58 protein-coding genes and 3 pseudogenes (2 of these 61 running past the window's edge) are annotated in these 57,671 nt (G+C 45.0%); 44 read left to right on the plus strand and 17 right to left on the minus strand.

Annotated features, from left to right (window positions below; genetic code table 11):
* On the minus strand, positions 1–1,776 hold the 5' portion of the coding sequence (locus R50345_RS13045) for a preprotein translocase subunit SecA (RefSeq protein WP_042127149.1). It extends 501 nt beyond the left edge of the window; 1,776 of the gene's 2,277 nt are visible here — the first part of the coding sequence; it begins with the start codon at positions 1,774–1,776; its stop codon lies off the left edge, out of view.
* Positions 1,777–2,447: 671 nt separating this feature from the next.
* Here R50345_RS13045 and R50345_RS13050 point away from each other — a divergent pair.
* The gene (locus R50345_RS13050; RefSeq protein ID WP_042127151.1) at positions 2,448–3,458 is read left to right on the plus strand and encodes a phosphotransferase enzyme family protein; all 1,011 of its coding nucleotides are present in this window, start codon (positions 2,448–2,450) and stop codon (positions 3,456–3,458) included.
* Here R50345_RS13050 and R50345_RS13055 read toward each other — a convergent pair.
* Positions 3,453–4,841 carry a cryptochrome/photolyase family protein gene (locus R50345_RS13055; protein ID WP_042127153.1) on the minus strand — a complete coding sequence of 463 codons (1,389 nt, stop codon included), beginning with the start codon at positions 4,839–4,841 and terminating at the stop codon, positions 3,453–3,455. The two genes, R50345_RS13050 and R50345_RS13055, sit on opposite strands and share 6 nt — an antisense overlap.
* A gap of 118 nt (positions 4,842–4,959) precedes the next feature.
* On the opposite strand from R50345_RS13055, the gene R50345_RS31295 reads away from it, so the two are divergent.
* The gene (locus R50345_RS31295; protein WP_156114792.1) at positions 4,960–5,106 is read left to right on the plus strand and encodes a hypothetical protein; all 147 of its coding nucleotides are present in this window, start codon (positions 4,960–4,962) and stop codon (positions 5,104–5,106) included.
* Here R50345_RS31295 and R50345_RS31300 read toward each other — a convergent pair.
* A pseudogene (locus R50345_RS31300) lies at positions 5,103–5,192 on the minus strand (sulfurtransferase); the annotation flags it as partial. The gene R50345_RS31295 and the pseudogene R50345_RS31300 sit on opposite strands and share 4 nt — an antisense overlap.
* 480 nt (positions 5,193–5,672) lie before the next feature.
* Between R50345_RS31300 and R50345_RS13060 the strand changes: the two are divergent.
* Positions 5,673–6,785: an S-layer homology domain-containing protein gene (locus R50345_RS13060; RefSeq protein WP_042127155.1), complete on the plus strand. Its 1,113-nt coding sequence runs from the start codon at positions 5,673–5,675 to the stop codon at positions 6,783–6,785.
* 710 nt (positions 6,786–7,495) lie between these two features.
* On the opposite strand, the pseudogene R50345_RS31935 reads toward R50345_RS13060, so the two are convergent.
* The 5 genes and pseudogenes from R50345_RS31935 to R50345_RS13080 form a co-directional block, all read right to left on the minus strand.
* Positions 7,496–7,636: pseudogene (locus R50345_RS31935) on the minus strand (sulfurtransferase); the annotation flags it as partial.
* 32 nt (positions 7,637–7,668) lie between these two features.
* Positions 7,669–8,757 carry a hypothetical protein gene (locus R50345_RS13065; RefSeq protein ID WP_042127156.1) on the minus strand — a complete coding sequence of 363 codons (1,089 nt, stop codon included), beginning with the start codon at positions 8,755–8,757 and terminating at the stop codon, positions 7,669–7,671.
* 61 nt (positions 8,758–8,818) lie between these two features.
* Positions 8,819–10,222, minus strand: coding sequence for a sensor histidine kinase (locus R50345_RS13070; protein WP_042127159.1), 1,404 nt, complete (start codon positions 10,220–10,222; stop codon positions 8,819–8,821).
* A gap of 2 nt (positions 10,223–10,224) precedes the next feature.
* Positions 10,225–10,884: a response regulator transcription factor gene (locus R50345_RS13075; protein ID WP_042127161.1), complete on the minus strand. Its 660-nt coding sequence runs from the start codon at positions 10,882–10,884 to the stop codon at positions 10,225–10,227.
* 458 nt (positions 10,885–11,342) lie between these two features.
* Positions 11,343–11,600, minus strand: coding sequence for a hypothetical protein (locus tag R50345_RS13080; protein WP_042127163.1), 258 nt, complete (start codon positions 11,598–11,600; stop codon positions 11,343–11,345).
* Positions 11,601–12,280: 680 nt separating this feature from the next.
* Here R50345_RS13080 and R50345_RS13085 point away from each other — a divergent pair.
* Positions 12,281–12,964: a hypothetical protein gene (locus R50345_RS13085; RefSeq protein ID WP_042127165.1), complete on the plus strand. Its 684-nt coding sequence runs from the start codon at positions 12,281–12,283 to the stop codon at positions 12,962–12,964.
* 736 nt (positions 12,965–13,700) lie between these two features.
* Here R50345_RS13085 and R50345_RS13095 read toward each other — a convergent pair.
* From R50345_RS13095 to R50345_RS13105, 3 genes are all read right to left on the minus strand, one after another.
* The gene (locus tag R50345_RS13095) at positions 13,701–14,543 is read right to left on the minus strand and encodes a sulfurtransferase (RefSeq protein ID WP_042127169.1); all 843 of its coding nucleotides are present in this window, start codon (positions 14,541–14,543) and stop codon (positions 13,701–13,703) included.
* Between the two features lie 99 nt (positions 14,544–14,642).
* Entirely contained in the window at positions 14,643–15,014 is a 372-nt protein-coding gene (locus tag R50345_RS13100) for a hypothetical protein (protein WP_042127171.1), read from the minus strand.
* Positions 15,015–15,145: 131 nt separating this feature from the next.
* Entirely contained in the window at positions 15,146–15,517 is a 372-nt protein-coding gene (locus R50345_RS13105) for a hypothetical protein (RefSeq protein ID WP_042127173.1), read from the minus strand.
* Between the two features lie 198 nt (positions 15,518–15,715).
* On the opposite strand from R50345_RS13105, the gene R50345_RS13110 reads away from it, so the two are divergent.
* The 5 genes from R50345_RS13110 to R50345_RS13130 are packed head-to-tail and all read left to right on the plus strand — an operon-like array spanning position 15,716 to position 19,225.
* Entirely contained in the window at positions 15,716–16,672 is a 957-nt protein-coding gene (locus R50345_RS13110) for an ABC transporter ATP-binding protein (RefSeq protein ID WP_042127174.1), read from the plus strand.
* Positions 16,665–17,411 carry an ABC transporter permease gene (locus tag R50345_RS13115; RefSeq protein WP_042127175.1) on the plus strand — a complete coding sequence of 249 codons (747 nt, stop codon included), beginning with the start codon at positions 16,665–16,667 and terminating at the stop codon, positions 17,409–17,411. Before R50345_RS13110 ends, R50345_RS13115 begins: the two co-directional genes overlap by 8 nt.
* A gap of 2 nt (positions 17,412–17,413) precedes the next feature.
* Positions 17,414–17,788, plus strand: a complete 375-nt coding sequence (locus R50345_RS13120) for a GntR family transcriptional regulator (RefSeq protein WP_042127176.1) — start codon at positions 17,414–17,416, stop codon at positions 17,786–17,788.
* Positions 17,789–17,801: 13 nt separating this feature from the next.
* On the plus strand, positions 17,802–18,503 hold the full coding sequence (locus R50345_RS13125; protein ID WP_170880260.1) for an ABC transporter ATP-binding protein: 702 nt from the start codon (positions 17,802–17,804) through the stop codon (positions 18,501–18,503).
* A complete protein-coding gene (locus R50345_RS13130) occupies positions 18,497–19,225 on the plus strand; it encodes a hypothetical protein (RefSeq protein WP_042127181.1) in 729 nt (242 codons plus the stop codon). The genes R50345_RS13125 and R50345_RS13130 overlap by 7 nt, the downstream gene beginning before the upstream one ends.
* Before the next feature lie 113 nt (positions 19,226–19,338).
* Here R50345_RS13130 and R50345_RS13135 read toward each other — a convergent pair whose 3' ends face one another.
* On the minus strand, positions 19,339–19,722 hold the full coding sequence (locus tag R50345_RS13135) for a PilZ domain-containing protein (RefSeq protein WP_042127183.1): 384 nt from the start codon (positions 19,720–19,722) through the stop codon (positions 19,339–19,341).
* 123 nt (positions 19,723–19,845) lie between these two features.
* Here R50345_RS13135 and R50345_RS13140 point away from each other — a divergent pair, with 123 nt between their 5' ends.
* From R50345_RS13140 to coaD, 10 genes are all read left to right on the plus strand, one after another.
* Positions 19,846–20,454 carry a pentapeptide repeat-containing protein gene (locus tag R50345_RS13140; protein WP_042127185.1) on the plus strand — a complete coding sequence of 203 codons (609 nt, stop codon included), beginning with the start codon at positions 19,846–19,848 and terminating at the stop codon, positions 20,452–20,454.
* A gap of 577 nt (positions 20,455–21,031) precedes the next feature.
* Positions 21,032–21,841: a glycoside hydrolase family 73 protein gene (locus R50345_RS13145; RefSeq protein WP_042127186.1), complete on the plus strand. Its 810-nt coding sequence runs from the start codon at positions 21,032–21,034 to the stop codon at positions 21,839–21,841.
* 20 nt (positions 21,842–21,861) lie between these two features.
* A complete protein-coding gene (locus R50345_RS13150; protein ID WP_042127188.1) occupies positions 21,862–22,146 on the plus strand; it encodes a holin in 285 nt (94 codons plus the stop codon).
* A gap of 112 nt (positions 22,147–22,258) precedes the next feature.
* Positions 22,259–22,681 carry a hypothetical protein gene (locus R50345_RS13155; protein ID WP_042127190.1) on the plus strand — a complete coding sequence of 141 codons (423 nt, stop codon included), beginning with the start codon at positions 22,259–22,261 and terminating at the stop codon, positions 22,679–22,681.
* Positions 22,682–22,800: 119 nt separating this feature from the next.
* A complete protein-coding gene (locus R50345_RS31940) occupies positions 22,801–22,905 on the plus strand; it encodes a sporulation protein YjcZ (RefSeq protein WP_081389784.1) in 105 nt (34 codons plus the stop codon).
* Positions 22,906–23,111: 206 nt separating this feature from the next.
* Positions 23,112–24,068 (plus strand): alpha/beta hydrolase, encoded by a 957-nt coding sequence (locus R50345_RS13160; protein WP_231574178.1) that lies wholly within the window; start codon positions 23,112–23,114, stop codon positions 24,066–24,068.
* A 159-nt stretch (positions 24,069–24,227) separates the two neighbouring features.
* On the plus strand, positions 24,228–24,686 hold the full coding sequence (locus tag R50345_RS13165; RefSeq protein ID WP_042127192.1) for a DUF6773 family protein: 459 nt from the start codon (positions 24,228–24,230) through the stop codon (positions 24,684–24,686).
* Positions 24,687–24,790: 104 nt separating this feature from the next.
* Positions 24,791–25,129 (plus strand): hypothetical protein, encoded by a 339-nt coding sequence (locus R50345_RS13170; RefSeq protein WP_042127194.1) that lies wholly within the window; start codon positions 24,791–24,793, stop codon positions 25,127–25,129.
* Between the two features lie 578 nt (positions 25,130–25,707).
* Complete coding sequence (gene rsmD, locus R50345_RS13175) at positions 25,708–26,316, plus strand: 16S rRNA (guanine(966)-N(2))-methyltransferase RsmD (protein ID WP_042127196.1); 609 nt, start codon at positions 25,708–25,710, stop codon at positions 26,314–26,316.
* A complete protein-coding gene (gene coaD / locus R50345_RS13180) occupies positions 26,300–26,818 on the plus strand; it encodes a pantetheine-phosphate adenylyltransferase (RefSeq protein WP_042127198.1) in 519 nt (172 codons plus the stop codon). The genes rsmD and coaD overlap by 17 nt, the downstream gene beginning before the upstream one ends.
* On the opposite strand, the gene R50345_RS13185 is transcribed toward coaD, so the two are convergent.
* A complete protein-coding gene (locus R50345_RS13185; RefSeq protein ID WP_042127200.1) occupies positions 26,790–28,016 on the minus strand; it encodes a nucleoside recognition domain-containing protein in 1,227 nt (408 codons plus the stop codon). The two genes, coaD and R50345_RS13185, sit on opposite strands and share 29 nt — an antisense overlap.
* A 152-nt stretch (positions 28,017–28,168) precedes the next feature.
* Here R50345_RS13185 and R50345_RS13190 point away from each other — a divergent pair, with 152 nt between their 5' ends.
* Positions 28,169–29,206: a SepM family pheromone-processing serine protease gene (locus R50345_RS13190; protein ID WP_042127202.1), complete on the plus strand. Its 1,038-nt coding sequence runs from the start codon at positions 28,169–28,171 to the stop codon at positions 29,204–29,206.
* Here the strand turns inward: R50345_RS13190 and R50345_RS13195 are convergent.
* Positions 29,196–30,434 carry a nucleotidyltransferase gene (locus R50345_RS13195; protein ID WP_042127203.1) on the minus strand — a complete coding sequence of 413 codons (1,239 nt, stop codon included), beginning with the start codon at positions 30,432–30,434 and terminating at the stop codon, positions 29,196–29,198. The genes R50345_RS13190 and R50345_RS13195 overlap by 11 nt on opposite strands.
* A 308-nt stretch (positions 30,435–30,742) precedes the next feature.
* On the opposite strand from R50345_RS13195, the gene R50345_RS13200 reads away from it, so the two are divergent.
* The 12 genes from R50345_RS13200 (at position 30,743) to ftsY (ending at position 43,868) form a co-directional block, all read left to right on the plus strand.
* On the plus strand, positions 30,743–31,255 hold the full coding sequence (locus R50345_RS13200; protein ID WP_042127204.1) for a YceD family protein: 513 nt from the start codon (positions 30,743–30,745) through the stop codon (positions 31,253–31,255).
* A gap of 69 nt (positions 31,256–31,324) precedes the next feature.
* Positions 31,325–31,498 carry a 50S ribosomal protein L32 gene (rpmF, locus tag R50345_RS13205; RefSeq protein WP_019911234.1) on the plus strand — a complete coding sequence of 58 codons (174 nt, stop codon included), beginning with the start codon at positions 31,325–31,327 and terminating at the stop codon, positions 31,496–31,498.
* Positions 31,499–31,925: 427 nt separating this feature from the next.
* Positions 31,926–32,522, plus strand: a complete 597-nt coding sequence (gene fapR / locus R50345_RS13210) for a transcription factor FapR (RefSeq protein WP_042127208.1) — start codon at positions 31,926–31,928, stop codon at positions 32,520–32,522.
* A complete protein-coding gene (gene plsX, locus R50345_RS13215) occupies positions 32,506–33,495 on the plus strand; it encodes a phosphate acyltransferase PlsX (protein ID WP_042127211.1) in 990 nt (329 codons plus the stop codon). Before fapR ends, plsX begins: the two co-directional genes overlap by 17 nt.
* Positions 33,496–33,503: 8 nt before the next feature.
* Positions 33,504–34,493 carry a beta-ketoacyl-ACP synthase III gene (locus R50345_RS13220; RefSeq protein ID WP_139328492.1) on the plus strand — a complete coding sequence of 330 codons (990 nt, stop codon included), beginning with the start codon at positions 33,504–33,506 and terminating at the stop codon, positions 34,491–34,493.
* Between the two features lie 37 nt (positions 34,494–34,530).
* Positions 34,531–35,454: an ACP S-malonyltransferase gene (gene fabD / locus R50345_RS13225; protein WP_042127215.1), complete on the plus strand. Its 924-nt coding sequence runs from the start codon at positions 34,531–34,533 to the stop codon at positions 35,452–35,454.
* A 52-nt stretch (positions 35,455–35,506) separates the two neighbouring features.
* The gene (gene fabG, locus R50345_RS13230; protein ID WP_042127217.1) at positions 35,507–36,256 is read left to right on the plus strand and encodes a 3-oxoacyl-[acyl-carrier-protein] reductase; all 750 of its coding nucleotides are present in this window, start codon (positions 35,507–35,509) and stop codon (positions 36,254–36,256) included.
* A 225-nt stretch (positions 36,257–36,481) separates the two neighbouring features.
* Positions 36,482–36,715 carry an acyl carrier protein gene (locus tag R50345_RS13235; RefSeq protein WP_036686493.1) on the plus strand — a complete coding sequence of 78 codons (234 nt, stop codon included), beginning with the start codon at positions 36,482–36,484 and terminating at the stop codon, positions 36,713–36,715.
* Positions 36,716–36,936: 221 nt separating this feature from the next.
* A complete protein-coding gene (fabF, locus tag R50345_RS13240; RefSeq protein ID WP_076118275.1) occupies positions 36,937–38,175 on the plus strand; it encodes a beta-ketoacyl-ACP synthase II in 1,239 nt (412 codons plus the stop codon).
* A gap of 12 nt (positions 38,176–38,187) precedes the next feature.
* Positions 38,188–38,892, plus strand: a complete 705-nt coding sequence (gene rnc / locus R50345_RS13245) for a ribonuclease III (RefSeq protein ID WP_042127220.1) — start codon at positions 38,188–38,190, stop codon at positions 38,890–38,892.
* Between the two features lie 294 nt (positions 38,893–39,186).
* Positions 39,187–42,756 (plus strand): chromosome segregation protein SMC, encoded by a 3,570-nt coding sequence (smc, locus tag R50345_RS13250; protein ID WP_042127222.1) that lies wholly within the window; start codon positions 39,187–39,189, stop codon positions 42,754–42,756.
* Between the two features lie 104 nt (positions 42,757–42,860).
* The gene (gene ftsY, locus R50345_RS13255; RefSeq protein ID WP_042127224.1) at positions 42,861–43,868 is read left to right on the plus strand and encodes a signal recognition particle-docking protein FtsY; all 1,008 of its coding nucleotides are present in this window, start codon (positions 42,861–42,863) and stop codon (positions 43,866–43,868) included.
* A gap of 120 nt (positions 43,869–43,988) precedes the next feature.
* Here the strand turns inward: ftsY and R50345_RS13260 are convergent, their stop codons facing one another.
* The gene (locus R50345_RS13260) at positions 43,989–44,876 is read right to left on the minus strand and encodes a DUF1835 domain-containing protein (RefSeq protein WP_197069780.1); all 888 of its coding nucleotides are present in this window, start codon (positions 44,874–44,876) and stop codon (positions 43,989–43,991) included.
* Positions 44,877–45,229: 353 nt separating this feature from the next.
* Here R50345_RS13260 and R50345_RS13265 point away from each other — a divergent pair, with 353 nt between their 5' ends.
* The 4 genes from R50345_RS13265 (at position 45,230) to R50345_RS13280 (ending at position 49,530) form a co-directional block, all read left to right on the plus strand.
* Positions 45,230–46,693: a circularly permuted type 2 ATP-grasp protein gene (locus R50345_RS13265; RefSeq protein ID WP_042127226.1), complete on the plus strand. Its 1,464-nt coding sequence runs from the start codon at positions 45,230–45,232 to the stop codon at positions 46,691–46,693.
* Positions 46,694–46,765: 72 nt separating this feature from the next.
* Complete coding sequence (locus R50345_RS13270; protein WP_042127228.1) at positions 46,766–47,719, plus strand: alpha-E domain-containing protein; 954 nt, start codon at positions 46,766–46,768, stop codon at positions 47,717–47,719.
* Positions 47,716–48,582 carry a transglutaminase family protein gene (locus R50345_RS13275; RefSeq protein WP_042127230.1) on the plus strand — a complete coding sequence of 289 codons (867 nt, stop codon included), beginning with the start codon at positions 47,716–47,718 and terminating at the stop codon, positions 48,580–48,582. The genes R50345_RS13270 and R50345_RS13275 overlap by 4 nt, the downstream gene beginning before the upstream one ends.
* Before the next feature lie 138 nt (positions 48,583–48,720).
* On the plus strand, positions 48,721–49,530 hold the full coding sequence (locus R50345_RS13280) for an SDR family oxidoreductase (RefSeq protein WP_042127232.1): 810 nt from the start codon (positions 48,721–48,723) through the stop codon (positions 49,528–49,530).
* Here R50345_RS13280 and R50345_RS13285 read toward each other — a convergent pair.
* Complete coding sequence (locus R50345_RS13285) at positions 49,522–49,998, minus strand: SRPBCC family protein (protein WP_042127234.1); 477 nt, start codon at positions 49,996–49,998, stop codon at positions 49,522–49,524. The two genes, R50345_RS13280 and R50345_RS13285, sit on opposite strands and share 9 nt — an antisense overlap.
* Positions 49,999–50,472: 474 nt before the next feature.
* Between R50345_RS13285 and R50345_RS13290 the strand changes: the two genes are divergently transcribed.
* A complete protein-coding gene (locus R50345_RS13290) occupies positions 50,473–50,871 on the plus strand; it encodes a DnaJ family domain-containing protein (RefSeq protein ID WP_042127236.1) in 399 nt (132 codons plus the stop codon).
* Positions 50,872–50,989: 118 nt separating this feature from the next.
* On the opposite strand, the gene R50345_RS13295 is transcribed toward R50345_RS13290, so the two are convergent.
* Positions 50,990–51,409, minus strand: a complete 420-nt coding sequence (locus tag R50345_RS13295; RefSeq protein ID WP_042127238.1) for a GNAT family N-acetyltransferase — start codon at positions 51,407–51,409, stop codon at positions 50,990–50,992.
* Positions 51,410–51,590: 181 nt separating this feature from the next.
* Between R50345_RS13295 and hrpB the strand changes: the two genes are divergently transcribed.
* The 7 genes and pseudogenes from hrpB to R50345_RS13325 all read left to right on the plus strand — a co-directional run.
* Positions 51,591–54,083 (plus strand): ATP-dependent helicase HrpB, encoded by a 2,493-nt coding sequence (gene hrpB, locus R50345_RS13300; protein ID WP_042127240.1) that lies wholly within the window; start codon positions 51,591–51,593, stop codon positions 54,081–54,083.
* A 97-nt stretch (positions 54,084–54,180) separates the two neighbouring features.
* Positions 54,181–54,765 (plus strand): general stress protein, encoded by a 585-nt coding sequence (locus R50345_RS13305; RefSeq protein ID WP_042127242.1) that lies wholly within the window; start codon positions 54,181–54,183, stop codon positions 54,763–54,765.
* Positions 54,766–54,917: 152 nt separating this feature from the next.
* A complete protein-coding gene (locus tag R50345_RS13310) occupies positions 54,918–55,670 on the plus strand; it encodes a metallophosphoesterase family protein (RefSeq protein WP_042127244.1) in 753 nt (250 codons plus the stop codon).
* Positions 55,671–56,538: pseudogene (locus R50345_RS13315) on the plus strand (NAD-dependent epimerase/dehydratase family protein). It abuts the gene before it with no gap.
* A gap of 26 nt (positions 56,539–56,564) precedes the next feature.
* On the plus strand, positions 56,565–56,693 hold the full coding sequence (locus tag R50345_RS32210) for a hypothetical protein (protein ID WP_269321987.1): 129 nt from the start codon (positions 56,565–56,567) through the stop codon (positions 56,691–56,693).
* 6 nt (positions 56,694–56,699) lie between these two features.
* The gene (locus R50345_RS13320; protein WP_231574181.1) at positions 56,700–56,912 is read left to right on the plus strand and encodes a hypothetical protein; all 213 of its coding nucleotides are present in this window, start codon (positions 56,700–56,702) and stop codon (positions 56,910–56,912) included.
* A gap of 263 nt (positions 56,913–57,175) precedes the next feature.
* Positions 57,176–57,671, plus strand: partial view of a winged helix-turn-helix domain-containing protein gene (locus R50345_RS13325; protein ID WP_231574184.1) — the 5' end (the start) only. The gene runs 2,006 nt beyond the window's last position; the window shows 496 of its 2,502 coding nt (coding positions 1–496); it begins with the start codon at positions 57,176–57,178; its stop codon lies beyond the right edge, outside the window.

Below are 57,671 nucleotides of genomic sequence, written 5' to 3' on the forward strand. Positions count from 1 at the left end.
TTGGCCCATAACAATACGCTGAGTACTTGTGATCTTGCTGCTGAGCCCCGTCTCTTCAAGAGCCTCATCCTGCCTGGGAGCGCGAACTGCTTTATGGATGCCGAAGCGAAGCAGTAACTCGTCCTCCAAGCTTACATAAAAAACGGAAGCTCCCGGGTCGCCTTGGCGACCGGAACGCCCGCGCAACTGGTCGTCGATCCGCACGCTTTCGTTCACATGGGTGGCAATTACGTACAACCCGCCCAGCTTGGCGATTACCTCTGCTTGCGCAGGGTCGCCGCCGCCGAGCCGGATGTCGACCCCGCGTCCCGCCATATTCGTAGACACAGTCACTGCACCGATTTCTCCCGCTTTGGCGATGATGTCGGCTTCTTCTGCGTCGTTTTTCGCATTTAGAACATGGCAAGATACGCCTGCAACCGCTAGCGCCTCGGCCAGCATGGCAGACTCCTCGACGCTTGACGTACCAATGAGAATTGGACGTCCCGTCCTATGGACGGATGAGATTTCTTGTACAAGTGCCTTAAGCTTGGCATCTTTATGGGTGTAAATCCGGTGCAGATGGTCGATTCGAATGTTTGGCCGGTTCGGTGGAATTTGCAGCACCTGGAGCGCATAAATATCTTCGAAGTCCATTGCGGAAGCATGAGCGGTAGCCGTCATTCCGCAAATCTGCGGATACAGGCTAATGAAGTGTTGAATGGTGATCGTCCCGAGAATTTTCCCGCCGGCTATGGAGTACAGCCCTTCTTTTGCCGTAAGCGCGGCTTGCAGCCCGTCCGGCAAATACCGGTTCTCCGCCACCCGGCCGGTATACTCTTCGATCAGCTCGATTTTTCCGTCCCGGACGATGTAATCTATGTCTTTCTTTAATAACGATTCCGCATGCAGCGCGCAATTTAAAGAAGTCAGCAAATGACTGTTATGGCTATCGTATAAATTGCCGCATCCCAGCATCAATTCCGCATGCGCAGCGCCTGTTTCATTTAAGTAAACGTTCCGCTGGAACTCGTCGAAGTCGTAATGTTCATCTCTATTAAGCTGCCGAGCCACTTCTGCGAAACGAAAGCCATCGCTCCTGGAAGAGGGCATATCTCCGCTGATGACCAGCGGCACCCGTGCTTCGTCGAGAAGCAGCGAATCCGCTTCGTCCACGATGACGTAGTGGAAAGGACGATGCACGGTATCGGCTTCGTTTAGTGCAATTGTATCGCGTAAGTAATCGAATCCCGCTTCTTTTGCCGTAACATAGGTTATATCCTTGGCGTATGCTTCCTGTTTCTCGGACAGGCTCATACCCGCTTGAACCGAGTTTACCGTTAATCCGAGGAAACGATAGATCGGGCCCATCCATTCCGCATCGCGCTTGGCTAAATAATCGTTAAAAGTCAGCACATGAATACCTTTGCCAGTCAGTGCATTTAGATATGCAGGCATAACAGCAGAAAGTGTTTTTCCTTCACCGGTATGCTGCTCGATCAAGAATCTCTCGTGCAGAGCGATGGCAGCCATGATCTGGACATCGTAAGGATTTAATCCAAGCTTTCTCTTCGCTGCCTCACATACTAACGCATAAGCAGCGATAAGCAGCTCATCCAAAGGTGTACCTGATTTTGCTTCTTTTTGTAGCCGGAGGGATTCCGCTTGAAGCTTCCCATCGTCCCATGCTTCCAAATTCCGTTTTCTGATGAGCTCCACTTTGTCCTGATAAACTTTCAGCTTATTCTGGGTATCGCGGTCTTTGAATTTTTGCATCAATTTGACGGCTATATTCATAGAAATCTGATCTCCCCTCGATAGCAATACGCTTAGTTTTGCACAATATTTGCGCTGATCAGTCGCTTAACAAGTTCCTGGATTCAATCTACCAAAATGTTCTATTAAAAGCAATTTTGGCAAATGAAAGAGACTATCAAAACGTAAATCGGTTGCTATCGGGTGGATACCTCTAGGTACTCTGTGATCTATTTTTTGCGAGTTCTTGATTGTAGATTGTTGAATAAAGAACCTAAAAAGACTGAATAGGGATCTTACTCATCAACCAGTCCCGTATACTACTTCACATTCTTATATATGGCTTTTCCTAGCGCTAGCACATTAACATTATGGCAAGTACTTACACCTGAACCACAATATACGATAATCTCAACCTCCGGAATATGCTCTAGTCTGTAGGCATAACGCCAGCCTCAGGTTTACCAAGCGTAAACCGGTAACTCCACTATGCTCTGCTCCGGTTCATATAACCTTGCCGGCAGCCAGCGTTTGGAAACGGTAACTCCTATTCAATCCCATCCGTTGCACTGAGATTGAATAGCATCATTATAGAGGTAAAGTACAAGAGGTACATGCAGGCTCCTGAATCCGAGTTAGGGGATTTGACACACGCATAAGCTGCTTTTACAATTGCCTATGAGTTGATAGACAGATGAGAGGAGGCATACGATATGGAAGCTATAGTAAGTCAAGCCTGGCCGGAATGGAGCGGAACGCTGCGGAAGCGGAGCGGGGGGTGGAACAACACCACTTATTTTGTGGAAAATAGCGGTAAATGTGCAGTCCTTCGCATATATGATACACATAAGGACAGAAACAAGATTGAATTCGAGCATGCTGTGCTTCAGCAACTTGGAACACGAGCTTTACCTTTCAAAGTACCTGTTCCTATTCTAACAACTACCGATGAAACTATGATTCAGTTAGGGGAGAATGGTAAATTCGCTTGCTTGTTCCGATATATTGATGGAGAATCACCTGTGGAGGAAGAGGTTTCTTACCTAGAATCCTTTGGAGAGGTAACGGGTGTTTTATCTGAAGTGCTGTCAGCTATTGATCCCGGCCTTACTCCGGTGTACCGGCCATATTATGAATTGCGGTCGTCCTATCCGTTATGCAGTACAGAGGTCATCCGGGAACTGTGCCTGAGTCCGCCGGAACCTTTTAAGGATCTGGGGGCTGAGCTAGTGATGCTCTACAGAGCTTATAGAAATATTACAGGTTCGCTGACTGAACTGGAGGGACTGCCTCACCAACTGGTACACGGTGACTTGAATGCCTCTAATCTTTTGGTAAATATAAAAGACCCGGGGCAGGTATCCTCGATGCTTGATTTTGAGTTCTGTACATATGATTTGCGGGTCATGGAGTTAGCGGTTATTCTATCCGGACTGCTTGGGCATGCGGAGGAGAAGAAGATGATTCGTGATTTCTGCCGGGGCTTCAGCCGTAGTATCCGCCTCACCCCAGCCGAAATTAACGCGATTCCAGTGTTGATGCTGCTGAGAAAAATCGATGTCTTTCTTCATTTTGTCACCCGTTATCTGGAGGGTACCGATGAATCCCGGGTACTTCATGAACAGACAAAACTGCTGTCCGTAGATTTAGTCCAGCTGTCTGCAGGAACAGCAGAAATTCTAGTGATATTGCAAGAAGAGCAGGGAAGCGCATGCAGGCTATAGCTCATTTCCGTGATTAGGATGAACCGCCGCTCCCTTGCTGTTCAGGATTTCTTTATACACCTCAATCGCCAGCGCCCGTGACTGCTTAAGATCAACGATGGCATATGGTCTAGGCAGATGGATAGCTTTATCGGACAAAACTGCCAGCTCCGGCAGCCAGGTGCGTATATAATCTCCGCTCGGGTCATGAGTCTGGGACTGGGTTACCGGATTCATGATCCTGAAGTAAGGGGAGGCATCGAATCCGAGCGAGGAGCTCCACAGCCAGCCGCCACGGTTCAGCGCATTATCATAATCGCCCAGCTTCAGCCTGAAGTAACGCTCTCCGTAAATAAATGGACAGCCCAGATTTTTGGTGAGAAACATTGCGGTAATCATTCGCAGCCGGTTCGGCATCCATCCGGTTGTGTTCAGTTGGGTCATGGCGGCATCGATTACAGGAATGCCAGTTCTGCCCGAAGACCAAGCCTCAAAGTATTTCGTACCCAGCATGCTCAAATCATACACCTTCTCATAGCTGAAGAAATCAGCATCGAGCCGGGCTTGATACAGATAGAAATCCCGCCAGGCCAGCTGTCGCAGCCATTCTTCCCCGCCGGTTTCTTCTTCCGCCAGCCGAGTATACACAGTACGTGCTGAAATGGTACCCGTATTGAGGTACCGGCTGATCTGGCTGGTGCCCTCCTGTGCATACCTGTCACGGTTCACGTGATAATCCCGTAAATGCAAGTCTATAAATTGCTCAAGAGTATCGTTTACATCCATCTTCTTTCTTGAAGGCACTAGCTTTTCAAACTGAAGTTTAATCTCCTCAGGAATCTTGAAATCTTCGGCAATCTTGTCGTCCAGTGTAGCCGTTGACAGATCAGCCAAGGTCGAAGAATAAGGCGGATGAAAGCGCTCTGCCAAGTAGCTGCGCCAGCGGCGGTAGAACGGTGTGAATACCTTGAAGGGCTCTCGACGCCCGCACCAATCCATGAAATCTTCCAGATCACAGAGCATGCTGTCGTGAAAAATTTTGAAACGGATGCCGAGTGCAGCCGATGTATCACGCAGGCTCATGTCTCTTTTTAATGCATAAGGGGTGTAATCGGCATGGACCATCAATTCCTGTATTGGGTAGGTTTCGCTCAGCCTCTTGACAATAATATCAGGCTCGCCATAAAGAATATGTAGCTGCTTGCCCTCAGTGGCGTATTCCTGCTGAAGTCTTGAGACCTGCGTCAGAAAGTTTACCCCGCTATGCTCAAGATAGCGTTGTTTTCGCAGTAGAAAAGGCTCCAAAATCAACAGATGAAGGCTGCGAGAGCCAGAAGAACGTATAGCCTCAAAGACCGGAAGATCGCTAGTCCGCAGATCCTTGCGGTGAATGTAGAGAATCATCAGAAGTATTTCCTTTCTGTAATCTGAGGGAATAACCGCCTGTCCATAATACGATAGATTTGAAGTTTTGGCGATGAGCTGTCTATAGTGAACCAATTGGAGTCAGGAGATTCGGTTCATGGGCAATGCATCCACCATGGAAATTGTAGCAGGAGCTGTTCGAGCAGGGACGGACCAGCAGGATATAACCCAAAATGCGCATATACACCATAACTTAAACACAAAAAGCCTGCGCCAAGCGCAGACTCTTCATGTTTATTCTTAACCAATGGCTATCGGATTCCTGATATACGAAATCCAATCACTCCAGCTTCCTGCGTACAGTCGAACTTTTTTGTACCCGGTCTTCTTGTCGGGGGTCTCATTCTGACCGTGACACATGTCGAGCCTTATAATCGGCTTCGAATCATTTGGGATTTTGCTGCAACTAATGGATGCTTCGGTACTAACGATGTTCAACCGCAGGCGGGGGAAGAAAGTTGTAAAAATCTGATCTAGTAAACTTCGTGCATAGTGAGCATGCAAGGCAAATGAAGCTTCGTTTTGGCAGGCACAATCTCTGATACCCGGCGTTTCGATGCATTTATATGAGCTAAGCAGACTGAACAATAAAGAGTACATGTTCGGGAAGGACTTGCTGCAAGCCAAGTTGAAGAGAAACCATTTATTTTCTAAAAAGATTAAGTGTATACTGATTTATCCTTTTAATGTAGATAAAATGAATTTTTTTATTGTTTAATTTTTTTCTTCTTTATTTAAACTTTTTTCTGGTATATTATGCAATTATGAATTAAGAGTCTAATAAGTCCAAAAAAGGGAGTGGTAGAAGAAATGAAGAAAATTGTAAGTACTGCGATCGCTTTAATCCTATGTTTAAACAGTTCTATTAGCCTTGCGCAAACGGCGGTGAAGACCTCTGCCGATTTTACTGACCTAAAGGATCTGGATGCTGCGACGAAAGCCAAATTCGATGCCATGATTTCGGCAGGTATATTTGACGGCGTAACCGATACGACATTCGGGATAAAAGATGAAATGAACCGTGCACAGTTTGCCAAGGTTGCCGCGTTGATCACGGGTCTTAAAGTCGAGACTTCGTTGAAGACGTCCAGTTTCTCAGACGTTAAAGCTGATGACGCCGCCAATGGATATGCACTACCTTACATAGAAGCACTTAAAAAATCCGGAATTACAGATGGCTATGGAGAAGGTATATTCGATCCGGCCGGCAAGGTGACAAAAGAACAATTAGCTACATTCTTGGTTAGAATGTTAGGAAAAGATACAGAGGCAAAAGCCCTAACAGGAACCGATGTAACGGTATCCAATTGGGCGCAAGGTTATGTCGCAGAGGCATTATTATTGAAATTGTTACCTGCAGGTACTAATGGAACTTTCGGTGGAAAAACGAATGCAACGCGCGATCTGCTCCTTACAGGAGCGTATGAAGCCAAACAACAGTATGTAGCGCTGACAACACCAACAGCAACAGCAACACCAACACCAACACCAACACCAACACCAACACCAACACCAACACCAACACCAACACCAACACCAACACCAACACCAGAACCAACACCAGAACCAACACCAGAACCAACACCAGAACCAACACCAACACCAGCACCAACACAAGAACCAACAGCAACACCGACGACTGAACCAACACAAGGACCAACACAAGAGCCAACACAAGGACCAACACAAGAGCCAACAGAAGAACCAACACCAACACCAGCACCAACACAAGAACCAACAGCAACACCGACGACTGAACCAACACAAGGACCAACACAAGAGCCAACACAAGGACCAACACAAGAGCCAACAGAAGAACCAACACAAGAGCCAACACAAGAACCAACACAAGAACCAACACAAGAACCAATACTAGCGCCTGAACCGACGTTTAACATCGATGCCGTTGTGTTCGGACAATGAGCTATTACCGAATTGTCCTATCTCTTGATCGGGATACACCGAAAGGTCTAAACGAAGCAATGATGCACTAAATAAATTTATCTATATCTTGTCCGTTTGGATTTTTAGATTTTAAAATCTTATTTTATGTATAGGTTTGTTGCCGCCATCCTTTGGCGGCTTTTTTGTACCCATTTTGAGAGGGGTGATTCATAAGCCAAAGACAATAACAACAGACAAACGTCTGACTTTCGCTGCGATCACCATGCAAATTATTAAGAATGATAACCGACATAAATTGAAGTTAGCTCTTTGTTGATTGAGTGAATTTATTAAAAAATCATGGATTTTGTAATGGGTTCAAACATTTAGGGGCACCTTTAAATCTCATAATACAAAAAGGGGACTTTACTAAGAATCTGAAAGTTTTGTACCTCTTACCTCAGATCTGAATTAGAAGTCGAAGTGCATGAATACCCATGGAAAGGGGAGAAAGAGCCTCGCCTTTTCAGCTTACATGGTCATGCGGTAACAAGCCGTACGACTCCTACTCGTCCGTCTTAAGGATCGGCAAAGTCTAAGTCACTCGTACATCTGGCCGAGCAACGGTAGCCATACTTTCCACGATGTAGAATCCTGCGCTATTGGAAATATTCCCATTACTCTGTACTAATCCAACAAAGGTACAATCCCAGCACGAAGAGCCCGTGCAGGACGCGGGCTCTTCGTATTTAGTCTTTCCCAGTAGCCACCGGATTCTCCTCATACGAAATCCAATCACTCCAACTACCCGCGTACAACTTCACATTCCTATACCCAGCTTTTCCGAGCGCGAGCATATTCGGGCAGGCACTAACACCTGAACCACAGTACCCCTCTTACGAGATGAACCGCCAGAATGATGCTATTTGGCAGCTTCTGCTTCTTCATAGATGAGGCACCGAAGAGTCTGATCTGGGTAGCGTAACTCTGCAGTATAACTGCTGCCGTCTTCGAGCAACATTTTGACCGCTACCATGCCGCGCTTATTATTTACGTCAGTGTCTGTCAGGGAAGCCATGGCGATTTTTCGGGTTTCACCTTGTCTGTCTGTAATTATTTTTGTAGCCTCGTTAATCCAGGTGGCATCCTTTTGGACAGCGATGGCAGCTTCATCACTAATCGGGGTTCTTTTCAGAGTGAAATTAGCGGCAGTCGTATCCACTACCGTCCGGGTAGGATAATCAACGATTACGGTATATTGCCAGAATTCCTTACCCTGTGCTCTTAAGGTGTCAGCTTTATAAGGAGCGAATGTAATCATCCAGGATTTTCTACTAAACAATAATATTTCGTTTAAATTGGCGTATACTTCCAGTTTGGAGACGTCAGCACCAAATAGCTTCTTTACACTTGTAGTGGCAAGGGCGACGGCATCGGTCTGACTCAAATCTTTGGAATCCAGCGGAGTTACAATGTTCCGTTTGGACATGGCATAGTCCATCCGGTAGTACCAGTCAGTAGTTTCTAAGAGTTCCTCGTCAGTCAATGTTCGATTTGGATAAACGATCCTGTTTTTGTCCAAGTCCCAATAATGCTCTGCTTGTCCCGGCTTTAGCGGAAGTGGCTGCTTGGGACGGAGACCGTCATACAAATACTGGTCTTGCAATATCAGCCTCCGGTTCATTTCATCCTCGGTCATCGGCCTGCTCTCGGTGATCTCATTATCAGTCTTGTCCGCAAAATCATAAATTTGCTGCAATTCTTCTTGAGTCATCAACTGCTGCAGCTCTTTGTTCAGGTCGGATAACGTAGTTTTTGCTTTTTCTGCTTCCACTTTTAGTACGGATGCCTTGCTGCTAGTCAAGGTTGGATTGCCCGGGGCTTGTACTGCAGAAATGCTCTTGGCGACTGTGGTATTCACAAATCCTGGGACAATCATTGCGCTTACCGCCAGCACGCTTCCTGAGACCAAGAGTACAGCGAGTGTAGCGGAAATCTTGTTGTTCTTCATTTAACTTAACCTCCATTGGGATCGGATGATGATGAATCTTCCTAACCTTAATCCAAGGATGTTATGGAGTAGGAGGGCAGTTGTTATAGAGTTGTAAAAAGAGTCTGATGCTAGTTCCCTCGCCGAGGACAGAGTTTAAGGACAGTCTAGCATTATGCGCTTCAGCAATTTGCCGACATAGGGATAATCCTAGGCCTGCGCCGCCATATTCACGTGAACGAGCCTGATCTCCCCGGTAGAACGGTTCAAACACACGTTTAGCTATCTCTGTTGTGATTCCGGTTCCCGTATCACGGATTTCTAGCACAGCTTCTCCATCCAGCTCATAGGCCAGCATGTGGATTTCGCTGCCTTGCTTGGAGGCGTGAATCGCATTCTCAACCAGATTTACCAATAATGAAGCAAGTAAATCGGGATCTCCCCAGACATTTGAAATCGTATGTTGGATATGAAATCTTATGCCAGCATCCGTCAATTTTGGGTGCTCCGTCTGTTGGATAGCTTGAAATAGTTCTGAAATATCCACCTGCTGAAGTGCCAACGGTTGATGTCGGAGGACAGATAAATCCAGCAACTTGAAGGCCAGATTTTTGAGACGAAGGGTTTCACTAAGAATATAGCCACCCGCAGTTTGCTGTTCTTCCTGTCCAATATTGGCCGTGGTCAGAAACTCGGCGAACCCCTGCATGCTGGTCAGAGGCGTACGCAACTCGTGAGCCAAATTATCCACCATCCTTTGTTTCTCTTCAGCCATGTCCGAGAGTTCGGTAACCCTCTGCTCCACGGCCTCCGCCATCCGGTTGAAGTTCAGGGCCAGCTCACCAAATTCATCTTTGCTGCGAAGCTGCACCCGTTTCGTATAGTCGCCTTCGGCGATCGTTTTGCTGGTCTCTGACAGGAGCTTTAGCGGTTTGCTTAGATGCCGGATTAGAAGATAAAGAAGCAGCAGCAGAACGGGGCCCGCGATCCAATTAATCATTATAAAAAAGCGGTTCAGTTCCTGTTGCTTGTTGAAGAGCTCACTGATATCACGCTGATAGACAAGCAGCAAATGCTGGTAAGGAGCAGGAAGCTGAGTGGAGAGCTGAATAGAGCGTTCGTCTGAGGATTCAGGCTGAGCGCCTTTTCCCAAAATAGATTTCCCGAACTGTCCTTTTTGGGGAGGGTAAATGATTCGGTCATTCTCCCATAGCTGCAAATAGATTCCCTGCTTACGGTAGTAATCGCCATAGGACTCAGAGACGCTGGCTAGTAGAATAGGGGTCAATGCTGTTCCCCGCGCTTGGATAGAATTAAGGTTCTCATAAATATTGTTGGCGATTAACAATTGTTCACTGGATGCTCTCTGCATTTCACTGTCCATGTTTAGCTGCCAGCTTTTTTTCATCACCATAATGACACTTACATCCAGAGCGGCAATAAAGAGAGCGAGTACCGACAGCAGAATCTTATGCCAGAATCTCATGATCAGCTCTGAACTTCCAGGCGGTAGCCTAGCTTGAAAATGGTTTTGATCCGTTCTTCCCAACCCAGCTTTTTACGTAGCTGACGGATGTGGACATCCACGGTGCGGGTGTCGCCTTCAAAATCATAGCCCCATGCCAATTCCAACAGCTTTTCTCTCGACAATGCAATATTCCGGTTACGAATTAATACCTCAAGCAGCTCGAATTCCCTAACGGTCAAATCCACCGGTGTCTGATCTACTAAAACTTGCCGTTCCAGGTAACGCACCTCAACATTATCGCAAATGAAGCTGGATGTGCCTTTTTCACCCCTGCGCAGGACTACATTAATTCTTGCCAGCAATTCAAGGATTTCAAAAGGTTTAATGATATAATCATCCGCGCCCAGCTCGAAGCCTTTAATACGGTCAGCCAAAGAATTCTTGGCGGTGATCAAAATCACTGGAACCTGCATATGTGCAATCCGCTGCATCACCTCAAAACCATCCAGCTCCGGAAGCATAACATCCAGCAGAATCAAATCTGTCTTTTCACGTTCCAGAATTTCGAAAACCTCCGCTCCACGGTAAGCCTTGCTATATGTATGACCAACCAGCTTGAGATTCATTGTAATTAAATCATTGATCGCTCGTTCATCTTCTACTACCAATATATTTGCCATTTCGTATTTCTCCTCCTAGTACCTTGCTAACTAAGTGCCACTTCCGTTATACACTATATACAACTAGAGGAAGGATTGTCCAGAAGGTTGGTAGTTTCATCAGGCGATAATACCTACTAGAATAGATAAGTATGTGCTGAACTGTAACCTTAACAGTACAAACTACTGTTGATTTCGAACCCATCTGAGAAACTCCAGTGTAAGGTATAGGGCCAACTCCAGTGCCGGCAGCACATTCGGGCAGTCGTGACGCACAGGAGCTGGCTCTGTACTCCAATGGTTTACTTGGCACAGACAATGTTAGCGTCATAGAGCGATATCCTCAGGTTGCTGGATTATACGAACATTTGGATTTTAGAGCGTTTGCTTCGGAGGCCGGCGGCGAACGGATTGTACGTAAAAAGCTGCCCAAAATTCCCGGGCAGCCTCTCATATTCTTACGCGTACGTCCTCTGAGATCAAGCCGTTTGCGCCTCATGTTTGCGAGCTGTTACAGTGTCTTCTTTTTCCGTGGATCCGTTGTTCTGACGCTTAACTGCTTCCTCGTCTCGTACCCCATTCAATTCATGTTCGTTCTGATGAAATTCCTTGAGTATGTTCTGGTAAATATGAGCCTCTTGAAGGTTCAGTCCGTCGCGATTTTCTTTCAAAACCCAGTTCTCGACCGTTTTCTTCAAGATTTCGCTCTTCCGTTCCAGCAGTTCTGTATAACTCAATTTACTTCATCCTTTCCGATTCATGGTTTCAAACGCCAGATGGACTTTGTTTACTTGGCATTTCGTGCATTTAACATCACATCCGACGTAACGTTTACCATTATACAGAAAACCCTGGTCGAACCCAACGCGGACCAACCGTCCTCAGATAGGGTGAGCACTACTCAGAATGGAACGGGAGTCCTCAGCGGTCCATTTCGCAGAAGTGCGGCCGGATACTCCAGTATGCTGACAGTTGCTTCTCTTACCTATAATCGTTTAATCAGATATCATGCACGTGCTTTTAACTCTAATCTTCCTCGAGAGCAACCGTAATCCCCATTCGAAACCCGAAACCCAATCACTTAACTTACTGCATACCGTTGTATATCCGTATATCCGGCCTTCTCCAGTCTCCTCCAGCGATAATACCCTCGGGCGGCCAGCTGATGAAAATGAAAAGTAAACCCGAAGGTGGATAAGATGAAATATGCGATATGAAAATGTATGAATAGTGAAATTATTAATTGTTTTGAATGATCCTGCCGAATTCTTATTGTGCATTCTATGGATAATGTGGCACACTATGTATATATAAAACCAAACGAGGCAAAGAATGCCCCGTCTCCTTTCCTTTTGGAATAGAGGCGGGGTTTTGTATGATTTGAAACATATTTCGTTGCAGAGCGAGGGGATAGGTAATGGGTTTCGAGAGGGAGCATAATGAATGGTTATGTAATCATCTTAGACAAAGGAATGGAGAGCGGCTTGATGCACTTAAACGCGGTCATGGTTATGGAAACCGCTTGTTTGTCGAGCGGGTGTGGTGGCCTCTAGCCGGACATTTTCACGGATTACACCCAGAATATGAAGTTAAGGACTGGCGCGGCAGATCCTATTTTGTGGATATTATGTGGGAGATCGGAGCCTCGCGTATTGTATTTGAGATCATGGACTATGGCTCACATGGAACGGATCGTAGCAAATACCGGATGGACTTGAACCGCGGGCTTTTTCTACAGTCTCAAGACTGCACGGTGCTCTATATCTCGCTGGATGAGCTAAAAGAAAATCCATCCTTCATTCTCTCCACGCTGCGGAACATTCTCTTTTCTTATTTGTTAACAGACAAGTCTGCGAAGACAACCGCTGAGAGAGCCTATTCCAGAATCGAGCGCGATCTGATGCGGGCAGCCATTCGGCACCATCGTGTCCTTCGCCCGGCTGATGCCGCAAGAGAGCTGGAATTGCACACGATGACGATCATTAAATACTGCCGTCAGCTGGTGGATAAAGGTAAATTTCGCCCGGTGGCAAGAGGTTCATCTCAGCGGATCACTTACTATGAATATATTGGTACGCTACAAAGTCCAGATTTGGTTTGAAGATGAAGGCCGTCGTGAGAATGTGAATGGAAAATCGAATACAATGTGCCACCGGTAACGAAATGAGTCAAATGTATGCGAAAAACCGAATACAATGTGCCGACGGTAGGTAAACGAGCCAAATGTATGCGAAAAATCGAATACAATGTGCCAGCGGCAAGCTGAAAGAGCCAAATGTATGCGAAGAACCGAACACAAAGTGCCGGCGGTAGGTAAACGAGCCACATGTATGCGAAAAACCGAATACAATGTGCCGACGGTAGATAAACGAGCCAAATGTATGCGAAAAACCGAATACAATGTTCCGATGGTAGGTAAACGAGCCAAATGTATGCGAAAAACCGAATACAATGTGCCGATGGTAGGTAAACGAGCCAAATGTATGCGAAAAACCGAACACAAAGTGCCGACGGTAGGTAAACGAACCAAATATATGCGAAAAACCGAACACAATGTGCCGCCAGTAGGTAAACGAACCAAATGTATGCGAAAAACCGAACACAATGTGCCGCCGGTACCATAGGCGAGCCAAATGTGTGCGAAAAACCGAACACAATGTGCAGCCGGCAAGCTGAACGAGCCAAATGTATGCGAAAAATCGAATACAATGTGCCACCAGTACCATAAACGAGCCAAATATTCGTGAAAAACCGAACACAATATATTTCTAGAGTATGGTAAATCAGGCCTCTGCTCTCCAGGGAATCACAAGAATCTGCGCCGCAGATTCTTTATTCTATTCTTCTCCAGTAGCCACCGGATTCTCCTCATAACTAATCCAGTCGCTCCAACTTCCTGCATACAACTTCACATTCCTATACCCAGCTTTTCCGAGCGCGAGCACATTCGGGCAGGCACTTACACCTGAACCGCAGTACACGATAATCTCTTGCTCAGGATCAATACCCTCATAATGCTTTTTCAGCACCTCAGTTGATTTCCAGCGTCCTTGCTCATCAAGAACATCTTTCCAGAACCTATTGATCGCCCCAGGAATATGACCTGCCTTCGGATCAATCGGTTCTTCAAGCCCTTGATAACGACGAGCTTCACGGGAGTCGATCAACATTGCACCACCGTCACCGTTGTTAACCACATTCAGCACATCTTCCATACTAACAAGCATGTCCTTCTGAACATCTGCTTCATACTGGCTCGGAACACGAACCGCTTGATGATCACTGACGGGGAAGGATGCTTTTTTCCAAGCAGAGTAGCCTTCATCCATTACAAACACACGTTCATGCCCCAAATATTTAAGCATCCACCACAGACGGGAAGCGTAGGCACCGCCTTGATCATCATAAGCTACAACAATACTTTCTCTGTTAATGCCAACCTTGCTAAGAACGGTGGTTAGCTTCGAGATTTCTGGTAGGGGGTGGCGTCCACCGTGTGCGCCTACTGGAGCGGAGAGTTGTTCTTCTAGATGCAAATAGATTGCGCCGGGAATATGATCTTCCGTATAGGCTTTACGCCCAGCTTCCGGATCCGTAAGTAAAAAACGACAATCGACTATAACCAGTTCAGGTTCGTATAACCGAGCAAGCAGCCATCGGGTAGAAACAATTGGTTCCATAAAGTTACCTTCTTTCTATTAATATGTATGGAGTCATTATAGCGGAAAATAATTGAGGACGCATCTTAAGCTTATAGCTTAAACTGCATCCTCAAGTGATTAGATCAAACGATATCCTGAAGGCAAGCTACCAGTTCGTTGTATGGCGCGAACCTGCGCCGGAGTCAGCCGCTGATTGCTTGAAATGAGCGATTCGACATCTCCTCTACGGAGAAAGTCATCCAGTTCGCGAATGCTGCGGTTACCACGCAGAATTACGAAATTGTCACGGAAGCGAGAACGATCGAACAGCACAAGCGTAGCGTTCGGATTCGTGGAGAAAAAGCGTAAGCTTTCTATTCCAGTAAGGACTGCATCAATATCTGCAATGCCCAGGTTTCCGCGATAGGTTCTGCGGAGCCCACGAAAGTTCTCCTCACTATATACTCTTAATCTGGGATAGACTATAGACGCTGCTTTTATGGTTACCATTTTTTATCTCTCTTTGTTGGATTGACTTAGCAGGTAAATCCACTAACTATATGACCTCAGAAGATAACTTGGGAAAAAGGAGTAACCTGGGCTCTAGCTCCAGATTGCTCCTTACTTGTTGAATGGAATTGTTAGATCAAGCGATATCCCGAAGGCAAGTTACCGCTGCTGCGGATATTGCGGATTTGTTCAAGTGTTAATCTTTGATTGCTTGAAATAATGGATTCCACATCATTGCCGGAAATGAAGTCGTCCAAATCACGAATACTGCGGTTTCCACGGAGCACGCGGAAGTTTCCTCTAAACCGAGTTCTAGTGAACAATACCAACGTTGCATTGCTGCTAGTAGAGAAGAATCGAAGACTCTCGATACCATCTAAAATGTTGTCCGTATTACGAATGCCAAGGTTCCCGGTAAAAATAGTGCTGCTCCCTCTAAAGTTTTCTTCATCGTACACGGTCAAGCGCGGGAAAGTCTGAGATACATGAACTTCTTTTTTCATTTGTCATTCCTCCTTTGCTATCTAATCTATGTTCATTTCAATTTTTGGTTTGGCAGATAGTCTAATAGAAAGCCCTTCTTTTTGAAAATTCATAATTTTGGGCTTTACATCAACATTGCATTAGTGTACTATTCAACTATAACACCGACACATTAAAATGAATTCATCAATAATAAAAAGATGGCAGGGAGGATTACCATGAAGCAGGGAAGTAACGAACGCATGCAGGATTCAATCGTGCTGCAAATGAATGGGGTAAGCAAGATCATTAAAGGGAAATCCATTGTGGATAAGCTGACATTTGATATCCGTAAGGGAGAAATTGTTGGGCTATTGGGACCCAATGGTGCAGGGAAGACAACAACGATCCGGATGATGACGGGTCTTATACGGATGAGTGAAGGCGATGTGATCGTTCAAGGACACAGTGTGAAGAATGATTTTAATAAAGCTATTGGACATATTGGAGCGATTATTGAAAATCCAGAGTTCTATCCGTATATGACAGGGCTTGATAATCTAAAGCAATACCAGAGAATGACAGATAATATTGAGGCTGGAAGAATTGATGAGGTTGTGGAATTGGTAGGACTTCAGGAAGCAATGAATAAGAAAGTGAAGGCCTATTCGCTGGGTATGCGTCAACGTCTTGGGATTGCTCAGGCGTTACTGAACCGACCAAAGTTATTGATTCTAGATGAACCTACGAACGGTCTTGACCCAGCAGGCATACGAGAAATGCGTGATTATATGCGTAGGATTGCTGAGGTTGAAGGGATTTCAATTCTAATATCCAGCCACTTACTGACTGAAATTGAACAAATTTGTCACCGAGCCATCGTGATTCAGAACGGCAAGCTGGTGACCGTTACAGCGATTGGTGGGGAGCAGGAAGCTACAGCAGAAGTGAAGCTAACGATTCGCGTAGCCTCTGTTGAATCAGCAATAATTCTCTTGGGTAGGTTAGAATACGCAGAACTATTAACTATGGATAATGCTCGTTCTGAGGTGACGATAAGTCTGCATGACAGTAGAGTGCCGGAGCTAGTCTCTGCTTTTAGTGATAAAGGGGTAGGCATTTTCCGAATTACGGAGAATAAACAAAGCTTAGAGGAAGATTTCTTGAAATGGACTGGAGGGAACCGAATTGCGTAGTTTTAATCATTTGGTGGTTAATGAATGGCTCAAGCTCTCGAAGAAACGTACGTTTTTCGTACCCTATTTAATATTAATCTTTTTGTCCCTACTATTAGGTTACATTGTACATTCCGTGTCACCCGACATGTTCGGATCAGCGTATGAGTTCTCATCCGCAATGTTGCTTTCTCAAGGGATTGGGCAAGTTATAACCATTCTTGCAATCATCGGAACAGCGGGTGTTGTCTCAAAAGAATATAGTCAGGGCACTATCAAATTTCTTCTAATTCGTGCGAGAAGCCGTACAGCAATACTTGCATCCAAATATGTTGTTGTGCTGATTTACGCGTTCTCAGTGGCAGTTATAGGTATGCTGGCGGTTTTTGCAGCAGGTGCTTTATGGTTTGGCTTTAGTGGTGGTGAGGCTGGTATTCGTGAGATGCTAACCAGTTTAATGTATAACTCTGTAAGTACAGTTGTATATTCAACCCTTGCTTTTATGATTGGAATATTGACGACTTCAACGGGCGTAACCATCGGGGTTACAATGTTTATGCTGATGATAGATAAATTGATCATTTTCCGTGAGTTCTATAAATATGTATTATTCCCGAACCTGAATTTAGCTGCTTATGAAGGTGGAGGAGCACCTATGCCTGGAATGACGCTGACCTTTTCCATTGTAATGCTAGTCTTATACTCAGTTGTCTTTCTACTTATAGGCTTTTCCGTCTTTAGACGAAGGGATGTTGCTTAAATATGACAATCGAATTCGATAACAACCTGCCGATTTATATACAGATCATGAATTACATCAAAGGTGAAATCGTCACAGGCAAGCTGAAGCCAGGAGATAAAATTCTCTCGGTCCGTGAACTTGCCAGTGAGTTACAAATTAATCCGAATACGGTACAAAGAACCTTTCAGGAACTGGAGCGTGAAGAAATCGTGGAGACCCGGCGTGGAATGGGAAGATACGTCACTAGTAATGAAGGAACTATTTTGACCATCAAAAAAGAAATGGCAAAAGATGTGCTGGATCGTTTCATTCGTGGTATGCAGGATCTTGGTTTTCAAGGTGAAGATATTTTAGCGGCAGTAGCGGAGAGTATCCGAGACAGGGATGAAGAATAGGGGGATAAGCAAGTTGGAAAATATACTTGAGGTTCATGACGTTACTAAAAAATATAGATCAAAGCATGCTCTCCGTGGTGTATCCTTTAATCTGAGTGCGGGTAAGATCACGGGACTGCTAGGCAGTAACGGCAGCGGCAAAAGCACACTAATGAAAATCATCGCAGGACTTACACAGCCTACCTCTGGTCGTGTATCCATTATCGGGGGTTCTGTAGGCGTAGACAGTAAAGCAGTAGTGTCATTTATGCCGGATAAGCCGCTAACAGAATCCTGGATGAGTGTTACAGATGCTCTGAAGTTCCAAAGTGATTTCTATCCGGATTTTGATCAGACGAAGGCTTCACGAATGTTGGAGTTTATGAAGCTAAGAAGTAAAGATAAGGTAAAGGATCTATCCAAAGGAATGAATGAACGTTTACAGCTTACACTTGCCTTATCACGCCGAGCTAGCCTTTATTTACTGGATGAGCCAATCGGTGGAGTAGATCCAGTAGCTAGAACTAAAATTCTTAACGCGTTAGTAGAGTTTTATGAGGAGGACAGCACCATACTCTTATCAACTCATTTAGTATCCGATATTGAGCGGATCTTTGATGATGTGATTTTTATTAAAGAGGGAGAAATTGTGATGCATACGGCGGTAGAGGATATCCGGCTTCGCCATGGCAAAAGCATAGACGAAATGTTCAGAGAGGTGTACGCAGAATGCTAAAGCTAGTGAAGTATGATTTTAGACGGGATAGGGATAAGTTTCTTGCTGTTTTTGTTATCACCATTCTTGTGCAGCTTGTGATAGGATTTACTGTTCGTTCAGATCAAGAGATGTTCATGATGAACGTCACTTCCTATGCTGTAGCAGGTGTAGTGCTTCTCTTTTTTAGTCTGCGCACCTTCGGTCAGAACCTGAGATTATTCAATCGTAGGCTTGTGCCAGTACCAGTCCTGTACACCGTTCTCTCACCGATAATGCTGTTCTTAGGTTCGTTACTCTGTTTATTTCTAGTTGCTTATATTCATTTAGCAGTTGATATTATGATGTTTTCAACTTCGTTTTTGCCGGAAAAATTTTGGTTGATTTCCGCCTATACAGTGCTGATAGTCTTTTGGGCTTCCGCCTACTCTATGTTACTCGTGATGTTCTCCATGACCGTTGCAATGAGTGTGAGAGTGAAAGGAAGAGTATGGATTGGGATAGCTGTTTTTTTTGTAGTACAGTATATAATTTCTTTATTAGAAACATCGATGTTCGATCATAAAAATATCACTTTGGAAAGAGCCTTTCGATTTGAAGTGACGGATGAGGCTGCTAAATTAAATAATATTGAGACCTCTCAGTATGTTCTTGGTTTACTTCCTACCCTGTTCGAAGCGGTGATTATTGTGATTCTAGTATTTGCTATTGTTAAACTCGTTAAGAAAAGAGTGGAGTTATAGAAGTCTAACTCGTATAGATTTTTAGAACGAAGGCAGAGCGCTTCAGCTTTGTCTTCGTTTTTATGCAAAAAAAAGACGCCTTTCCATGAGAAGGGCATCTGTTATGTAGAATTCTACAGGCCCTCTACATCATTTAGAGAGGCTGTCCATATTTCAAGTTCTTTTAGCAACCGTTCTTCTTCGTCTTCTCTCAATCTAAGCTTAACTCCGTATTGGTACTGGCCGAGTCCAAACATCCAGCCCCAACGGACGCTGCCCACGAGTTGAAGCTTTTCTTCATTTAATTGAAGATGAATCACTAGCTTTGTATTGCCTGCTGTAAATCGAAGATTTAGAGGGGTACGCACTTTGCAGCCAGATCGGCTAAGATCAAGCAACACGGCTTCTGTTAACTTTCCGGCACCCGGACCAATACTACTTGTTGGAACTTCAATCCAGCATTCAAGCGGCTGGTTCATTACATAGCGGAATGGTTCTTTCCTGCTGGACACATCCATAATTTCCCTCCATATCGTTTATTTGCAATTATATCGAAAGAGATTGTTGAGAACAATCTACTAAAGTGCTATTTTTAATAAGAATAAATTTATTTAATCCTAATGAAGGTGATGAGACTCAACATGTACCAATACCTTAATGAAACGTTCCAAAAACACAATTTTGACCAAGGAAGTCTGCAGGACGGGGAACTAAATAACTGTACATTTGAACAGTGTTCCTTCAAAGGAAGCTCTATGGAAGAAATGACGTCCATCGGTTGCCGATTTATAGATTGCGATTTTACTGGAGCCATGCTCAATGCATCACACCATAAAGGTTCAGCTTTTACTAACTGTAAGTTCACTGGTGCGAATCTGTTCGTATCGAAATTTGAAGATTGTAAAATGGTAGGATCTGATTTCTCAAATGCTTATATGGACGGGATCACACTTATCGGCGGGGACTGGTCTTACACGAACCTTAGACATACTAATCTTAGCAGACAGGATCTGCGCGGAATTCGATTTACTGAAGCTGATCTAATGGGCTGTAATTTGCAAAAAAGTGATCTTCGAGGGGCTGATTTGAGCCGTGTACAGTTATCTCAATGCAAGCTTAAAGGGGCTGACCTACGGGACGCTATTGTTGAGGGGATTGATTTAAAAAGTTTGGATCTACAAGGAGTTCGTATGGATATAGATCAGGCCGTACTGTTAGCACGCTCTTTTGGAGCTAAGGTAGGTAACTAGGAATAGGGGCATCAGCTGCTAATGTTGTAGCGGTTGATGCCCCTTTAGTTTGTTATCAAGAAATACATATGCACATTGTATGAAACTTCTTATGTATATTTACTTTCTTAACAGTTAACGCAGTCGTTTTCTGGGCTTAGCCCACCATTTAATCCAAAGAAAACCTTCGTCATCACGGAAAAACTTAATGCCCACCCAGCGCAAGGGTGTCCATAGTTCTCTAAAATAATATGAAGGCATAGTCTATTAGACCCTCCTATATAGTCAATTAATACTATATGTTACGCTAGTTTTAATGAAACTTCAAGATAATTTTACTTATAATTACATATTATGAATCTACGAGAAATAAATTTCTCCTGTGAGCAGGACTAATAGCCCTATGCGAGTTGCATGCTTCATTTATTTCTTTTCAGCTACTTATGTCATATTCGAATTATCAAATACGCACGCGCTCTTTGAGCGCGTGTTTTGACGTTTATTTTGAATGGAATCTAGCAATGACGCTCTATTAGTAGGGATATGCACAAGCATTTCATTATGCTCAGCATTTAATAAAAGGAGAGGAAGTGATGAAATGACGGAGACAGAGTTTATTGCGAAGATCGCAAATTTTGCTGAAAAGGACATGCAGATTAGTAAGGTTCCAGCATCGCTAACGATAGCTCAAGCTGCGCTAGAATCAGGCTGGGGCAGCAGCGGGTTGACTGTTAAGGCCAACAATTTGTTTGGAATCAAAGGCAGCGGACCAGCTGGTAGTATTACTGTGCAAACTACTGAATATGTTAATGGTAAGGCTGTTAAAGTAGAAGCTCCTTTTCGGGCCTATAACAACTGGGGAGAATCTGTCGCGGATCATTCCGCGTTGATTGTGAATGGTGTTTCGTGGAATCGTAACCTTTACAGCAAAGTGCTTGGTGCAAGTGGCAAGGTTGCCGCACAAGAGATTGCTGCCGCTGGCTATGCTACCGACCCAAACTATGCAGCAAAGCTAATCCAAATCATGAATACTTACAATCTGTATAAATATGATGAAGAAGCCAAGGAAGGTGATGACGAAATGTCGGCAGAGGATAAACAAAAGCTGGTTAGTCTGGAAACAGAAATAAAAGAATTGCGTGCGCTTATAGTGAGTCTTACGGATAGCAAGGATACGCTAAAAACAGGTGTGCAGGAGCAAGGTCAATCGATTACTAAGCTTTCGGATCGAGTGACTCTAATTGAAGGTCGAGCAGTGATGAATGTACCCCCATGGGCTGAAGCGGCAGTAAAGGCAGCGAGTGCTGCAGAGCTGCTAGATACACCGTCAGGTGGGAGTTATGACTTCTATCGCATAATAACAGTGTTGAACCGTGCAGGCTTACTTGTTCCTGGTAGTGGAAAATGAAATAAGGAGGGTTAAAAACCATGTATAATGATGCTCTCAACAGTGTGCTTGCCTTTGCTTCCGTGCTGGCTGTTTTCGTAATGGCACTTGTACAACTTGTGAAGAATAGCGTGAAACTTCCGCGCAATATTGTACCGGTTGTTGGATTAGCTATTGGCTTGCTGGTTGGAGCAGTTGCTTATCCGTTCACTGATATGAACCTTATTCTGCGACTATGGGCTGGGGGGCTAGCAGGGCTTTCGGCGACGGGGTTATTTGAGCTTGCTTTTAACAAAAGGGATGGTACGAAAACAGATGATAAATGATTTAGTCGTATTCATTTTTTTGAAAATCAATCCTTTCTCACTGGTAAAATGACTACGCATTCTATCAAGATGACTAATATATTATAGTATGAAAAAAAAAGGAGGTGTAAATATGGGAACTTATCTTGACGCTAGAACATCACAAAATGCCAGTCTCGCCAATTCGATAGCTATTCCGATTACGGTAATAAACACGCCACAGTTGTTTGGACAAATTGGTTTGTTAACCGCAGGAGTGACTACGAACCCACGTGTGCTGCTTAAAGGGACAATTTCCGTTACTCTTCCACTGGCATTGGTAGGTATCACAATTACGATTGTAAGAGGAACTTTACCAACGGATCCTAAAGTATATTCTGCTACTTCAACTTTTGGTCTTAGTATACTGGCCCCGCAAGTAATAACCTTCTCGGCAGCGGACTTCTTACCAGCAATCACACCTCAACTCACTTATACAGCATTTGTTTCTTCTAATCTTCTCGGCACAGTCCGTGTGGGTCCAGAAAGCTTTGACGGCATTTTAGTATCTGATTAGAAATTTTTACACTAACCTCGCGCAGTTGGCGGGGTTATATTTTTTGCCGTTCGCCCAATCTTCCAAGGGGGTTAACACATATCCTGTGGTGTATTCTACAATACGGAGGAGGTCTTCACATGGGAGCTGAATTTGGTCATGTCGGTGGTGCTTTTACTAGTACTGGCGCAATCTTAGTATTATTTATCTTGTTAGTAATTATTACGAGCGCATGCATATTCTAGAGATATAAAAAGTCTGCTTCTGGCATTCATGCTGGAAGCAGACTTTTTAATGGTGTTATACCGATTTATCTAGATGAATTAACAATTAAAAGTGGATTGAAGTACATAGGTTTACAAAACTAGGATTTTGAAGATTCAAATATACATGTTATCTTAGTTTGATAACATAAATGAATACTGTTAAATATTATTTAGGAGAGAGAGTTTTGAAGAATAAAATGCTGATCGGGATTTCTTCCATTATTGTAGTGTTAATCATTATCGTAACGGTTGGAAGCTTTTATTTCTATCATGTCGCCATTGCACGTGCCTCAAAGGACTTTTTAGATGAGAGTCCAGATCTGCAATCAAGTCCGGAAGTGGAACAATCTAAAGATACTTCACAAGCAGATAAAGAGTGGTGGAACAACCAGCACTTCGACAGGTGGGAGATGGATTCTGATGACGGGATTCATCTTAAGGGGTACTACTTAGCAGCTCCTGTGCAATCTGATAAGACGGTAATCATTGCGCATGGTTATGCTGGAAATGCGACTCAGATGAGTGGATATGCCAGAATGTACTATGAAAGACTGGGATATAATATTTTACTGCCAGATGCTAGAGGACATGGAGACAGCGGTGGTAATTACATCGGGTTCGGCTGGCCTGAGCGCAAGGATTATTTAAAGTGGATTCAGCGAGTCTTGGAAGCGAATGGTGAGAAGACACAAGTGGTGCTTCATGGTGTTTCCATGGGGGGAGCTACGGTCATGATGACAAGTGGGGAAGAGCTGCCACCTAATGTGAAGGCAATTGTAGAGGATTGTGGTTATACATCTGTGAAGGACGAGCTTACGTTCCAGCTGAAGAGAATGTACCATTTACCGGCGTTCCCGATTGTGGACACGACCAGTATGCTGACAAAAATTCGCGCAGGCTATTCCTTTAATGAAGCCTCAGCATTAGAACAGGTGAAGAAATCCGTAACCCCGACACTGTTTATTCATGGTGATAGTGATACCTTCGTTCCTACGGAGATGGTACATACTTTGTATGAGAATAGTCCGGTGGAGAAGGAGCTATATATCGTTCCTAAAGCGGGTCACGGTGAAGCTTTCCGTATGGACCCGGTTAAATATGAGAGCGTAGTTACAGGGTTCGTTGGGAAATTTATAGAGTAAGTGTCTGTCAAAGGACTGCCGAAAGGCGGTCCTTTTGTGTTATATCTCCATTAGCAAACTTATTTGTGTATGTTTGGTTTTTATTCACATTTAAATGCAATATATAAATTGCATTATGTAATAAATATATTATAATTCGGAGTATAAGGAGGGATAATAATGAAAACCAGCAAAGTTAATGATGAACGAATTGTATCTCAAAGAAGGAAAATTCAAAGTGATGCTTATCAAATACTAATTTATTGTTTGCTTATTTCAATTCTGATTCAACAATTCATAATGAATGCTCCGTTTGCGCAATTTGCAGTCGAGTTTTTCTGTTTGATTGGTATTGGAATATATATAACTATACGGCACTTATCTGTTGGGGTTGATATTTGGGATTCCCGAAGTCACACCAATAAAAAGCTGCTTATAAACAGCATTATTTCAGGCGGGATTTGTGTTTCATTGCTTATAGTGTTGGCGGGAGAAAGAAATGTATGGAGTATTATTTTAACCTTTGTTACTTTTACAATGGTTTATTTTCTTGTACACCTAGTGTTACGGAATATAAATAAGAAAAGACAAAGGCAAATTGATGATGAATTAAGCACGGATGAAGATATAGAATGCTGAGAAGATTTTTTAGATTTATCCACAACGGAAGCGTAACTATATAAGGAATGGTTTATGATTTCAACCTCATAATATCTATTATAGATAAGGAAGAGGTGAACAAATTGAAATTCAAAATAAAATCAATAATGATTCTGTCGACATTTTTACTCGCTATCAGTGCGGGCCAAATTTGTTCAGCTGTACCAGGAGATCATGTTGAAGATTCAGAAAAAGACATACGAACTTACACATTATCCATCCTGTTTAAAGAAATCAATGGCTCTATATCAGAGCGTTTTGGTTCGGATTGGTTTTTTTCTCTTAAAAAAGTTTGCGAAATAAATGGCAGAAATCTTACTGTTGAGGGGAATCTTATTAAAGATAATCAAACGAAAATAATTAGAATTGATTTGGAGAAGGATATGTCAAGGTATAAGGTTACGCGAGTATCGGAAATTTAGTGAAATATATAATTGATCGCTCGGTAGTACAGCGAAATATCCATAGTTAGGGATTATGAAAAAGCCTCGGTAACCTTAAATGGCAACGGGGCTTTTTTGAGTTGTTACTTAGTCGAAGGAGGCGTTGTGCCAATAAGCATCTGCAATAGCGGGGATGTCATCCGATACAAAATTTTCCCAAACGAGCCACTGTGAGTACTTCTTTCTTGTTATACGAAACTAGTGATTTTGTATTGTATTATATACAATAATAACTTTTAAATGTATTTAAACATAAATTCGGGGCCCTATCTCTAGGGCCCCTTTCATGGGAGAGGAGAAACCGGACGAAGAGCTTATGGGGAAACGTAAGCCTGCTCCGCGGTTGTCTACGACATTTGTGGTGTCGATAATTACATGATGTCCCTGGAAGACCAGTCTTATACATAATGACGACTTATTTATCGGAATCGTCTCTGATTGTTCCATTTTTCATAACTAGACAAACTTTTTATTTCAGTGCGCAAATGTGTTACGATAGGCGTGGACTTATGCCCTTTTGGGTATAACAAACAGAGACATAGAACGGGTGATTGACGGTGAGAGTGGTATCGGGAAGTGCAAAAGGAAGACCACTAAAAAGTGTGCCAGGAAGTGGAACAAGACCTACAACCGACAAGGTGAAGGAAGCTGTATTCAGTATGATCGGTCCATATTTCGAAGGTGGAGCGGTGCTGGATTTATTCGCAGGTACAGGTGGTCTGGGTATCGAAGCTTTAAGCAGAGGAATGGAAAGTGCCGTATTTGTAGATATGGAGCCTAAAAGTATTGACACCATTCGTGCCAATTTGAAAGCGACTAATCTTGAGGCAAAGGCGCAAGTGTACCGAAATGAAGCAGGAAGAGCGCTCAGTGCGTTGGAGAAGCGGGGACGTGTTTTTGATTTAGTCTTTTTAGACCCTCCTTACCGATTGAAGCACGGAGATGAGCTGATGCTGTCTATGGTAGAAAAAGGAATGCTGCAAGAGGACGCAATCATAGTACTGGAGCATGAATCAAATTATGCCTATCCTGAGGATATCCCAGGATTTTATAGGCTGCGCCAAGCCGTATACGGAGAAACGACAATTTCTATTTATCAGTATGAAGCTAATCCTTCAGTGGACGGCGAGACTGGTGAGGAGGTAGAGAATGAGTCTGCAAATTAGAAAAGAGCGTGTTGCCATCTATCCAGGCACCTTTGATCCCGTGACTATGGGACATATGGATATTATCCGGCGCGCATCCAAGCAGTTCGACCGTTTAATTGTAACGGTGCTTAATAATTTGAGTAAGAACCCGTTATTTACTGTAGAAGAGCGAACAGCGCTTTTAAGACAGGCGACAGCTGACATTCCTAATGTGGAAATCGACAGCTTTAGGGATCTGCTAGTTAATTATGTTCGTCAAAAAGATGCTCAAGTCATTGTTCGTGGTATTCGTACCGTAACTGACTTTGAATATGAACTGCAAAATGCATCCATCAACCATAGTCTGGATCCGGATGCGGAAACGATTTTTATGATGACTAATCCGAAATATTCCTACTTAAGTTCCAGTGTTGTAAAAGAAATTGCCCATTTCGGAGGTAATGTATCTGACTTTGTGACCCCTGAAGTGGAACAAGCTATGAAGCTTAAATTTAATCGGGTCGATGGCGAAAAGCACTAACAAGATATATCGCTGCGGATAATGCTAGCAGGATGAGGAGTAAAAGTGATTGCAGACTAAGCAGTTGTGGAAAAGAGCTCCATATGGCTGTTACATTAATGGTTCTGTTTGGTGTGGATTGTGAATCTGCAAGAGCAGGCAAAACAGCAGTTCCTACAGTCAATAGTGGTTTCCATAGTAGTAGTGTCAATAAAAAAGCATAAGCTCCATGCATCAAGCGAACCGCAGCATAGGGGAGAAATCGGACACCTGCCTCTTTAAGCAGTGTCAGTACTTGCAGCTGTGCGCAGAGTCCGCTCCAGCCAAGTGCAGCGGAAAGTAAGGCCAAGCCTAATACTCCTGTTGATCCGGCGCCGATGCTCGTGAGCCCTTTGCTTATGGCGTCGGCTCCTAAATGAACCTCCAGCAAGCCTGCTGGTAGAGCAGCTGGTAATGCAGGAAGTACAGTAGTAATGATATTGATGACTACGGCGAACATAATCATATAACCGCCCACAACCATCAAATTTTGCACCGCAGTAGCTACCGACTCCCCAAGAAGTTTGCCGAAGCTTCGGCCATCTCTTGATCTGGCTTCAGTGGCTGCAAGCTGGATACGACTATATAAAGAAGGTCGTTTAGTATTCGTACTTTCTTTTACAGAAGGTTGCGGATTGTCTATCCGGCCGTTTAACAGTGCATCTGTATAACTGGCTAGAAGTCCTGAAATCCAGTGGATCGCAAGTAGAAAGTAGCCTGCGGTAGGACTATGTAGGAAAGCTACACCAATCACAATGAGCAGGGTTACTGGACTGGCGAAATGTGTAAGGGAAGCAAGACGAGCGGCTTCCTTGTCCGAAATGCTGCCCTGCTTATGAAGCTGCATTACACCTCCGGCCCCGCCGGGGAATCCAGTTGTGATTCCAAGCGCCAAAGTCCAGCCGCTCGCGCCGGGAAGTCGGAAGACCTTTTTCATCAATGGTTCCAGGAGCACTCCGAAGCCATGCACGAAGCCCGAAGCAGTCAGCATCTCAGACAACATAAGGAAGGGTAGAAGTGCAGGAAATACGAGTGTCCACCAGAGCTTTAATCCTTGAAGAGAAGCCTCGAAAGAGCTTTCTGGTGAGATGATGATTGCAATGGCTAACAGGATTGCAATCGCCCCGGATAGAAAAGGTGTGGAGCGACTAGCTAGCCGGCGTATTTTAATATTGTTCATTTCTAGAATCACCTCTTCATAACTTAAGGCATAGCAGATGTGTTATCACTTTATGCAGAGTAGACAACCATCATGCCAAACCAATAGTCGAAGCGGTAATGAAGTTCAAACATTCATATCCTAAATGTGCCGTGGGAAAGAAGGGAAGAGCAGTGAAGCAGTTGAAGCATCGGCCGGGATTCCGCGCCACAGCTTACCTCTTTACGTTTGTAGTTATCGTGTATGTATTTGTATTTATGAACACCCCGTACATTGTCTATCAGCCGGGTAGTGCATCTGAGGTTGCCCCTATGATTAAAGTGGAGAATGCGGATCCGGCTGAAGAAGGAACCTTTATGATGACTACGGTATCTGCTAGTTACGCTAATGTGGCGTTACTGGTCGCCTCTGTTTTTAACTCCAATTCAGAGGTTGTTCGAAAAGAGACCCGGCTGGGAGATAAGTCTGAAGACGAATATGCTGCGGAGCAGGTTTTTTATATGAACAGCTCCCAATCTTACTCCGTTCAGGCGGCTTATCATGCTGCAGGAATTCCGTATGAGGATGTAGTAGATTATTTGTATGTTTTTTCGGTTCCGGTTGAAAGTAATAAGGGTCAATTCCATCCAGGTGACAGAATCATAAGTGTAGAAGGACAGAAGGTACCGGATCCGGAAGCACTTTCTGCTTTACTTTCAGCCAAGAAAATCGGTGATCAGGTCGCTGTTGTTTTACAGAGGAATGGTAAAGAAGTAAAGGAGCAAGTGACACTGGTCGAGATCAAAGATAAAGAAGGTACTGCAGTTCGACCTGGTTTTGGAGTCACAATAGCCGCAGTTCAGAAAGTGAAACCTAAAGAACAAGGAAAAGCGGTCAGCTTTGTAGATACGAATGTTGGCGGACCTTCAGCAGGACTGATGTTCACTATGGAGATTTACAACCGTCTTACACCTGGTGATCTAACCAAAGGTCATAGGGTTGCAGGAACGGGCACGATTAACGCTGAGGGTGTGGTAGGTGCTATCGGTGGAGTGAAACATAAGATCGTGGCTGCGGATCGAGAAGGGGCGGAGATTTTTTTCGTACCTGTTAAGAATTACGACGAAGCCAAAGCAAAAGCTGATAAAATCGGCACATCTATGAAGCTGGTACCCGTATCGACACTGGATGAAGCGCTGAAATATATGGAGGAACTACCGGTCAAACCATGACCGGAGGTTCCAAATAATCGCGATACATATCGATTCTGTGAGGTTCTCGAAAAGCTCCAGCGAAAGCGGACGCGGCTTGAAGATCTCGCTCAAGTTGTGGGTGGGAGTGTAGTGAGGGCCGCATCACGATGGGTAAAGTTGCTTTTTGTTTCATCTCTTTAAGCAGTGCTCGTCCACTTTCTCTAAATCCGAGGATTCGAATATATCCAGGCCCCTCTGCTAATACAGAAGGGGTCATTTCTTCCTTGGTGTGATTTAGTAAAATGTGCAGCAGCAGACGTTGCAGTCGTGTATGTGTGTAACGCTTACTCTTAAGGGCTTGAAGCAAACCCAAAATAGTGAATTGCTCCAGCTCGGGCATAAGACGAAGGATTCTATTCTCCAAGCCTTCATTCATGTCTTGGATTGTTCTTAGCTCTGTAGCGGTACGTGTAGAGAGCAGATGGCGGAGGGGGGCTCGGAAATGCTCTAATTCCAAAGGACCTCTACCGGCTGCATGCTCTCTTTCCAATATGGACACGCTATAATCCGGCATGTAAGCTGCTGGCGATCCACCTTCTTGCAATAGCTTACGAATAGCAGTGGCGCTTGCGATCGATGAGTCGACTTGCAAAGGGTCATGGAATCCGGCTGACGTTCGCGGAACGGTTAGCGGCTCGATCTTGCTATTCAGCCGCTGCAAGGCAATGAGATAATGCAAGCCAAGGCTGTTATTCGGCTGGTGCAGCAGCTTGCCAGCATCGAAGGGACTCTCTTCTTCATGGAGAGTCCCTTCAAAGGCCACCGCCGCCGCTGCGCTGTACGCGGCGGGGAAGCTCGCTCCGAGCGCCATGCGGCGGCGGATCTCGCTCTGAAGTTCGCTGCTTTCCTCTGCCAGATACTTGGCCAGAGGAAGCAGCGAACCCAAAGTGCCGGCTTCGGAGCCGAAGCACAAGCTGTCCACGACCCCGGTCGCTTCCAGCAGTGCAACTGCTCCGAAGGCGAACCATTCTGCCGGCTGTACAGCATAAGCCACCGGCAGCTCAATGACGAGGTCGGCGCCCATTCGTAGCGCCATCTCTGTCCGGGCTTGCTTGCTCACCGCCGCCGGCTCGCCGCGCTGAGTAAAGGGTCCGCTCATGACGACGATGGCGCGCTCAGCGCCTGATAGTCTTTTGGCTTCGGTGAAGTGGTGTACATGACCGTTATGTAATGGATTGTATTCTGCTACTATTCCAACCGTTGTCACTGCTGCTTCCCTCCATAAGTAACCATTATTTAAAATATAAGAAGGTATAAATTATGCACCTATCCTTTATCTCTTATATTTCACGATTAAACGCTTTTCGTCCTTATAGAACGCCAAAGGTGTTTATGCATGTAGAGATTACTAGGATAAATATCCTGAAACTCTATTCGCACAAGCTGTCATTTTGATTTACACTAATAGTTATATCATAATTCTCCCCAATTTCTGAAACAATATAAAGGGAAAATGGTTGACAAAGGTATATAATACTAGGTATAATAAATTTTGTTTGTTTGGGAGTGATAAGTATGCAGATTCACTTTCGCAAATTAGCGAATGCCGACGAACCGTTACATATTCACGATGTTGTGGATGTCAGCGAGGTAGTCAAAGGGCGCAAGGATATTCTAGCTGTTGCTCCGCTCTCAGTGGACCTTAAAGCGCTGCCCGCGGGAACCGATTGTGTGAACGTGGTGGGGAAACTGAGTGGAGATGTGGACATGTTATGTTCACGTTGTCTCACGGAGGTCAAAAGTGATTTGAACATTCCTTTTGCTGAGACTTTCAAGTGGCTTAAGCAGCCAGTTCTTCCAGATGATGACGAAGATGAGGAACTTATTTACGTCAAGGATGAGGTTGTGGATCTTATCCCATATGTGGAAGAAAATTTCGTACTGCACTTACCGGATTCGGTATTGTGCAAGGCAGACTGTCTTGGTCTTTGTCAGAAATGCGGACAGAACTTGAACGAAGGCACCTGCAGTTGCGACAACACAGTGATCGATCCTCGACTCGCTGCGTTGAAAGACTTTTTCAAATGAAACATTACAACAAAACACATCCTGCTCTGAGGAGCAGGCTGACAGAAATATCACGAGGAGGTGGAACACATGGCAGTACCACAACGTAGAACGTCTAAGACACGCCGTGACAAACGTCGCACCCACTTTAAGTTGGTTGTGCCGGGCATGGTGAAATGCGAACAATGCGGAGAGTTGAAATTGGCTCACCACGTATGTAAAGTTTGCGGAACTTACAAAGCAAGAGAAATCATCAAACAATAGTTTTAGAATAAATAGTACTTCACTCTTGGTGAAGTACTATTTTTTTTTGAAATATAAGACTATATAAGTTTCACTCCTCTATAAATTCCTTGTATTTTTCGCACAAACGCTTATCGTCTATTAGGGACGCTGAAGCGTTTATACTTGTCCAAACATAAGCCGCCCAGAAGTCAATGCTTTATTTTTGGTGCGGCATGCTTTATACTACATATTAGTACCTGGTTCTAAATAATGAATATGGTTACTTGACCTAATATAACAGCGGCCATCAAGCGGCCGAATGCTTTCTTTAAAATATAAGAAAGTATAAGTTATACACCTATACTTTTTTGTCTTATATTTCTCGCTTAAACGTTTATCGTCCTTTTAAGGATACCGAAGGCGTTTATGCTTGGCACGTGCCAGGAGGTGAGCCGCAATCGAGCGGATGTCCAAGAAAGAACGTCAGCAACAGCTGCTACATATAATCGCAGGCAATCCTTTTGTAACAGATCGGGAGCTGACTCGTCAGCTGAAAGTTAGCATTCAGACGATTCGGTTAGACCGGATGGAGCTGGGAATACCGGAACTGCGTGAACGAATGAAACAAATGGCAGAGCACTCCTATGATCAGGTGCGCTCTTTGCCTGCGGATGAAGTCATCGGAGACATTGTGGATCTACAGCTGGACAAGAGTGGGATTTCGATATTTGAGATTCGCGAAGATCATGTTTTCTCTAGAAATGGGATCGCTCGAGGTCACTATGTGTTTGCTCAAGCGAACTCACTTGCGGTTGCCGTAATCAACGATGAAATCGCTCTGACCGCTTCAGCCGATATCCGTTTTGTACGCACAGTTCAGCTAGGTGAGAAGTGTATTGCCAAAGCACAGGTGCGGTCACTCGCTGGTAGGGGTGGCAAAGCGGAGGTGGATGTATTCACTTATGTCGGAGAAGAATTAGTGTTTCAGGGCCATTTTATAGTGTATCGGTCCGCAAATGATGAACACAGTGAAGGGGGTAACCATAGTGCTGATCGCCATTGATGCCATGGGCGGGGACAACGCTCCTGAATGTAATGTCGAGGGGGCGTTGTCCGCGGCCGCGGAATGGAAAGATACGCAGATTGTGCTCGTTGGTGACGAAGCCAGATTAGAGCCACTGCTGAGGGACAAACCGTCCAATCTGACAATACGTCATGCAGGAGATGTCATTGGTTCTGATGAAGAGCCAGTTAAGGCGGTTCGTCGTAAAAAAGATTCATCCATGGTTGTAGCTGGAAGAATGGTCCGCGAAGGTGAAGCAGATGCTATGATTTCGTCAGGCAACACGGGTGCGTTAATGACTACAGGACTCCTCGTAGTTGGCCGGATGCAGGGGATTGAACGTCCTGCTCTGGCGCCTATGATTCCGACGCTGGACGATGTTGGCGTATTGGCGCTTGATCTTGGTGCCAACATGGATGCGAAGCCTGAACATCTGGTGCAATATGCACTGATGGGAACCATTTATCGAAACAAAGTGCATGGTATTGCTAAGCCGAGAGTCGGACTTCTGAATGTAGGAACAGAGCCTGGAAAGGGCAATGAACTGACAAAAGTAGCCTATCCACTGCTTGAGAACTTGCCAGGCATTCATTTTATCGGTAATGTTGAGGCACGTGACGTGCTTACAGGGAACTGTGATGTGCTTGTCTGCGATGGATTTGCCGGTAACATTTTACTGAAGTCACTAGAGGGTACGGCGGGTGCATTGTTCTCTTTGCTGAAGGAGCAATTTAGTCGTTCTCTGAAAACTAAGCTTGGCGCGGCTATGCTGATGCCAGAGCTTAGAGCTCTAAAAGGTAAAATGGACTACAAAGAGCACGGTGGTGCACCTCTGCTCGGTCTTAGCGGATTGGTAGTGAAAGGGCACGGATCTTCAGATGGAAATGCGGTTAAAAATGCGGTAAGACAAGCGCGGATTGCTCTGCAAGCTGAGCTTGTGCCAAGTATATCCAAGGAAATTAGCGGGAAGTGAGTGACGAGATGAGACAGTTGCGACCGGTTGGGATTATAGGAACTGGGAAATATGTACCTGAGAAAATATTGACAAATAGTGATCTGGAAAAAATAGTGGAGACTAACGATGAATGGATCGTCAGTCGGACAGGCATCCGTGAAAGACATATTGCTGCGCCTCATGAGGCAACTTCTGATCTAGCGTATGAAGCAGCCCTAAAGGCACTTGATTCCGCGGGAATGAAAGCCGAAGATTTGGATCTTATCATTATTGCAACAGTAACACCTGACAGTGCCTTTCCTTCTACAGCCTGCATTTTGCAGGATAAACTGGGTGCTAAAGGTGCTGCGGCGTTTGACTTGTCGGCTGCCTGCTCTGGTTTTGTATACAGCTTAGCGACAGCGGTTGGATTTATTCAGAACGGAATGTACAATAATGCACTTATTATAGGTGCGGATACTTTGTCCCGCATCACAGATTATACGGATCGTAATACTTGTGTCTTGTTCGGTGATGGAGCAGGTGCAGTTATCATTGGTGAGGTTCCAGAAGGTCGTGGTTTCCAATCCTTTGATCTAGGTGCTGAAGGCTCTGGAGGGAACTTGCTTAAGTTAGAAGCCGGCGGTTCACGCTTGCCTGCATCTCAGCAAACCGTTGAAGATAAGAAACATTTCATTTATATGAATGGCCGTGAAGTCTTTAAGTTTGCAGTTCGTGTGATGGGCTCAGCTACAGAACGTGTGCTTACTAAAGCTGGTCTGGGTAAAGAAGATATTGATTTGTTCGTACCGCATCAAGCGAATATTCGTATCATTCAATCCGCTATGCAGCGTCTTGATTTGCCACCAGAGAAATGTGTGATCAATGTTGATAAGTATGCCAATACTTCGGCTGCCTCTATTCCGTTAGCTCTTGTTGAAGCTGCGGAAGAAGGACGTATGAAAGAAGGCGACACCGTCCTGATGGTTGGTTTCGGCGGTGGCTTAACTTGGGGCGCATCTGTATTGATTTGGTAATAAGCTAAGACCGTTATACGGGAAGGAGTTCATACTTATGGGTAAAATTGCATTTGTCTTTCCCGGTCAGGGAGCGCAAGCAGTTGGAATGGGTAAGGATGTTTATGATGCTCTTCCAAACAGCCGAGCAGTGTTCGAGAAAGGGGATGAAGTTCTCGGATTTCCGCTGAGCAAGCTGATTTTTGAAGGACCGGACAGTGAGCTGAAACAGACTGTGAACACGCAGCCAGCGCTTCTTACAGCTAGCGTTGCTTATCTTGAAGCTCTACGTGAACAAGATTTGAAGCCTGATTATGTTGCCGGTCATAGCCTTGGTGAATACAGCGCGCTAGTAGCAGCGGGTGTATTGTCATATGAAGATGCTGTAACACTTGTACGCTTAAGAGGCCGTTTCATGGAAGAAGCTGTTCCAGGGGGCCAAGGTGCAATGGCGGCAGTGCTTGGTGCGGAACGTGAAGCACTGGCTGTATTATGCCAAAATGTATCTGATGAAAGTGGTGTTGTAGAGCTGGCTAACGTCAACTGTCCGGGTCAGATCGTTGTTTCCGGATCTCAGGAAGGCGTTAATGGTGTTGTGCAGCGTGTTAAAGAAGCAGGTGGTAAGCGTGCGATTCCGCTAGAAGTAAGTGGACCTTTTCACTCTTCTATGATGAGAGCTGCTGCGGATCGTTTGGCAGAAGAGTTGAAGAAAGTAACCTTCAATACTCCAAATGTGCCTGTCATCGTTAATGTCACTGCGTCACCGGTAACAGATCCCGAAGAAATTCGCGAACTGCTTGTTCGTCAGGTGTATTCTCCTGTGCTTTGGCAGGACAGTATTGAATGGTTGATTGCAGATGGTGTAGATACTTTTGTTGAGATTGGTTCTGGCAGTGTTCTGGCTGGTCTAATCCGCAAAATAGACAAAACAGTCAAAGTAATCAACATTAATACACTTGAAAGTGTCCAAACTGTTTTGTAAGAAATGGTTTAACATTTAGCCAACAGCATCATGATTGAAAGGGGATTAAACTATGTTCTCAGCATTGCGGGGCCAGACAGCCCTTGTAACTGGCGGCTCACGTGGCATTGGTCGCAGCATCGCACTTGCTCTTGCAGAACACGGCGTAAAGGTTGCCGTGAACTATGCAGGGAGTGAAGCTGCGGCACACGAGACTGTGGCTCGTATTGCCGAGCTTGGCTCGGAGGGGATTGCGCTCCGTGGAGATGTCGGCAATAGTGAACAGGCCGAGAGCCTTGTGAAAGAGGTTCTTAATACCTGGGGACGTATTGACATTGTTGTCAATAATGCCGGCATTACTAGGGATAACTTGATTATGCGCATGAAAGAGGAAGAGTTCGATCAAGTGATTGAGACGAATCTGAAAGGTGTGTTTAACTGTCTTAAGGCAGCTACACGTCCGATGATGAAACAGCGCTACGGTCGAATCATTAATATTTCCTCGGTTGTGGGTGTAACAGGTAACCCTGGTCAGGCTAATTACTCTGCAGCAAAGGCCGGTGTCATCGGTCTAACCAAAGCTGCCGCTCGTGAGCTCTCTTCACGGGGCATCACTGTTAACTGTATCGCTCCTGGGTTTATTGATACAGATATGACGCGTGAGCTCTCTGATGAGGTTCGCAGTGAGCTAGAGAAGGGCATTCCACTAGCTCGCCTTGGGCGTCCGGAAGAGATAGCTATGGCAGTTGTTTTCCTGGCTTCTGAAGGCGCCGCTTATATGACCGGCCAGACACTACACGTGGATGGCGGGATGTATATGTAACTCTCCGTCAAAAATATAAGAAAGTATAAGTTTCACACTATACTTTATCCTTATATATCTCGCATAAACACTTACAGTTCTTATTAGGACACCGATGAATGTTTATGCTTGGGAGAAATTACACTGTTTTAAAGATGAAATGTGAGGGATCAGGAAAGCGTTTTTTGCGGTCTATGGTATTTTGACCTCATATCTCGTATAATACCAAAAGAGGAGGTGAACCGGATGTCCGATGTATTAGAGCGTGTAAAACGCATTGTCATCGACCGCTTAGGTGCCGATGAAGCTGAGGTAACATTAGAAGCGTCTTTCAAAGATGATTTAGGTGCTGATTCTCTTGATGTAGTAGAATTGGTTATGGAATTGGAAGATGAATTCGACATGGAAATCTCTGATGAAGATGCAGAGACCATTACGACCGTGGGTGAAGTTGTGAAGTACATACAATCTCATACCTAGAGTCATATGATTGAGAGTCCCGTTCCTACTTGGGCGGGACTTCTCCTCATTTATACAGCATTAAAATGTATTAAGGGTTGCCATGTGCAGCTTTATAGGGATTATAACAGAGCCGCAGAAGCGTTAATGAATGCGGTGACCGCTGTTCATATAGTAGTAATAATTCGCAGTATATAAGTTCTGAATATAATGTATACAGCCTATAGATGGGGTGATTGTGTTTGAGTCATAGAGTGGTTGTAACCGGGATGGGCGTAATTACGTCACTGGGGAAAGACTTGGAGACGTTCTGGGATAATCTGATGAGCGGTAAATCAGGTGTATCGATGGTTGAAGCCTTTGATGTCAGTGAATATACTACGCAAATTGCTTCGTCAGTTAAAGACTTTGATCCTGAGGCGCTTTTTGGCCGCAAGGAAGCCCGCAAAATGGACCGTTTTGTACAATTTGCAGTGGCTGCCGGTGAAGATGCGTTGAGAGATAGCGGACTTAAGATCGGTGAAGATATCGATGCTGAACGGATCGGTGTATCTGTAGGTTCGGGTATCGGAGGTCTTGGTACTTGGGAAGACAATCATAATCTGTTGCTTGAAAAAGGGCCGAAACGGGTAAGCCCGTTCTTTATCCCGATGATGATCGCTAACATGGGTTCTGGACAGCTGTCCATCAACCTCGGTGCAAAGGGACCAAATACGACTACAGTGACAGCCTGTGCTACAGGAAGTCATTCCATTGGGGAATCATTCCGTCTGATTCAACGTGGAGACGCAGATGCTATGATCTGCGGTGGTTCGGAAGCGACCATTCGTCCAACAGGAATGGCAGGTTTCTGTGCAATGAGAGCGATGTCCACTCGTAATGACGAGCCTGAGAAGGCTAGCCGGCCATTTGATGTAGATCGCGATGGCTTTGTTATGGGCGAGGGCGCTGGAATCTTGATTCTGGAATCCCTTGAACATGCTGAGAAGCGTGGAGCGAAGATTTATGCTGAGGTTATCGGCTATGGTCTGAGCGCTGATGCTCACCATATGACTGAACCAGATCCAGACGGTGCAGCTCGCTGCATGAAGATGGCAATCCGAGATGCTGGTATCTCTCCTGAAGATATTGATTACATCAATGCACATGGTACTTCAACGCCTGTAGGAGATAGATCAGAAACGGCTGCTGTTAAAAAAGCATTGGGTGAACATGCCTATAAAGTAGCTATTAGTTCAACGAAATCCATGACGGGTCATCTTTTAGGTGCAGCCGGTGGTGTGGAAGCTATTATCTGTGGTCTTTCTTTGCAAAAAGGAATGATTGCGCCAACCATTAATTTGGACAATCCAGACCCAGAATGTGATCTGGATTATGTGCCGAATGTGCCACGTAAAGCAGATCTGGATATCGTAATGTCGAATTCCTTTGGATTTGGTGGACATAACGCAACAGTTATTCTAAAAAAATATAATCAGTAAGGGGACAGCGCGGTGAAAGGAGAACTGAAGCAGTTACAACAGCAACTTCAAATCCAATTTCACGATTCTGTGCTTCTGAAGCAGGCCTTTACCCATGCATCCTATGTGAATGAACACCGTTTCAATCAGCATCAGGACAATGAGCGTCTCGAATTTCTAGGGGATGCTGTACTGGAGCTGACGGTTTCTGAATATTTGTACAATCTGTTGCCAGATCGACCTGAAGGGGAACTGACTAAGCTGCGTGCCGCTATTGTATGCGAGCCTTCGCTGGTTAAGTTCGCTGAGAGTTTAGGTTTTGGCCGATATGTACTATTGGGAAAAGGGGAAGAACTTACGGGCGGACGTACTCGCCCGGCCCTGCTGGCTGATGTGTTCGAATCCTTCGTGGGAGCGCTTTATCTTGACCAAGGACTGGAAACCGTAAGGTCTTTTCTTGATAATCACGTATTTCCACTTGTGGAGACGGATGGGAAACTGCAAATGCAGATGACCGATTACAAGACGGAACTGCAAGAGCTAATTCAGCAGCACAATATGGGTACGTTGGAATATCGGATCATTGAAGAACGGGGACCTGCGCATGAGCGTGAATTCGTCTCTGAAGTGTTAATGACTAACCGTTCACTTGGTAAAGGGAGCGGCCGCTCCAAGAAGGAAGCAGAACAGCAGGCTGCAGCAGCTGCACTGTTGCATCTGAAAGAAGATGGTGCTTGAATTTTGCATCATGTGGACAAGCGGAGGAGAGCAGCAAAGGTCTGAATACCGGCGTTTAGGCGGAGCTCAGACCGTTGCTGCTCTTTTTCGAAAGAATAGTCCAAGCTTCATTTTAGATATAAGATGGAATAATTTTCACACTATACTTATGTCTTGTATTTCTCGTTTTATTCGGAGCTCCCACAAAGTACATGCGTACGCATCGAAGCAAAGCACCACTTTGCGGGGATGTTTTGGGAGCTATTTTAGGCTAATAAACGCTATGGTATAATGGGTCAGAGGTGATAGGCAAGTATGTTTTTGAAACGGATAGAATTAGCTGGTTTTAAATCATTTGCCGACAAAACAGAAATGGAATTTGTGCGCGGTATAACGGCCGTAGTGGGTCCGAACGGAAGCGGCAAGAGCAACATTTCTGACGGCATACGCTGGGTACTCGGCGAACAGAGTGCTAAATCACTGCGTGGCGGCAAGATGGAAGATATTATTTTTGCCGGTAGTGACGCGCGTAAAGCTGTGAATTATGGTGAAGTATCACTAACGCTCGATAATGAGGATCACACGCTGCCATTGGATTTCAGCGAAGTTACAGTGACTCGGCGTGTTCACCGTAGCGGTGAGAGTGAATATTTAATTAATAAGCAATCCTGTAGACTGAAGGATATCACAGAGCTGTTCATGGATACCGGTATCGGGCGTGAGGCTTATTCGATTATCGGACAGGGTCGGATTGAGGAGATTCTGAGTACTCGTTCCGAGGATCGGCGAGGCATCTTTGAAGAGGCATCAGGTATTGTAAAATATAAATCGCGCAAAAAAGATGCAAGCCGTAAGCTTGACGACACGGAGCAAAACTTGCTCCGGATTCACGATTTGATTAGTGAGCTTGAGGATCAGATTGGTCCCCTTAAGGATCAATCGGAGAAGGCCATTCGCTTTAAAGAGCTTCGGGAACAACTGAAGCATCAGGAAATTTCAGTCTATGTTCATCAGATTGAAGGAATTCATACAGCTTGGCAGGAAGGTAACGCTAAGCTAGAAACGTTAAAGGATGAGCAACTGGAGCTATCTACAGTTGTCTCCGCTCATGATGCTAAGCTGGAAAGCGGACGTGCTGAACTACGTGCGTTAGAAGAACAGATCGAGAAGCAGCAAGAGCAATTACTCCGTTATAGTGAAGCTTATGAGAAAAGCGAAGGTTATGGGGAAGTACTGAAAGAGCGCAAACGTAATCTAGAGAGTAACCGTGAACAGTTAATGCTCACATTAGGATCTGTAGGTGAGCGATCTGCGGATCGTCAACGTGAGCTTGGGGATTTAGAAGCTAAGCTCGAAGCATCCCGGCTTAAGCTTGTTGAGCTTCGGAAACAGATCGAAGATGAAGAGGCAAGACTCGAAGGTGTCGCTGACGGGATTAGTCAGAGCCAGGAGGAGAAGCTGAAAAGTGCTCTCCTAGAGTTAATGAACCTTATGGCGAATGCACGTAACGAAATTCGTTACGCGGATCAACAAAAGGAGAACCTGGAGCGTCGTATGAGCCGCAGTGAAGAAGAAAGCGGCAAATGGACAGCACGGCATGAAGAGTTGTCTGCTAGCCAAAAAGGGCTAAAAGACAAGATAGCCCAGCTTGGCAAAGAATTAAGCAATCTTCGTGGTGCTTATATTACGGAAAGTGAACAACTTAGTAAACGTCAGAAGCTGATTGAAGAGACGCAGTCAGGCCTGCGGAAGTGGGAACAGAAGCGGGAAGCGCAAGTCTCCCGTCATGAGACCATGAAAGAAATGCAAGATGATTTTGACGGCTTTATGCTTGGAGTTAAAGAAGTACTTAAAGGGGCTCGTAAAGGACAGCTAAATGGGGTGCATGGTGCAGTTGCTGAACTCATTTCCGTCCCAGAGAAGCTGGAAATGGCTGTCGAGACTGCATTGGGTGCATCGCTTCAACATGTGGTCATGGATAATGAGAGCGTATCGCGTCAAGCGATATCTTTTCTGAAGCAACGTCAACTGGGACGAGCTACTTTCCTTCCTCTCGATGTTATTCGACCACGTCAAATTTCCGGCAGTGACCGTGGAATGGTGGAAGACGCTGAAGGTTTTGTTGGAATTGGTTCCGAACTTGTTGGATACGATGATAAGTATGCTAGTATTGTTGGCAGTTTGCTAGGTAATGTAGTTATTGCTGAGAGCCTGGAGCAGGCAAACCGCATCGCCGCTAGATGCCAATATCGTTATCGCGTGGTTACGCTGGAGGGCGATGTAGTAAATGCCGGAGGCTCCATGACCGGTGGTAGCCAGCATAAGAAGAACAATAGCTTGCTTAGTCGTAAACGCCAGCTGGATCAGCTGAGCAGTGAGATCGAAGAGAGCGAACGTCAGATTGTTAAACTGAAACAAGGCATTGCCAGACTTCGTGAAGAGCAAGAGAACGCTAGTGTGAAGCTAGAGGACCTGCGCCGTGATGGTGATGAGAAAAGACTAGAGGAGCAACGTGTTTCCGGCGATTTGAAGCAGCTTGAACAGGAGCTTCGACATGTGATGGAACAAGTGGAGAGCACAGGTGCGGAACGTAGTGGCTTTGAAAGTGAGGTCCGCACGCTTGAAGAGACTCGGAAGCAAGCCTCTGCTGAGCTTGAACGTCTTGAGAAAGAAGAAAAGGAAGCTCATGAGGGTATCCGTAATGCCGAATCGGCACGTAAAGCGAATGAATCAGCTAAGGAAGAGTTGCAAGGTAAGCTGACCAGTATGAAGGTTTCAGAAGGGAAGCTCGATCAGGAGATCTTCTCCTTGGAGGAACAATTACGCCGTCTCAGACAAGATGTGGGTTCACAGGATAAAGAGCTGCGCCAGAATCGAAATCTGTTACATACGATCGAGCAGGATTTGGCTAGTAATGCTTTAGAAACCGTGAAACAGAAAGAAGATTTGAATAGTTATCGTCTGAAGAAGGAAGAGACAGCCGGTACTTTGGATTTAGCCCGGGCGGAACGCTCAGCGTTGACCCGTAAGCTGGAACTAGAGGAGGGTAAGACGAAGGATCAACGTCAGGCACTTAAAGTCGTGGAGGACAAGCTGCGTTCTACCGAAGTTTCTGTGGGTCGCCTCGATGTTGAACTTGATAATATTCTTCGTAAGCTGAGTGATGACTACGAATTAAGCTATGAACTAGCGAAACAGCGTTATCCTGTGCCCGAAGATGTGCCAGCCGCACAAGCGGATGTACAGCGTCTGAAACGCAGTATTTCTGCACTGGGAGAAGTCAACTTAGGTGCGATCGAAGAATATCAGCGTGTTCATGAGCGTTATACTTTCCTCAGTGGACAAAAAGATGACCTAGTTGAAGCTAAGACTACCCTGTATCAAGTCATCCGTGAGATGGAAGATGAAATGTCGAAACGGTTCAAACAGACCTTTGATGCGATCCGTAAACAATTCGGTACGGTATTCTCGAAGCTGTTCGGGGGTGGACGAGCTGATCTCATGCTGCTAGATCCAGAGCATATGCTTGAAACAGGTATAGATATCGTAGCCCAGCCACCAGGTAAAAAACTTCAAAACCTTCAGCTGCTGTCCGGCGGGGAACGCGCCTTAACTGCGATGGCCCTCTTGTTTGCCATCCTGCAAGTGAAGCCGGTTCCGTTCTGCGTACTGGATGAGGTAGAGGCTGCGCTAGATGAAGCGAATGTCGTACGTTTTGCTCAGTATTTACGTGAGTTCTCGGAACAAACGCAATTTATCGTCGTTACACACCGCAAAGGTACCATGGAAGAGGCGGATGTGCTCTACGGAGTGACGATGGAAGAAGGCGGAGTATCCAAGCTCGTCTCTGTACGTTTAGAGGATGAGGAAGCAGAGATCGCTTAACGGCTTGCTGAATAATGAGTTTTTTAAGTATCAGCTTTCGAAGCGAGTTTTGTACGAAGTTAAATCAATGAAGTGTCGCTCACAAAACTTTTAGGAGGAAACAAATGAGCTTTTTCAGGAAGTTAAAAGAAAGCATTTCCGGCAAAACGGAAAGTGTAACCAAACAATTCCGCGACGGATTAGAGAAAACCCGTAAAGGTTTTGTGGAGAAGGTAGCAGATCTTATTATCCGCCGTAAAAAAATTGACGAAGAGTTCTACGAAGAACTGGAAGAAATCTTGATCGGTGCGGACGTAGGCGTTAATACAGTAATGACACTTGTCGAGGATCTGCGCGCCGAAGTGAAGCAAAAGCGAATTGAAGATGCCGCTGAGCTGCAACCTATTTTGTCCCGTAAGCTCATGGAATTGCTGCGCGGCGATGACGATAACAGCCTGAAGGAAAATCCGGATGGCATTACAGTTATCTTGTTCGTTGGGGTAAATGGAGTAGGCAAAACGACCACGATCGGTAAGCTTGCGCATCGTTACAAACAAGAGGGTAAAAAGGTTCTTTTGGCCGCTGGGGATACGTTCCGTGCCGGAGCGATTGAACAGCTTGAAGTTTGGGGTCAACGTGCTGGCGTAGACGTAATTAAGCAACAAGCAGGCTCTGACCCAGCCGCTGTTATGTTCGATGCTGTTCAAGCGGCTAAGCAGCGGAATGTTGATATCTTGATTTGTGATACCGCAGGAAGACTTCAGAATAAGAGCAATCTAATGGAAGAGCTCAACAAGATTTTCCGCGTTATTCAAAGAGAAATTCCGAGTGCACCGCATGAAGTATTGATGGTGCTAGATGCGACCACAGGTCAAAATGCTCTTACGCAAGCCAAGCTATTCGGTGAGAAGAGTGGCGTTACTGGATTAGTATTGACAAAGCTTGACGGAACGGCTAAGGGCGGAATCGTTGTAGCGATCCGTCAGGAAATGAATTTACCGGTGAAGCTCGTTGGGCTCGGAGAAAAAATGGAAGATTTGCAGCCGTTTGATTCTCAGCAGTTCGTACATGCTCTTTTTGCCGGATTAATTACCGAGGAAGAAGAGATTGAAGAATCGGAAAATCAAGAGTAATTAACTCTGATAACATAATCATTAAGAAGTCATATTTACAAGGAATGTCCTCGAAGCTATATTTAGTTCATGAGGGCATTCCTTTTTTATAAAATGCTTATCGGTCATTATGTTGTAACCCTACGGAACTCTTAGTGCGTACAAATGCATGGCGTAGGGTATCCCTTTAAATAACAACTTTTCCTCACTAATAAGCCTCCAGAAGCGATATTCTATAAATGAGGTACTGATAAATAAATTCCACTGCCCAAAAATTGCACCTACAATAAGTCCTGCATTTACGAAATGATCTCCCTCTTCATTCTTTTGCAGTTGCACAATTAAAGATAGAATGTCTTCGTCATAGTATGTTTCGGGAACATTTGTTAGCTGACCATTAGACCATACTCGAAGCATATCCTCAGTGTTGCTGATTTCTTGCCACTCCAGTTCATACTGTTTTCTCTGCGCGGAGGTAAGGGGTTGCGTATTTTCGGTGTTTTTGATAATAGCTTGCACAGCTTCGTTTGGGAGCTGACCCAGGGACTGGGGAGATAAGCCAATGCTAAATGGTTCAACAATCCCGGGAAGTTCCTCATAAGCCTCGATTGGATTTATAACATAAATAGGTTGCTTCCTCTCACTAAGAACAAAAAGTGCAAACCGTAAACCTGTTTGATCATGGGAGTTGTCTCCGCACCAAATCGTGATTTTTTTGTCCTCGGGAATTTCTTTTAAGGTCTGAACCATGGCTCCCAGTTTATGCTGGGGATTGAGATGATAACCTTGATCCGGAAATCGTTCCTGAAACCATAACTCACGGGCATGACACCCTTGATCATTATGTAATTTGCACAGCGGCCCAGCAGAGAACGTCTCATTAAATGAAAGTACTCTTATTAAATGACGATTACCTACACGACTAAGTGCTACCTTCATTGAACCAGCTTCTGAAAGACCAAATAACAGATAAATGTGATTCCGCCTAGCCTCTTCCTGTTCTATTGACATAGTATATTTGTGCTTCATTTTGCTCACACTCCTATCGTTCCAAATTATACCATACACCATGAAATCATATTCCTTCCAACTATATAAAAAAAACAACATATGAAAAATTCATAATAGTAATGCTTGTCACTACTCCTGCATACAATTCAATGAAGAAATACATTTCAGCTCGGGCAACCTATATATGAGAGAAAGGAAGCGATTCCAAAACAAGGAAATATTCAGAGATCACATTTCTCTGTTATATATATTGACATCGGCAATACGATTTACGTATTATGGGAATACAAAACAATATTTTCATGGATATTTTCAGAAATTAAAGTATAGGTTGTTAGTAAAGATAACATTTATCGAAAGGAGTCGGGCTCATGTCCAAATTAGATCCTCTGCCAGGTCTGTCTCCGTATCCGCTGCAACATTTTTTCGATGAAATGTATGCAGATAAGAGAAATGTCCGGCCGCATTACAGACATGTGAATCGCATGTTTTCCGGAATGAGCTCCGAAGAGCTGCAGGGTAAGCAGAATTTGATGCAGCGCAGGATGATGGAGGAAGGAATTACTTTTACGCTATACAATCCGGCTCAGGATCATCCCATGGAGCGTACGATCCCCTTCGATATGATTCCACGCATTATTCCTAAGAATGAATGGGAGAGGCTAGAGGCTGGAATTATTCAGCGTATCACGGCTTTGAATTTGTTCATTCATGATATCTACCATGAGCAGTACATCGTAAAGGATGGAATAGTCCCAAGGCGTATGATCATCTCCAACTGTTATTTCCGGCCAGAAATGGCGGGTCTAAGGGTGCCTGGTGGAGCCTACATCACTACCTCGGGAATCGATCTGATCCGCCATCATGATGGGCAATATTATGTGCTTGAAGATAATCTACGAACGCCTTCAGGTTTTTCATATCTTTTTAAAGGCAGAACCCTGATGAATCAGTTGTTTCCTGAATTGTCCTTTGCCAGCTCCATCCGAGATGTTGATCATAGCTTGAACCGCTTCTTATCCGTTCTACGTAGTTTATCACCCTCACGAAAGTCAGATCCGGTTATAGCCCTACTTACACCTGGGGAATACAATTCTGCTTATTATGAGCATGCTTTTCTTGCACAACAGATGGGCATACATTTGGTTGAAGGACGAGATTTGGTTGCAAAAGATCACAAAATATATCTAAAAGAAATGAACGGACTTCGCCGCGTAGATGTACTATATCGCCGATTGGATGATGATTTTATTGACCCGTTAGCTTTCCAGCCGGATTCGCTTCTCGGAGTGGCGGGTTTGATGAATGCGTATCGGGCTGGAAATGTAGCGATTGCTAATGCACCCGGGACCGGTGTTGCAGATGATAAAGCAATGTATGTCTATGTACCGGATATGATTCGTTATTATCTGAATGAAGAGCCGATTCTTGGGAATGTCCCGACCTATTTGCTAGGAAGACCTGATGAACGTTTATATGTCCTTGAGAACCTATCAGAAATGGTAGTTAAGGAAACCTCTTTATCCGGGGGATATGGGATGTTGATCGGAAGCGAAGCTACCAAAGAAGAATTGGCTGAATTCCGAATGAAGATTATTGCAGACCCGGAACGTTATATTGCACAGCCGATTATGTCTCTATCCAGAGCACCGGTATTGTCAGGGGGGACTATGGCGCCTAGACATATCGACCTTCGGGCTTTTGTGTTAATGGGCGCTGACCGCAAGCCGCATGTTATCCCTGGAGGATTGACACGGGTGGCTATGAAGGAAGGGTCATTGGTCGTAAACTCCTCGCAAGGTGGCGGCGTAAAGGATACTTGGGTCATGGCATGATACTACTTTATAAGCTTGGTTGTTGAATAATAAAATGCAGCATCAATTTGTAGAATAAGGGAGTGGCTGGATATGCTGAATCGAAATGCTGAAGCTTTGTTCTGGATCGGACGGTATATTGAAAGGGCAGAGAATCATGCGCGGCTAATCAATGTTCATTATCATATCCAGCAGGAAGAGGATTTTCATGAAGAAGGTCATAAATGGTCAAGGTTGATCGATGCGTTAGGTGTTCGGGGTGAATATATGCAGCAGTTCGAAACCTTCTCTGAGCAGGATGTGCTATCTTTCATCACACTTGATTTAGGCAATTCTAATTCATTATTCTCTTGTGTACATCATGCTAGAAATAATTTGCGCACTCTTCGTCAGCAGCTTCCAAGTGAATTATGGGATGTTGTCAACAGCTTCAACCTGTGGCTTGGTGAGCGTTCTGTCGCAGATATTATGAGCGGGCCACATCAGTTCTATCAGCAGGTTAAGGAGCGTACAGCCATGTTTCTCGGAGCAGAACAGTCGGTAATGCTTAGAGGGAATGAGTGGCATTTCATTGAGAGCGGACGGTTTCTAGAGCGGGCAGAGAATACAACACGTATCTTGCAGGCGGTCATTGCCGCATGCCGATTTAAGGAGCTTAACGCGGTTTATACTCAGTTGCAGGCGGTGCTTAAATCCGTTAGCGGGTACCAAGCGTTTCGCCGTTATTATGCAGATGCTATGTCTCCGGAGAGCATTTTAGATTTCTTGATTGCGAATCCCAAATTTCCGCGTTCCATTCGTTTTTCTTTTCATCAGCTGGAAGAGCATTTAGCTAAGCTTGAACTAGATTCCTCTGAAAAAGGCTCAGGGCATGAAAAAGTCATTCGTCAAGCAGGTAAGCTCAAAGCTGAGCTGGATTATATGGAAAAAGAAGAAATGTCCGGTGAGCTGGTGGAAGATGTACTTAAGTCGCTGGTGATATCTTGTCAAAAACTTGGCAAAACAATGGAGGGCGCCTTTTTTCGGCGAGAAGGAGTGTCTGTATGAAGATTCAAATCAATCATACCACCACATACAGCTATCCAGAGCCGGTTACGGACAGTGTCAATGAAATCAGACTCACTCCGCGCACGAATTACCGCCAATCCTGTTATCACCATGAAGTGGATGTTTACCCGCCAGCTAATCTATTAACGTATGAGGATTTCTTCGGAAATCGGGTCCATGCCTATTCGGTCAATAAGCCGCATACGGAAATGGTTATCCATACTAAAGCTACTGTAGTCACGCTGGATAAAGCCCAAGGTGCCGATCTACCACGAACCAGTCTTGAAGAACAAGTTAAATTGTTAAATGATGAGAATTTCCAGAATCGGTATATTGAGTTTATTTTGCCGACTCGTTATACAGAGGTGACGCCTGAATTAGTGGAGTTTGCTTCACAGTATCCTTTTAATGAAACGGAGGATATGTATGAATGGATTCTTAAATTATCGGCGACGATTTATGAACAATTCACCTATGACCCTGAGGCTACAAGCGTAAATACAACGGTAAAAAAGGCACTGAAGCTCAAACGCGGTGTGTGTCAGGATTATGCTCATCTAATGATCGCTGTCTGCCGTAGTGTTGGTCTGCCATCCAGGTATGTAAGTGGATATCATTTTGTCGGTGATCTGCAAGGGAGTAATGCTAATTTTGAGCAAGCCTCACACGCTTGGGTGGAGACTCACATTCCGGGTACTGGTTGGCTTGGATTTGATCCAACCAATAATGTGGAGGTCAATTGGCGTTATATTAAGTTAGGTCACGGACGGGACTACAAAGATATCGTACCTGTAAAAGGTGTGTATCGTGGTGGAGCAGGCACTTTGAGCGTGAAAGTGGATGTGCGGAAGCTGGACAATTAAATGGATCAATTTAGATGAAACTCTCTGTTCAAGCTTTTGAACGGGGAGTTTTTTTGTGAAGATGATTCCAGTGTACATGTATTTGGGTAATCTTGATCCATAGTACATCACTAAGAGATCTTAAGGGAGAGATTACATATGAGTCCAAACATAGCTAAGAAACAAAGATTTATTGGGAAAACTGCAATTATAACTGGAGCGGGCTCAGGAATTGGTCGGGCTACTGCGATTAAGCTGGCTAGGGAAGGGGCTAATGTAGCGCTTTTTGATTTGAATCTGGAACGCACTACATCTTTGGCGGATAAGCTGAACAAGTTTCGCAAAGATTGTGCATTGGCTATAGAGGTAGATACTTCGGATGAAAAAGGGATGGAGGAAGCCGTTCGCAGGACGGTCGAACAATTCGGTGGGTTAGATGTAGTGTTCGCTAACGCGGGAATCAATGGTGCGGTGGGACCTATAGAGGAACTGAGCTTGAGTGATTGGGAACGCACGATGTCGGTGAACTTGACGGGGACGTTTTTGACACTGAAATATACGATCCCTCATCTGAAGGATAAAGGAAAAGGTAGCATTATCATCACTAGCTCCATCAACGGGAATACTAGATTTGCCAGCTTTGGGTGGTCTACGTACAGCACTACCAAAGCTGGACAGGTGGCTTTTGCTAAAATGGCTGCACTTGAGCTAGCTAAGTTTAAAATTCGAGTGAATGTGATCTGCCCTGGGGCAATTGCTACCAATATAGATGAAACCACTGAAATGAACGAGGAGGTAGAAGCGATCGTCATTCCAATTGAATTTCCCGATGGCGCGCAGCCGCTGGCGGATGGGCCGGGTAAGCCGGATAATGTCGCCGATCTAGTTTCATTTTTGGCATCCGATGAGTCTATTCATATTACAGGTGCGCAAATTGTGATTGACGGGGCAGAGTCCTTATTATCCTAGTTTAGAGATCGCTTCGCGGTATTGCTCGTACCGAACATTCCATTCGGCTTTTCGCGAATCCAGCGTGGTCCCATCCAATAGGTGCTGGATCACATCTAGACATACATGCCAGCCGGCTAAGTCACGGGGAGTGTGCGGTGTGAGCGTTCGGATCGTTTCATTTAAGACGAGTAAACAGCCTTCTGAATTTGGATATAGCTCAAAGCGAACAGAGTCTTCAGCCCACGTAAATTCAAGGATCGATTCATGTTGCAGGGCGGTAATCGTCATTTCCTCAAAGGTTCCGTCTTGCATATCAAACTTGATTAATCCACCTTCACGCAGGTCTTCAACACGTAATTCAGTGAACCATAAAGCAAGCTTCTCATTCTCCGTCAAAAAGGACCAGATTTCTGATGCGGAATGTTTTAGTTGACGTTCGAAACAAGCGACAAAATGATCATCTGCTTTTTTGAGGTTAGCTATCATGTTATATTTCTCCTTTGGACTACTACTGTAGTCCTTTTTATATTGAGTTTAGATTCATCAGAAAGAGTATAGCAATTGTTTGTCTTAATTTAAACTATTGCTGGGTTTGGCTAGGCGTTAGTAATATGTTGAGGATAGGGATAAGGATAGGGATAGGGATAGGGATAAGGATAGGGATAGGGATAGGGGGCGGGGGGCGATAGTTTAGCAGAATGGTCTGAATTGTGGAATAAGCGGAAAATACAGAATAAACAGAATATGAAAGGAGGGTACATTAGAGTGAATAGTTGCATCTGAGTCCGAAAGTACAGCAAATAAACAGTTCGCAGCATCGCAAAGTTGTAAGGATGTAATTCGGCAGCTTGATGTAAATCTACAGTTTTTTGTGCTAGAATAAACGCAATTCAGCAAAACAAACTTTTGCTTAGGCAGGATAGATCATAGAGAGTGGCATTGGTGAAGGAGGCTGTGTATATGGGGATGATGTCCTGGCTGGTTGAGCAGCGGATTCAGGAGTCTATGCGTAATGGAGAATTTCGAGATTTATCAGGGCATGGCAAGCCGCTGGAGCTTGAGGATTTATCTGGTGTTCCAGAAGAATTGCGGATGTCCTTCAAAATCATGAAGAATTCCGGGCTGGTGCCCGAGGAAATATCTTTGCGTACGGAATGTGTTACCCTCGAAGGGCTGCTTGCTGCCTGCCACAATAGCGGAGGTTCTGAGAGCAGTGAGGGCAAGGCACTTCGGGCAAAATTGTCTATGAAAAGACTACGGCTGCAAGAGCTGCTGCGTGAACGAGGCTTAGATAGTAACCCAGCCTATATGCAATATAGTGTTCAAATCCACGAACAGATGAGTAGGGAAGAAGAATAGTGCTAATATGCTCCTCTCAATTGGAGATCAGGATAAATAGTGTAGTATAAAAAGGCATCTCTTCGTAGATTTAGACGGTAGAGCTGCCTTTTTGCGTACTGCGCTTCACAAGCGTATTTCATCGTATTTGCTTAAAATATATCCATTCTGGATCGCCATCATCTAAATTTTCAATGATTCCACTTCTTATAAATCCTAGAGAATGACAGACCTGTTGCATGATCGTATTGGATTCATTGGTGGAGGTAAAGAGCTTAGGAGTTGGACAATGTTCTTCCATGTAACGAATAAGTGCGCCGGCAATACCGAGTCGTCTGAAATTGGGATTCACAATTACGAGCTGTATGAAACAGCATTCGAAAAAAGTGGTATCGTAACAGGCGAAACCGACAGGCTCACTGTTAATCGTTGCCACAACACATTGCTCGTTCAAAATATATTGTTCGATCTTAGGTTTACGAACTTCGCTGCCAATGACCATACTATCGATCTTGCAGAGCATAGATAAATCTGAAATCGTGGCTTTAGTTACGAGCATTTTAGACAGTCTCCTTTTTAAAAATATAAGAAAGTATAAGACCAAAAGCGTTAAGACTTGAAATAATAAAATGTATGTACAGTTTGTCTTGATCTTTCAAGTTTTTTCGCACATGATGAAAAGGGTTTAGACCACATCAAAGGAAATCATAACATATTATTACAGCCGATGGAGAGATACAATGAAACAGCTTCCAATTACACAGGTGCTTCCAGACCTGAAAAACATACTTAGATCAACACGGGCAGCTGTTCTCATCGCTGAACCCGGTGCAGGCAAAACAACAGGAACGCCTCCGGCATTTCTGGACGAGCCGTGGATGGCTGGTAAAAGCATCCTTATGCTAGAGCCCAGAAGACTTGCTGCAAGATCTGCCGCAATCTACATGGCGTCTTGTCTTGGAGAAAGTGTTGGACAGACGGTTGGTTATCGCATGCGGAATGACACTAAGGTAGGTAAGAATACACGAATTGTTGTAGTGACTGAAGGTGTCTTAACAAGGATGCTTCAGAGTGATCCATCGCTAGGGGATGTGGGTCTGATTATTTTTGATGAGTTCCATGAGCGTAGTCTTCATGCGGATCTGGGACTTGCTCTCGCACTGGAAGCGCAGGCAGTGCTGCGTGATGATCTTCGGATTCTGATTATGTCAGCTACTTTGGACAGTGAACGTGTCTCTGCTATGTTAGGCGATGCGCTAGTTGTGGATTGTCCGGGACGAACCTATCCGGTGGAAACCATCTATACCCCAACAACAGGGAATCTTCCGATTGAAAAATCGGCTGCGGCCGCAGTGAGACGTGCGCTTGATGAACAGCCGGGAGATATCCTCGTATTCCTACCGGGTGAACGAGAGATTCGCAGAACTCAAAATGAGTTGGAACATGGAAAACTGCCTGACGAAATAGTTCTTCGTCCTTTGTATGGACAATTACCACAGACTGTGCAGGATGCTGCTGTGGCTCCATCCATAAACGGCGAACGCAAAGTCGTGCTGGCGACCTCCATTGCGGAGACAAGCTTGACGATTGAGGGTGTGCGAACGGTAATTGATACAGGACTGCGTCGTACGCAGATCTTCTCACCGCGTACAGGAATGCCGAGTCTTACGACGGTTCCGGTATCGAAAGCCTCTGCCGATCAACGGAGAGGGCGTGCCGGACGGACAGCACCTGGCGTATGCTACAGGCTGTGGAGTCAGGAGGAACATAATCGCCTTCCGGATGACAATGTGCCGGAGATTATGGAGACGGATCTTGCGCAGCTTGCTTTGGAGCTGGCGCTGTGGGGCGTGCGCGACCCTGCCGCGCTAGCTTGGCTTGACGCGCCGCCCGCTGCGCCTTATGCGCAGGGCATCGCGCTGCTGCGCCAGCTCGGCGCGCTGGACGCCGGCGGCGCCATCACGCCGCACGGCCGCAGCATGGCCGCGCTTGGCGCGCACCCGCGAGCCGCGCATATGCTGCTGCGCGCGGCAGAGCTTGATGCAGCACCGCTCGCCTGCCGGCTGGCGGCGCTGCTGCAAGAGCGGGACCTGTTCAAGGGTCCCGCGGCACTAGATTGCGACCTCACGCTCCGCGTAGAGGCGCTGCTTCGGTTTGAGCGCTCCGCCGACACGGGCGGAGCGGACCCGGCGGCTCTGCGCGCGGTGGTGCGCGAGAGCCGCAATTTCCTGGCGCAGCTGCAAGCAGCGCCGGGCGAGACAGTGAACGACATCAGCCTCTGCGGGCTGCTTCTGTCGTTCGCCTATCCCGACCGTATCGGGCAGAAACGCGGCGATGGCGCGTTTCTGCTCTCCGCCGGTCGCGGCGTGGCTCTGCGGGAAGGGCAGCCGCTGGCCCGTTCCGCTTATATTGTGGCTGCTTCCGTTGACGATCGGGCCACACAAGGTGCAATCATGCTGGCAGCAGAGCTAGAAGAGGGACAACTGCTAAAGTATCATGCGGATCGCATCACTGAAGAGGCGGACGTATATTGGGATAAAGAAAGTGGAAGTGTGAAGAAGCGCCGTCGAACGATGCTCGGCGCTCTCGTCTTAAAAGAAACGTCACATGAAAGACCCTCTGCGGAAGAAACAGCAAAAGTACTGCTTAGTGTTATCGCAGAAGAGGGAATTGAAATCTTACCTTGGGAAAAGGGAACTTTGCAGCTTCGTGAGCGGCTGATATTTATGCACGCCTTGCGGCCGGATTGGCCGGATGTCTCAGATGCGGCATTAATTGAATCACTGGATGAATGGTTATTACCATACATTCAAGGAATGCGTAACTTGCGCGATCTCCAGCGGATTCCTTTATCGCGTGCACTTGAGGGGCTGATAGACTGGAATCAGAGGCAGATTCTTGAGCAGGAAGCGCCGACGCATATAACGGTTCCTAGTGGCTCGCGTGTGCCTGTAGACTATGCTAATCCAGCAGCCCCTGTACTAGCAGTACGATTGCAAGAGATGTTTGGACAGTTAGACACTCCTAGAATTGGAGGGGGGAAGGTGCCTGTATTGCTACATCTTTTGTCACCGGCAAGAAGGCCGATGCAGGTGACTTCTGATCTTGCCAGCTTTTGGCGTGGCACTTATTTTGAGGTTAAAAAAGATCTAAAAGGACGCTACCCTAAGCACTATTGGCCAGAGGATCCCTTGCAAGCTATTCCGACCAATCGAACACGCCCCAAGAAGTGAAAGGGTTCCTCGTTCACTTGAAATGGTTCATTTGATGTTTTGTCTTCAGCATACAGGGTAATTAACTAGCGAAGACAATTACTAAGGAGGGCTTCAAGTGACTAAAAAAATCGTAGGTATCTTTGACACCGAACAAGAAGCAACCAGAGCAATTGAAGGACTTCAAAATCAAGGATTCAGTAATGATGAAATATCAGTGATCACACGTGATCGCGATGAGTTAAGACATATTTCGGATGATACAGGCACAATGGCGCCAGAAGGTGTTGCAACAGGTGCAGCTACTGGTGGCGTATTGGGTGGAGTTACTGGACTGCTAGCAGGTATCGGAGCACTCGCTATTCCGGGGATTGGTCCAATTCTGGCAGCGGGACCTATTGTGGCGACGCTAACAGGTGTAGCCGTTGGTGCTGGTGCAGGTGGATTAGTTGGCGGATTGATCGGTCTAGGGATTCCTGAAGATGAGGCGAAAGAGTATGAAGGCTACGTTGAAAGTGGCAAGATCCTTGTGCTTGTAGAGGATAATGGACGAGGATATCAAGCGCATGATGTGTTCCGGGGCAACCGCTCGTTGAATGCTCAGCGATACGATGGTATCTATAACGAAGACACTAGACTAGGCAATTCGATGGCTAACAGAGCAGATCGGAAGGCTGAAGTCTACAACCGCGATAAAATTTAAATGTTAATTGATCGAGTTCTACTATAGACAAACAATTCATTCAAAGACTGCACCTCTTAGCGTTATGCTGTGAGGTGCAGTCTTTATTATGTATGTGGTATGATATGGATAATCATCCAAATTATAATTAGGAATTTGAGAGGTAACTGAAAATGAATAAACTGGACACCATAGCAGTTATTTCTGATATACATAGCAATGTTTATGCTTTAGAGGCTGTATTGCAGGACATCGATTCACGCGGTATAAATAGTATTGTAAATTTAGGGGATTCTCTGTTTGGTGCCATTGAACCTATTCGAACAGCAGAACTGCTGATAAATCGATCTAATGTTACGAACATTATGGGAAATTGTGATCGATATTTACTTCAGAAGGATATGGATTCAATAACTTTTCAATATGTAAAACCGATGCTGACTAACGAAATACATGACTGGATTCGATCCTTTAACCCAACGTGGGTGTTCGAAGATTTATTGTTTTGTCACGGGACGCCATTCTCCGATGATAGCTATATGCTTGAGGATATTTTACCTACGGGAGTTCAAGGAAAATCTGCTGAGGACTTAATGGCTGAGCTTGATTCAGTAGATCAAACAATGATTTTTTGCGGGCATACACATCTTCAAAAATCAGTGCGTCTACCGAATGGCAAGGTTATCGTGAATGCTGGTAGTGTTGGATTACCAGCTTATTACGAAGAATTACCTTATCCTCATTACATGGAATCGATGACTCCTCATGCCAGATATTTAATAATAAGTCGAAGAGATCATTCTTGGATGTTCGATCCAGTTTTACTTCCTTACAATTATGAACTAGCAGCGCAGAGAGCAGATCAGAACTGTCGCGAGGATTATAGCTATGCCATCAGGCATGGTCGAGTTAAAAGGAGGACTTAGATGAAGATATTTGTAGCCGGTGCAGCGGGTGCGATTGGACGACTATTGCTGCCCAAGTTAGTAGAAGCGGGGCATGAGGTTGTTGGACTGACCCATAAGGAAGAAAATAGAGCAATTATAGAGAAGTGTGGAGCACAAGCGGTAATCGCAGATGTCTTCAATCGCGAGGCCATATTTGCTTCCATTCGCACAGTACAGCCAGAAGTGGTTATCCATCAGCTAACTTCAGTAAAGTCAGCGGAATTTCTCAGATAATTCTAGGATAAGAATAGAAGGAACGCGAAATATTGTGGATGCTTCCCTTGCAATTGGCGTGGAACAAATCATAGCACAAAGTATCTCATGGGCATATGAAGCTGGAGAAGAACCTGCTACGGAGGAAATTCCATTAGATCTGAAGGCTTCAGAGCCTCGAAAAAGAACGATTGAAGGTATTTGCTCACTAGAAAAGACAGTTGCAGAGATACCAAACCATGTCATTCTACGCTATGGAATGTTGTACGGCCAAGGGACTTGGTATGATACGGATGGTTATATGACAGAGCAAATTCGTCAAGGAAGAGTAACTGCAACTGATGCGGTTGTGTCATTTCTTCATGTGGAGGATGCAGCTAACGCGGCGGTACTTGCTCTGAACTGGCCTTCAGGCCCAGTGAACATCGTAGACAACGAGCCTGCTAAAGGATTGGAGTGGTTATCAACCTATTCAGAAGCCATAGGTGCTCCTACTCCAATTGTTCAAGAAGGCAGAGCAGGATGGGAACGCGGAGCCTCTAATACGAAAGCTCGAATGGATTATGGGTGGAGCCCGCTGTATCCGTCATGGAGGTCAGGGTTTGCACGGAGCTTGAATGTTCAGATTGAATGAGTTCAGCTACTGAAAGGAAGTGCAGCATGGGTTTGCTTCTTGTGATTTTGTTCTTTATTGGTTTAATTATGATGATTAGCAATCAATATGCGATGATCAAGAAAATGGATGAAATGATTGAGTCGCTAAATGAAATTAATAATAAACTTGGTTAGATAAAGATGAAAAGGAGTGATGAGGTGGGAATCATTAAGAATTTCTCACTAGTAGTAGTGAGTTTAATTACGGATCTATGGTTTGGAATCGTTCGAAAGCCTGAATTTTATGATAATCACTCGGTTACTGCAACAAAGAGAGGGTATGTAATATTTGTTGCCTTGGCAGCTGTAATAGCTGTGGGAACTGCCATATGGCTATGCTCTAGAATATATTAATGAGAAGGCTGCCAATAGGCGGCTTTTTTTACATCATGGACGCCAGCATATTAGAATGTTATGTTATTACTTACCAATGATTAAAAATTAAAATGTTGAAGCCGCCTCATATTTTGGGAAAATTAAGACATACATAAAGGAAGGATCCCATGAATTCTCCCTCTCAACACCAAATAGCGTTAACTTATTCTCAGCATTCGATCATCACCTCACGTGTGACTATCCCAAAGCAAGCACCTTTTTATGTTCAGCGCACTAGATTAATGTCCAGGTTCTTGGATGAGAATCGTGCTAAGGTGACGCTTATTGCTGCTTCTGCAGGCTTTGGCAAAACAACACTTGCGGCTGAATGGGCGCGTATCCATGCTGATGAAGTGGCTTGGCTATCGCTGGATATTTCAGATAATCATCTCGTCCGTTTCTGGTTAAGTGTACATGCTGCTATTCAAAGAATCGCTTCGTCCTTCTTAAGTCGATTAGATTTGTTCCTCCAGTCTGTTCGTGATGGATCTGTAGAGACTGCGATCTCACTTCTACTAAATGAGCTTTATTCCCTTCCCAGTGCAATTACCCTTATTGTAGATGACTATCATACGATTACTAATCAATCGGTTCACGAGAGCATGGGCTTTTTTATCGGACATCTCCCAGATCATGTGAAGCTTGTGATATTAAGTAGAACACGCCCACCGCTCTCATTATCCCGCTTAAGAGTGCAACAGGAATTACTGGAACTGAGCAATGACGACCTGAGGTTTA

The organism is Paenibacillus sp. FSL R5-0345 (assembly GCF_000758585.1).
GTDB lineage: Bacteria > Bacillota > Bacilli > Paenibacillales > Paenibacillaceae > Paenibacillus_AQ.

Excerpts from the sequence above, each read along its gene's own strand:
- R50345_RS13200 (WP_042127204.1), top strand. The coding sequence starts at position 30,743 with ATGCAGATTCACTTTCGCAAATTAGCGAATGCCGACGAACCGTTACAT.
- R50345_RS13050 (WP_042127151.1), top strand. The coding sequence starts at position 2,448 with ATGGAAGCTATAGTAAGTCAAGCCTGGCCGGAATGGAGCGGAACGCTG.
- R50345_RS32210 (WP_269321987.1), top strand. The coding sequence starts at position 56,565 with ATGGGTTTGCTTCTTGTGATTTTGTTCTTTATTGGTTTAATTATGATG.
- hrpB (WP_042127240.1), top strand. The coding sequence starts at position 51,591 with ATGAAACAGCTTCCAATTACACAGGTGCTTCCAGACCTGAAAAACATA.
- R50345_RS13310 (WP_042127244.1), top strand. The coding sequence starts at position 54,918 with ATGAATAAACTGGACACCATAGCAGTTATTTCTGATATACATAGCAAT.
- smc (WP_042127222.1), top strand. The coding sequence starts at position 39,187 with ATGTTTTTGAAACGGATAGAATTAGCTGGTTTTAAATCATTTGCCGAC.
- R50345_RS13075 (WP_042127161.1), bottom strand. The coding sequence starts at position 10,884 with ATGGCAAATATATTGGTAGTAGAAGATGAACGAGCGATCAATGATTTA.
- R50345_RS13055 (WP_042127153.1), bottom strand. The coding sequence starts at position 4,841 with ATGATTCTCTACATTCACCGCAAGGATCTGCGGACTAGCGATCTTCCG.
- rpmF (WP_019911234.1), top strand. The coding sequence starts at position 31,325 with ATGGCAGTACCACAACGTAGAACGTCTAAGACACGCCGTGACAAACGT.
- R50345_RS13085 (WP_042127165.1), top strand. The coding sequence starts at position 12,281 with ATGGGTTTCGAGAGGGAGCATAATGAATGGTTATGTAATCATCTTAGA.
- R50345_RS13220 (WP_139328492.1), top strand. The coding sequence starts at position 33,504 with ATGAGACAGTTGCGACCGGTTGGGATTATAGGAACTGGGAAATATGTA.
- R50345_RS13185 (WP_042127200.1), bottom strand. The coding sequence starts at position 28,016 with ATGAACAATATTAAAATACGCCGGCTAGCTAGTCGCTCCACACCTTTT.
- R50345_RS13275 (WP_042127230.1), top strand. The coding sequence starts at position 47,716 with ATGAAGATTCAAATCAATCATACCACCACATACAGCTATCCAGAGCCG.
- R50345_RS13295 (WP_042127238.1), bottom strand. The coding sequence starts at position 51,409 with ATGCTCGTAACTAAAGCCACGATTTCAGATTTATCTATGCTCTGCAAG.
- R50345_RS13060 (WP_042127155.1), top strand. The coding sequence starts at position 5,673 with ATGAAGAAAATTGTAAGTACTGCGATCGCTTTAATCCTATGTTTAAAC.
- R50345_RS13065 (WP_042127156.1), bottom strand. The coding sequence starts at position 8,757 with ATGAAGAACAACAAGATTTCCGCTACACTCGCTGTACTCTTGGTCTCA.
- R50345_RS13290 (WP_042127236.1), top strand. The coding sequence starts at position 50,473 with ATGGGGATGATGTCCTGGCTGGTTGAGCAGCGGATTCAGGAGTCTATG.
- ftsY (WP_042127224.1), top strand. The coding sequence starts at position 42,861 with ATGAGCTTTTTCAGGAAGTTAAAAGAAAGCATTTCCGGCAAAACGGAA.
- R50345_RS13150 (WP_042127188.1), top strand. The coding sequence starts at position 21,862 with ATGTATAATGATGCTCTCAACAGTGTGCTTGCCTTTGCTTCCGTGCTG.
- R50345_RS31940 (WP_081389784.1), top strand. The coding sequence starts at position 22,801 with ATGGGAGCTGAATTTGGTCATGTCGGTGGTGCTTTTACTAGTACTGGC.
- R50345_RS13320 (WP_231574181.1), top strand. The coding sequence starts at position 56,700 with ATGAAAAGGAGTGATGAGGTGGGAATCATTAAGAATTTCTCACTAGTA.
- fabG (WP_042127217.1), top strand. The coding sequence starts at position 35,507 with ATGTTCTCAGCATTGCGGGGCCAGACAGCCCTTGTAACTGGCGGCTCA.
- R50345_RS13100 (WP_042127171.1), bottom strand. The coding sequence starts at position 15,014 with ATGGTAACCATAAAAGCAGCGTCTATAGTCTATCCCAGATTAAGAGTA.
- R50345_RS13235 (WP_036686493.1), top strand. The coding sequence starts at position 36,482 with ATGTCCGATGTATTAGAGCGTGTAAAACGCATTGTCATCGACCGCTTA.
- R50345_RS13165 (WP_042127192.1), top strand. The coding sequence starts at position 24,228 with ATGAAAACCAGCAAAGTTAATGATGAACGAATTGTATCTCAAAGAAGG.
- coaD (WP_042127198.1), top strand. The coding sequence starts at position 26,300 with ATGAGTCTGCAAATTAGAAAAGAGCGTGTTGCCATCTATCCAGGCACC.
- fapR (WP_042127208.1), top strand. The coding sequence starts at position 31,926 with ATGTCCAAGAAAGAACGTCAGCAACAGCTGCTACATATAATCGCAGGC.
- R50345_RS13070 (WP_042127159.1), bottom strand. The coding sequence starts at position 10,222 with ATGAGATTCTGGCATAAGATTCTGCTGTCGGTACTCGCTCTCTTTATT.
- R50345_RS13135 (WP_042127183.1), bottom strand. The coding sequence starts at position 19,722 with ATGGATGTGTCCAGCAGGAAAGAACCATTCCGCTATGTAATGAACCAG.
- R50345_RS13155 (WP_042127190.1), top strand. The coding sequence starts at position 22,259 with ATGGGAACTTATCTTGACGCTAGAACATCACAAAATGCCAGTCTCGCC.
- R50345_RS13140 (WP_042127185.1), top strand. The coding sequence starts at position 19,846 with ATGTACCAATACCTTAATGAAACGTTCCAAAAACACAATTTTGACCAA.
- R50345_RS13145 (WP_042127186.1), top strand. The coding sequence starts at position 21,032 with ATGACGGAGACAGAGTTTATTGCGAAGATCGCAAATTTTGCTGAAAAG.
- R50345_RS13265 (WP_042127226.1), top strand. The coding sequence starts at position 45,230 with ATGTCCAAATTAGATCCTCTGCCAGGTCTGTCTCCGTATCCGCTGCAA.
- R50345_RS13280 (WP_042127232.1), top strand. The coding sequence starts at position 48,721 with ATGAGTCCAAACATAGCTAAGAAACAAAGATTTATTGGGAAAACTGCA.
- R50345_RS13105 (WP_042127173.1), bottom strand. The coding sequence starts at position 15,517 with ATGAAAAAAGAAGTTCATGTATCTCAGACTTTCCCGCGCTTGACCGTG.
- R50345_RS13120 (WP_042127176.1), top strand. The coding sequence starts at position 17,414 with ATGACAATCGAATTCGATAACAACCTGCCGATTTATATACAGATCATG.
- R50345_RS31295 (WP_156114792.1), top strand. The coding sequence starts at position 4,960 with ATGGGCAATGCATCCACCATGGAAATTGTAGCAGGAGCTGTTCGAGCA.
- R50345_RS13270 (WP_042127228.1), top strand. The coding sequence starts at position 46,766 with ATGCTGAATCGAAATGCTGAAGCTTTGTTCTGGATCGGACGGTATATT.
- R50345_RS13095 (WP_042127169.1), bottom strand. The coding sequence starts at position 14,543 with ATGGAACCAATTGTTTCTACCCGATGGCTGCTTGCTCGGTTATACGAA.
- R50345_RS13110 (WP_042127174.1), top strand. The coding sequence starts at position 15,716 with ATGAAGCAGGGAAGTAACGAACGCATGCAGGATTCAATCGTGCTGCAA.
- R50345_RS13285 (WP_042127234.1), bottom strand. The coding sequence starts at position 49,998 with ATGATAGCTAACCTCAAAAAAGCAGATGATCATTTTGTCGCTTGTTTC.
- R50345_RS13260 (WP_197069780.1), bottom strand. The coding sequence starts at position 44,876 with ATGAAGCACAAATATACTATGTCAATAGAACAGGAAGAGGCTAGGCGG.
- fabD (WP_042127215.1), top strand. The coding sequence starts at position 34,531 with ATGGGTAAAATTGCATTTGTCTTTCCCGGTCAGGGAGCGCAAGCAGTT.
- R50345_RS13130 (WP_042127181.1), top strand. The coding sequence starts at position 18,497 with ATGCTAAAGCTAGTGAAGTATGATTTTAGACGGGATAGGGATAAGTTT.